Origin of the sequence: Streptomyces sp. NPDC047515 (genome assembly GCF_040643055.1) — a bacterium.
Classification (GTDB): Bacteria; Actinomycetota; Actinomycetes; order Streptomycetales; family Streptomycetaceae; genus Streptomyces.
Map to the genome: position 1 here is coordinate 1 of NZ_JBEYTM010000060.1, position 48,804 is coordinate 48,804.

Below are 48,804 nucleotides of genomic sequence, written 5' to 3' on the forward strand. Positions count from 1 at the left end.
ACCCCACCCGAGGACATCCCGGCGCCTTGGAATCGCACGCACCAGACCGCGTCCGCGTCCGCTGTCCGATCGAAGGCCGCCCGACAGGCTCTCAGGCGCCGGACTCGGCACCCGCCTCGTCGGCCTTGGTGACCTGGGTGATCCAGGGGGCCTTGTAGTTGGCGAGCTGGGTCTGCTTGTCGTCCCAGGTGCCGTACCGCGGATTCACGTCGACCTTCAGCGCCTTCGACGCCTTGCTCAGCGCGTCGCCGACGGCCTTCTGCCCCGCGGGCTGTTGCAGGTCGGCGCCGAGCGCCTGGGCCAGCTTCGTCAGCTGGACCTGCTCGCGCAGGACGGCGTCGATCTGGTCGGGGGCGACCCAGCTCTGCTGGAGCATCGCCGTCCGCAGCTGTGCCTCTCCCCCGGACTGGGCGGCAGCCGCCCTGCGCATCTGCTGGATCTCGTTGCGGCTGACGGTCACGCCGGCGTCCCGCGCGGCCCGGTCGAGGACCCGGTCGAAGATCATGCCGTGCAGCTTGGCCCGGCTGAGCTGCCCGGACTTGTCGATGAGCTGGGAGGCGTCCTTCGAATCGCGCTGGGCCTCACGTACCGCCGCCACCTGACCCTGCAGCGTGGACACCTCGATCCGGTCCCCGCCGATGAGGGCCGCTGCGCCCGGGTGGGCCTGGCTGCCGCAGGCGGTCAGGAGTGGGGCGCCCGCGAGCAGGGCGGCGGAGACGATGAGCGCGGTGCGACGGCGGCGGTGCAAAGGAAACCTCCCGGGGAGAGTTTGTGCATCAGTGCACAAGACCTTGCGTTGATCGATGTTAGGCAGTGGATGTGGTTCGGGCCACTGGTTCGACCAACGATTCGGAAGGAGTTGGGGATGTGGGCCCTCTCCGGGGCTCTCGGCGGCGCTCAGGAGACGCGTTCGGCCGCCGGGACCCCGCGGTCCGGACGCAGCATGATCGTGCGCGAGACGACGAAGGTGATCGGGATGGCCGCCGCGGCCGCGACCAGCGGCGCGTACCGGCTGCTGAATCCGGCGAGATCGACCAGCAGATAGACGCCGCCGGTCGTGATGACGAAGTTGGCGGCGTTGGTGAGCGGGAAGAGCAGGAACTTCCGCCAGGTGGGCCGGGTCCGGTAGGTGAAGTACGAGTTCAGGAAGAAGGAACCGGTCATGCTCAGCGCGAACGCGGCCACATGGGCGGCGATGTACGGCAGCCAGGTCAGCAGGACGAGGTAACAGCCGTAGTACGTACCGGTGTTCACGACTCCCACCAGGGCGAATCGGGCCATCTGTGCCTTGACCGTCATCGGCGTGCGAACTCCTGGCGTTCCCGTATCGGCTTCGTCGTCGCCGCGGTGTTCGTGGCCTTCACCAGGAAGTGCGGGCGGCGCTTCACCTCGTAGTAGATACGGCCGACGTACTCGCCGACCACTGCGACCATCACCATCTGGACCCCGGCGAGGGCGGTGACCACGACGAGGAGGGTGACATAGCCGGGGGTGTCGACCCCTCTCACCATCGCGACGCCGACGATCCACGCGGCGTAGGCGAGGGCGACGGACAGCAGCAGCATGCCCAGGTAGAGCGCGGCGCGCAGCGGTTTGTTGTTGAAGGAGAGCAGCCCGTCGAGACCGTAATTGAGGAGCTTTCCGAAGGTCCAGGCGGAACGGCCCTGTTCGCGGACGGCGTTCTCGTAACTGAAGGTCGTGGTGCGGAATCCCACCCAGGCGAAAAGGCCCTTGGAGAAGCGGTTGTATTCGGTGAGCTCCAGCACGGCGTCGACCGTGCGGCGGGACAGCAGTCTGAAGTCGCCGACGCCGTCGACCAGTTCCACGTCGACCAGCCGGTTGATCAGCCAGTAGTAGGCGCGGGCGCTGACCGTGCGGGTGACGCGGTCGCCCTTGCGGGTGCGGCGGGCGATCACCTGGTCGTAGCCGTCCGCGTGTTCCTGGAGCATCCGGTCCACGAGCTCCGGCGGGTGCTGGAGGTCGGCGTCCATGATGACGACCGCGTCGCCCTCGGCGTGCTGGAGACCGGCCAGCATGGCGGCCTCCTTGCCGAAGTTGCGGCTGAAGGAGACATAGCGGGCCCGAGGATCGGCGGCGGCCAGCTCCTGGAGGATCACCAGGGTCCGGTCCTTGCTGCCGTCGTCGACGTAGACCAGCTGGAATTCATGTCCCAGCCGCGTCATTTCTTCCGTGACGCGTTCATGGAAGCGTTCGAGGATCTCTTCCTCGTTGAAACAAGGCACCACCAGCGAGATCAGCACGGATGTACACCAACCCGCGCACATGTCGGAACCTGACGCTCCATATGACTGAGGGGCGACCATCGAGTGAACTGCCCTATTCCGTCCCGGGTTTACGCGTTCGAGGCTGGCATATTCCTGCGTATGCCGACTTTCCGTCCCCGTCCGTACGCGGGTTCGCTCGCCGCGCTGCTCACCGTCGCCGCCGTCTGCGCGGGTGACGCCTGGGCGCGCAGCTTTCCTTTCGGGCCGCGCACCCGGAGCGTCAACGACCTCGGCAATCAGTTCGTGCCGTTCCACTCCCGGCTGTGGGACCTGCTGCACGGAAACGCGGACGGGGGCATCCTGCTCAACTGGTCGTCCGGGTACGGAACCAGCTTCCTGCCGGATCTCGGCACCTATCTCACCAGCCCGTTCGCCCTGCTCGTCGGGGTCTTCCCGCGCGACCGGATGGATCTCGCCGTCTATGTGGTGACGGTCCTGAAGATGGCGTCGGCCGCGGCGCTCATGGCCCTGTTGCTGCTGACGCTGCGCGGCGGGCGCTGGTGGGCGGCGGGGGTGCTGGGTGGTTCGTACGCGCTGTGCGGCTGGTCGGTCGTCGAGGCCTCGTACAACCCGATGTGGCTGGACGGTCTGGTCGCGCTGCCGCTGCTCTGCCTGGCCGCCGAGTGGGCCCGGACGGGACGCCACCGCATCGCCGCGCCGTTGCTCGTCGCGGTGGTGTGGGCGGCCAACTTCTACACGGCCTACATGGCGACGCTCGGCGCCGCGCTGGTGCTCACGGTGCGGCTCTTCACGGAGCGGGACGACCGGCGGGCGGTGGTACGGGGGCTGCTGCGGGCGGTCTGCACCGTCGGGGTGGGGGTCGGGCTCGCGGCGCCCGTTCTGATCCCCGTCTACCTGGGGACGAAGCACGCCTACCCGGGCTGGGACCGGACGTTCGCGCCCGCCGCCTGGCCCGATGTGCTCGCCCGGCTGCTGCCCGGCACGTACAGCTTCTTCACCCCGGCCCTCTTCCTCGGCACGGGCACCCTGCTCCTGGCCTGCGCGCTGGCCTTCCAGCGGTCCGTGCCCCGGCGCGAGCGGTGGGCATGGGCGGGGCTGGTGGCGGGGGTGGCGCTGTCGTTGCAGTGGGGGCCGACGCATCTGCTCTGGCATGCCTTCGCCACCCCCAACGGCAGTCCGTACCGGCAGACGTTCGTGCTGGCCGGGCTGGTGGTGATCGCCGCCTGGATCTCGGTCTCGTACGACTGGCCGGGGTGGCGGGCACTGCTCGGCGGGGGCGCGGTGCTGGTGCTGATCGCGGCCGGGGCCGGCTTCAGCGGTCTGGTCACCCGGTGGACGTATCCGCTGTTCGCGGCCGGCCTGGTGGCCGCGGTGGGCGCGCTGGTGCTGGTCGGGCGCGGCCGGAGGTTCGCCGTGCTCGCCGCCGTGCTGCTGATCGGCGCGCAGGCCGGGCAGGCCGCCGCGACCACCGCCTACGCCGACCGGCAGAAGCTGGACCGGCTCGACCACTACGCGCCCTGGGGCGAGCGGCAGCGCGTACAGGCGGCGGCGGTCGCGGGCGCCGACGGCTGGCCGCGCTATCGCACCGACCCCGGCCGGGAACAGACCACGGCGAACGATCCGCTGCTGGTGGGCGGCCAGGGCGCGGCGTACTACAGCAGTCACACGCCCGCCGTGCTGACCCGCACGCTCCGTGCGCTGGGCGGCGGATGGACGTCGGGCGGCCGGGCCGTGCAGAGCCTCGACAACCCCGTCGCGGACGCGATCTTCTCGGTCGGTGCGCGGGTGCGCGGGCCGCGCGATCCCTATCAGGTGTGGAACGCCCCGGACGACCGGCCGGTGACGGTGAGCCGTGAACAGGCGCCGCCGCTGGTGACGGTACGGCCGCCGGGTGGCCCGGTGCCGTACGGCCGGTCGCCGTACCGCAACCAGGAGGCGCTGCTGGGCTCGACGGTGTACACGGTGCCGAAGACGGTGCTGCGCGCGACAGGGGGCGGCGCGGCAGCGGACCGGGGCGCGTACGACTACCGGGTGGGGCGCGGTACGTACACGCTGAGCGCCCGATGCCCGGCGGGCTCGCAGGCGTATCTGTGGGCTCCCGACCTGTTCGGCTCGGCGCGGCTCGGCAAGGGCCCGGAGGTCGAGTTCAAGGGGCAGCTCCCGGCCCGGCGCGCCGCGATGGAGCGCCTGGGGATGGTGGACGGGAGCGGGCCGGTGCGGGTCACGCTGACATCCGTACGCACAGGGACCGTGCCGGATCAGGCGATCGGCTGCCTGGACCGGGCCCGGCTGGCCTCGGCGGTCACCGGACTGAAGCGCACCGGAGCGACCGCCGTCCACGTCACCGCCGACGGCACACGGGCCGAACTGCCGCCCGGCAGCGCCGGAACGGTCGTGCTCGCCGCGCCCCGGATCGCCGGCTGGAGCTGCCAGGGGCGGCCCGCCGACAGCTACCTGGGTCTGGTCTCCACCCCGGTCCCCGCCCGCGGCGCCTTTGTCGACTGCACGTTCCGGCCCCCCGGCCTGCGGGCGGGCGCGGTGATCGGGGCGGGCGCCGCACTTGCCCTGACGGTGGCCGGCGTGTGGGGGGCGCGGCGGCGACGGCGGGGGCCGGTCGCCGGGGAGTGAACCAGCGAGGAATCCCTGACTCACGTCACCGGCCGGTGACCGGCATGTCCCAGGACCGAGGTCGGGTGAGGGCCTGCCATTCGTCCCGGAGCAGGGCCAGCACCGCAACGTCGTACCGGCGGCCCCGGTGCAGGCAGGCGGAGCGGCGCACCCCCTCCTGGACGAACCCGGCCCCGGCCAGGACGCCGAGGGCCGCGGTGTTGGTGGTATGGGTGACGGCCTGGACGCGGTGCATGGGCAGTTCACCGAAGGCGAGGTCCACCAGCGCGTCCACGGCGTCCACGCCGTGGCCCTGGCCCCGGTGGCCGGGGTCCAGTACCAGCGTGATCTCGGCGGTGCCGTCGACCATGTCCTGGTCCGTCAGAGCGATGTGGCCGATCGGCGTGCCGTCGGGGAGCAGGACGAGGAAGTCGTCGCGGTCGTGCTCGTCGCGGTCGCGCTCGATGCGCTCGCGCACGGCAGAGAGGGAACGCGGCCACATGCCGACCTCATGGGCGGCCACGGGGTCGGCGCGCCAGACGTGGACCAGCTCCGCGTCGTCGATGTCGAGCGGCGCGAACGCGATGTCCCTGCCCCGCCAGCAAACCTCCCGGGGCGACCCCGCCTCCCCGTCCTCGGGTTCCTCCCCGGCACGCCCGGCCACAGCCTCTGCCACGTCCTCGATCACGGGCGGAGGCTACCGGCCGCCAGGACCGGCGGGCCAGTCAATTTCATCCCCGGACGGCCCGTCACGGGCGTGACTGCCAAGGAATCTCCGACTCAGGTCACTGGTGCCGCGACCGGAAAGGTTCTCCGCCTCGCGGCGTCCTGCAGGCCCCCTTGCCCACCAAATTGGTTCCCTACTAGAGCAGGGAACCAGTCAAGCAATGGAGGCATGATGTCACTCCTCGATGACGGCGGGCCGATCTTCGCCCAGATCGCCGCCGAGCTGGCGAACCAGATCGCCGACGGCACTGTGGGCGAGGGAGAACGCATAGCGTCCAGCAACGAACTCGCGGCGTTCTACCGGGTCAACCCGGCCACGGCGGCGCGCAGCCTCACCGTGCTCTCGGACGAGGGGCTGGTGGAGAAGCGGCGAGGCATCGGCATGTTCGTCGCGGACGGCGCACGGGACCGGCTGGTGCAAGCCCGGCGGCGTCGCTTCGCCGACCGCTACGTACGGCCTCTGACGGTCGAGGCGCAGCGCCTGAGGATCGGAGTGGACGAACTGCTCGGGCTGGTACGCGAGGAGCTGACCTCGGCCGAGGTGACGACGGGAGGAGCGGCATGACGCCGGCGATCTCGGTGGCCGGACTCGATCGCCGCTACCGCGGCCACCAGGCGCTGAACGACGTCACCTTCGAGATCGGCACGCCGTGCATCGCCGACCTGCTGGGCCGCAACGGCGCCGGGAAGACCACACTGCTGCGCATCCTGGCCGGCCAGGAGTCCGCCACCTCCGGGCGCGTGCACGTGTTCGGGGCCAGTCCGCTGGAGAACGACGCGGTGCCGCGCCGGATGATCCTCGTACGGGAGGACCAGACGTACCCCGACCTGCAGGTTCGGCACGCGATCACAGCGGCGTCGCTGCTGTACCCGAACTGGGACACCGACCTGGCCGACACGCTGCTGGACGCTTACGAGCTGCCGCCGAACCGGCCGATCAAGAAACTGTCGCGCGGCATGCGGACCGCGCTCGGCATCACCGTCGGGCTGGCCGCCCGCGCCGAACTCACCCTGTTCGACGAGCCGTACTCGGGCCTGGACGCGGTCGCACGCACGCTCTTCTACGACCAGTTGCTGGCCGACTACACCGCCCACCCTCGATGCATCGTGCTCTCGACCCACCTCATCGACGAGGCCGCCGAACTCCTCGACCGGGTCCTGGTACTCGACCACGGCCGGCTCGTCCTCGACGCGCTCACCGACGACCTGCGCGGCACCGCCACGGTCGTCACCGGCCCGACCGGCGGCGTGGAACGGTTCGCCGCGGACCGCACGACACTGAACCGGCGCACCATGGGCGCACAGACCACGGCGATGATGCTCGGCCGGATCGACGAACGCGACCGCGAACTCGCCGACCACCTGCACCTGCGCCTGGAGGGCGTCACCCTTCAGCAACTCGCGGTCCACGCGGCCGGGCACCGCGACCTGTCCGGCCTCACAGCAGAGAGGGCATCCTGATGCGCCCCAGGCTGGACGGACATCGGCCGCTTCCTCACCGCACTCACGGCCACCGGCCTCACCGGTGTCCTCGCCGTCGCCGTCGCCGTCGCCGTCATGCTCGCCGGCAGCTTCGCCACCATCCGTCGCCTGACCATGTGAGACCGCGTCGCACCCGAAAAGGATCAGGTGCGACGCGTGTCGACCCAAAGGGCCCGGCCGGAACCGGTGCCGCTCATCAGGCCGACGCCCCTGCGCGGAGCCGTCGCACGTCCCGCACGAGCGTGTACAGGGCGCTGAGGAGGATCGCAGCTCCGGCCCCGATCCAGAGGGCTGATGCCCCGGAGCGGTACTCACGAACGGCAAGGACGAGCAACGACATGCCGACAAGGACACCGAAGGCCGAGAGCAGAGCGCTGATGCGGTCAGTCACCCGGACATCATCAACGACCACCTCGGCCGGCGGAAGTGATCCGAACGGAATCGGCCCAGGGTCTTTCGTTTGGATCAGGTCGGATCAGGGAGCGGGGTCCGGTGCCGTGCGCTGATCCACCAGGGATTACGGGGCAGCCCTTAGCCCACGATCGCGACCGGGGCGTCCCAGGCGTTCCGGTCGATCGTGAGCGTGCCTCCGGTGTGTGTCACCTTCTTGTTGACGGCGTACTGGTGGCCACGGCGGTGCCCGGTGTACAGCGTCGAGGCGTACGGGAAGCCCTTGGTGGTGGAGTAGACGTCGTCGTAACGGGCGTACCAGAGGATCTCCGGCAGGTCCGTACGGTTCGTGGCGTTGGCCACGACGGCGGCGCTGGAGTTGCTGAAGCCGTAGAAGCCGGACCAGTACCCCTTGGCCTTGACCGTCTTGTCGAACGACCGGATGTAGGCGAGCACCGTGTTCACGCAGGAGGTGTTCTTCGGGTCGAAGTACTCCATGTCGAGGTAGACCGGGCTGCCCGGCTTCATGCCGAGCGCGGCCTCCTTCGCCACGGCGTCGTTGGCGTCGGTGACGCCGAGCGAGGTGGCGTTGGCGGCGGTCATCTTCTCCGGGTTGGCGCTCGTCTGGCACGGCGGCTGCGCGCCGACGTACAGCGGGACCAGCTTCCATCCGGTGGCGCTGACGGACTTCACCCAGGAGGCGGTGAGGTTGGGCTGCGCGCAGCCGCGGTTCTTCCCGCCGACGTACACGGCGGCACCGTGGTAGACGGAGGAGCTGTACCAGCCCTTCATGGTGGTCAGCGACGGTGCGGTGCAGGTGTCGAAGACATGCCCGGTGTAGATCTTCGGCGCGGGCCTGGAGACCGTGGTGGCGGTGGCGGCCTCGGCGGCGAACGCACCACCGGCGAGAACGGCGATGCCTGCCACGGCCAGGGAGATACGGCGGCGCTTCTTGGATATGCGGTGAGAAGGCACGGAGACCTCGAAGGTGCTCGAAAGAAGTGTGAGGCCGACGGGGCAGGCGGGTCGTCAGCCGCCCCGGCGGCAGATCACGGTCTCACGCCGCGGCCGGCCTTCGGCCCCGGCAGTGGCCTCCGTGACAATCCATTGCGGAAAATTGGCGTGTCCATTACTCAGTTGACCGCCCGATCGTGACCGTCGGGGCTCCGACATCCGTCAGCCGCCCCGCATCTCGACCTGTCGGTCGAGGCGGCGGCGCAGCTCCACGGGCAGCGGATGGTGCGGTCCGTAGGCCCGCTCCGTGTCGTACAGCAACCCCTGCAACTGCACGCGCGCCGCCACGTGGTCGCCGACCGCGAGCAGCAGATGCGCGACGCGGTTGCGGATCTCGAAGGAGCGGGCCGGGTCGCCGCCCGTGGCGTGATGGTTCTCGTAGTACGGGAGGACCGCGCGGTACTCCGCGAGCGCGGCGGCCGGTTCGCCGAGCTGTTCCAGGCACTGGGCCGCGTCGTAGCGGAACTGGAGTGTCTGGGCATCGGCCGGGCCCGCCTCCGCCGCGCGGTCCTCGGCGAGGCGGCGCAGCTCGGGCAGGGCGCGGCGGTACTGGCCGTCGTCCATCAGCGTCGCCGCGTACTGCTTGCGCAGGATGCGGACGACGGCGGAGTCCTCACCGTGCTGTTCGGCCGCGACCGGGAGGATGGAGCCGAGGATGTCCACGGCCTGGGTGATCCGCCCCTCTCCGAGCAGCTTCTTGACGTCGTCGACGGCGGCGGCGACATGGCGCCGGTCCGCCGCCGGGGCGGGCGGGGCCGGGGACTGGGCCGGGGTGGTGGCGCGGTCGGGCCACGGGGCGTGCGGGCGCAGGAAGGGGCGCGTCGGGTCGAGCGGGCCCGTCGGGATCCCGGCGCCCGGCGAGGGGAGCAGCGGGGCGAGGTGTTCGTACACCTCCTGGGCGTTGGCCGGGCGGTGCTGCGGGTCCTTGGCCAACAGCCGCAGCACCAGGGCTTCGAGGGGTTCGGGGATGTCGGGCCGGACCCGGCGGACCGGGAGCGGCGGCTCGTGGAGGTGGCGGTGCAGCACACCGAGAGCGGTCGATCCGGCGAACGGCACGTCCCCGCTGAGGAGTTCATGGAGGAGCACACCGAGGGCGTACAGATCGGTGTACGGACCGACGGCGCCGCCCATCGCCTGCTCGGGCGCCATGTAGGCCGGGGAGCCGATCGGTGAACCCGTGTGGGTGAGACGCGTGGTGTCGGTGTCCAGGACCGAGGCGACGCCCAGGTCCAGCACGGTGACGGTGCCGTCGGGACGGACCATCACATTGCGGGGCTTGAGGTCGCGGTGAACGATCGGCACCGCGTGCACCGCGCACAGGACGGCACAGAGCTGGGCGGCGACCGCGACGGACCACTGCCAGGGGTACGGGTCGTGCTCGGCAAGATGGTCGGCCAGATCGGCACCCTCGACGTACTGCATCACGAGGAACAGTTCGTCGCCCTCGCTGCCGGCGTCGTGGACCGTGACCAGGCCCGGGTGGTCGACCTGGGCGGTGACCCGGCACTCGCGGACGAAGCGGCGGCGCAGGTCACCCGCGGCCTCGCTGCCGATGGGGCCGGTGACCCGGTCGGGGCGGAGCAGCTTCACCGCGACCCGGCGGTCCAGACGCTGGTCGTAGGCCGTCCAGACCTGGCCCATGCCGCCCTGGCCGAGGACGGTCGCCAGCTCGTACCGCCCGCCGATGAGGCGTCCGCTCACCGGCCCTCCTCCTTGCGGAGGTAGTCGCTCAACTCGTCCAGCTCGGCCCGGACCTGGTCGATCCGCTGGGGCGCGGCGGGCGGGTAGCCGTAACCGGGGGTGACGGAGGGCGGGACCGGGGCCGGGGTCAGGGGCGGGGCCTGGGTCGGCGGCGGGGCCTGCTGCGGGACGTATCCGCCGTACTGTCCCTGCGCCTGGGGATGAGGCCGAGACACAGGCGGACGGAGGGTGCCGTACGGTCCGTCGGGGCCGTAGTGGCGTATCTCCGCGTACAGGTAATAAGCGACCACGCCGACCATGACGCCGAATATCCAGGAGACCCCGATGAACGCCTCCGCGTCGCTCGTCTTGTCGGGGTCCTCCGGCATGACGATCATGAACGCGAAAAGCCCTGTGTTGAGCGCGAACACGAGCGCGAGCAGGGCCCAGTCCTGCCCCTTGCGGGTGACAATCGCGAGCCGCAGCATCGCGGCCCAGCCCAGGAGACCGCAGCTCAGCACGGTCAGTGCCACGAAAACCACGCGCAACGCCGTCAGCACCGCCGAAGACGGACGACGCTTCGGTTGCTGCTCCGGCAGATAGCCGTAGCCGTGCATGTGCTGCTCCTGGAAAGCGTATGTCGGACGTGTGCAGTGAGCGTATACACCGACACCGACACCCGGTCCCGGGTTGTGCGCAACCGTTGTGGATCACGTCACTTCGGCGGGACCGTGCCGTCCGCCAGCCCGTCGTACATCCCCTGCACCAGCTGTCCGCCGAGCCGGCCGGCCAGCCGGAGCGCGTCCTCGAACGCGGCCAGGGCGCGGAACCGTTCCCCGTACCTCCGCTGTTCCGCAAGTGGCAGCCGGGGCAGTTGGAGGCGGCGGGCGTCCAGCCGGGTGGCGGTGGAGGCGTAGCTGCTGGCCTGACGGTTGTTGGCGGTGCCGCGCAGGAAGCCGGCGAGGAACCAGGGGTCGAGGGCGGCCGGATCGGGGCGCAGCAGCTGGAGGTTACGGCCCAGCGCGGCCCCCGCGGTGGTGTCGTCGATGACGCGGGCGACGGCGCCGCCGCCGAGCACGGGGACGACGACGTCGCCCGTCTCGACGAGGACCGGCTCCTCAGGGGGCCCGTCGGCGGGCAGGCTTCCCGAAGGGGCGGTGGAACCGAGGACGTCGTGTTCGGTGAGGACGGGGACCGGGCCGGTGCCGGAGCCGCCGGTGCGGAGCTGGAGTGCGCCGGCGCGGGCGAGTTCGCCGACGGTGGTGAGCGGCCAGTGGGCCGGGTCGGAGAGGGCCACGGCCGGCGGGGTGAGGGTGCCGGTGAGGCCGAGCGTCTCGGTCAGCCGCTCCCGTACCCGGATCAGTTCGGCCGGTCCGCCCGCGGCGGCCGGGGGTGGCAGATGGCGGGCGGGGGCCAGGTCCACGTCGTCGTCGAGGAGCTCGATGACGGGGACGGCTCGGCTGAACCCCGGGCGAACCCCGAGCGACTGGACCGGTCCGGTCCGGTCCGCCCGGCCGGGCGCGCCCGTGCCCCTGCCCTTGTTGCCCTCGCCCGTGCCCTTGTTGTCCTCGCCCTCGCCCCCGCCCCCGCCCCCGCCCTCGCCCTCGCCCTCGAACGACTGCCAGGCGGCGAGCACGGCGCTGCGTACCGCCTGCCAGTCGAGCCGGTCGCGCCCGCCGGACGGGGCGGTGCCGGCCGGGCCCGCGGCCGCGGGTTCGGCGGGTTCGGCGGTGTCGACGAGCAGCAGTTCCGGCGAGGGACGCAGGCCGGCGACCGGCTTGCGCAGTACCCAGAGGTGGAGCGGGATGCCGTACGGGGGCGCGGCGCCGGCCGGGAGCGCGATGACGGCGCGCAGGGCGCCCCGTCGCAGCAGATCGGCGCGGATCCGGCGGCCGGAACGGCGCGAAGCGGCGGCCGGGGGCATCAGCAGTACAGCGGTACCGCCCTCGCGCAGACGGGCCAGGGCGTGCTGGACCCAGGCCAGTTCGGATTCGGTACGGGCCGGGAAGCCGTACTCCCAGCGGGGGTCGTAGGCGAGTTCGTCGTGGCCCCAGTTGCGTTCGTTGAACGGCGGGTGGCAGAGCACGGCGTCGGCGGCGAGCTGCGGGAAGGCGTCGGCGCGCAGGGTGTCACCGGTCCGTACCGCGAGGGCGCAGCCGTTGGCGGAGCCGGTGTGCAGGGCGAGCCTCAGTGCGGTGAGCGCGGCGAGGTCGGGGTCGGTCTCCTGCGCGTACAGGGCGGTCGGGCGGCCGACGGCGCGCAGCAGGGCGCCGGTGCCCGCCGCGGGGTCGAGGACCGTGCGGGCCGGCTGCTTCCCGGTCTCCGCCAGAGCGGCCATGAGTGCGGCGAGTCCGGGCGGGGTGAGTGTGTACTGGCGCGGGTTGGCGTCCAGTTGGCGGCCGAGCAGGAACTCGAAGGTCTCCCGGACACCGTTCTCCGCGGCGAGCTCCGCGACGCCCCGGAGCAGCGGAACGGACGGGAGCAGCTCCGCGCGGCCGGGGGCGTGAACGGCCCGCCCGGGTTCCGCCGCCGGTCCGAAGCGGGCGGCGAGCAGATCGTCGAGTGCGAGGGACAGCACACCGGCCATCGCCTCGTCCGACACGGCGGCAGCCTCCCGCCAGGCGCGGGGGCTGTCCCGCAGGAACAGCAGGGCGCAGCCCGTGTGGACCAGGGCGGGGACGGGGCCGGCCGGGTGCCCCGCGAGCTGCTGCCAGACCCGTTCACGGAGGGGGACCTCCGCGAGCTTGCCCTGGTCGCGCAGCCACTGCTCGACCTCGCGCAGCGCGAAGGACGGGCTCGTCTCGGTGCCGCCGACGGGCTTGGGGAAATCGGCGTGCCGGCGGCGCCAGTTGCTGACGGCGGCGCGTCCCACGCCCGCGAGCCGGGCGATGCCGGCCGCGGTCACCTCGGTCGAATTCTCCGGCACTGACTGTCTCCCTGATCCGTCGGCGCTGTGTGGGTGAGCATACCGACCTCCGGCCGATCGCATCGGTTCACAGCACGACAAAGACCATCACGCATGAATCGTGTTGACTCGGTTCACAAGCTCTGCTGTTATTGACCTGTCGCCGCATCTCCACTGATTCCGGCGGCCGTTCACGCCCCTTGCCGAACTTCACCGAAGGGCCCAGCCATGTCCGGGTACCCCGAACCGCCGCAGCAGCAGCAGCAGGCGTACGCCCCCGCTCGCACACCGGGCGAGCGTCCCGCGCGCAACGGGCTGGGCACCACGGCGCTCGTCCTCGGCATCACCAGCAGTGTCGTGGGCCTGGTCTGGGCACTCTTCTGGCTCGCGGCGGCGCTCGGTCTCCTCGCTCTCGCCCTCGGCCTGACCGGCCGGGGCCGCACCAGCCGTGGCGAGGCCACCAATCGCGGGACGACCACCTTCGGAGCCGTGCTCGGCCTGGTCGCACTGACGCTCTCGGGCGTCGGCGCGGTGCTCGTGACCAAGGCTGCCGCCGACACCACGCCGGCGCCTGCCACCGCTCCGCACCTCTCCGCCGATCCCCGCCCAGCCCTCCGCTGACACGCCCGCGAACCCTGCCCACCGCGCGTTCCCCGCCCCGCCCCTCTCCCCACCAAGCTCACCTCACGGAGACCTCCGCCATGCGCCTTCTCGCCCGTACCGCCGTCAACACCCTCTGCGCCCTCACCGTCCTCGGCCTGGCCGCCTGCGGCACCGACGCCTCGCCCGCCAAGGCGACCGGCCCCTTCGCGGACATGTCGGGCCCCGAGGTCGCCAACAAGGCGCTCAAGACCACGAAGAAGGCGAAGTCCATGAAGATCGCCGTCGACATGAAGACGACCGATGGACCGATCTCCGCCCACTTCGCCATGAGCACCTCCGGCGCCTGCACCGGCACGATGTCCATCGGCCCGGCGGGCACCATGGAGATCCGCAAGACCGGCGACACGCTCTACACGAAGTTCGACGAGGCGATGCTGCGCGAGCAGTCCAAGGGCGAGCCCGCCGCGGACGTCGACGCGGCGGTCGACCTGCTCGCCGGCCACTGGATGAAGTCGAAGGCCTCGGACGCCGACAACAAGGACATGCTCGAATTCTGCGACCTCGGCGCGCTGCTGAAGCAATTCGAGACGAACGACAACGCTGCCCGCAAGGACGGCGGGACCACCGTCGACGGTCAGCACGCGCTGCGCCTCACCGAGAAGGACAGCGAGGGCACCTACACGATACTGGTGGCCACCGAAGGCGCCCCGTACGTACTCAAGGTCGAGTCCAAGGGCGGCAAGGAGCCGATGACGATGACGCTCTCCGACTTCGACAAGCCCGTCGTGGTGAAGGAGCCGGCCGCCAAGGACATCGTCGACCCGGACAAGCCGGCCGGCTGACGCCCACCCGCACGCCCGGACGCCCGGACGCCCGGGGGGCTGCGCCCTCACGGGCGGCCGCCTCCCGGCGCCCGAGCCCGGGGCACGACGGGCGTCTACACGCGGTGCCGCACCCATACGTTGGGCTCGACGTACACCGCGTACCCGTGAGCCACCGAACACTGCACCGGCACCAGTGCGCCCGGCACCTCCACCGGGCCGTCCTCGTCGAACGGCAGGCCGGTCCAGGACCGCCACCGCGCGAGGGAGCCGGACACCGTCATCGACACCGGCGCCACCGCCTCGATCGCCCCACCGGCCCGCACATGGACGCGCAGCCACGGATCGTACGGAAGTCCGTCTTCCGTCCGGGTCCGGCGGGCGTACTCCTCCATCGGGGCCGAGACGTCCAGGTGTTTGGCGCTCGGCCGCACCGGGGCGACAAGGTCGGCGAACCCGAGCCTTCCGGCGTTCTCCCGCATCGCGGCGACCATCCGTGCCGAGATCCCCTCGCCCTGGCGCCCGTTGGTGACCGCGATCTCGATCGCGCTGACGGTGTCCGGCGTACGTCCGTGCCGCAGGTCCGAGAACGCCCACAGCAGCACTTGGTCCCAGCCGCCCTCGGGCAGTTCCTCCCGTCCCGGGACATGCAGCGCGAACGGCACGCTGTACGCCCGTGCGACGACGGCGCCGTCCTCGTCCGTCGCGACGAGCACGTACTCCGGGAAATCGACGGCGATCCTTGGGTAGTTCGCCCAGCCCACCAAGTCCTCCAGGACGAATCCCGGCCAGCTGTCCGGCATCCGCCCTGCCGCTCCGGCGAGCTCGGGACGGGCGGCGAGGGTGGTGACGGTCAGGTCCATACGCCCCACGCTAGACAGTGGCGTCACCGGCGCCAAACCGTTTTCCGCACGTCACAGCCTTGGACACGGACAATTCGGAGCGGGGCGCCCGTCCGTCATCCCCCGCACTGCTCCAGCATCGCCTGCTTGTCCGCGGCGGTGACCGGAAGCGCGTACTTCAGCGAAACCTGCGCGAACCGGACCGCGTACGAGCAGCGGACCGGCTTGTAGGGCGGCAGCCAGGACGCCGGACCCGAGTCGCGCTTGGCGTTGTTGGCCGGGCCGTCCACCGGAATGAGGTTGAGCGGGTCGTTGGCGATCTGCTGCCGCTTGGTGTCGTTCCAGTGCGCGGCGCCCATCTGCCAGTCGTACGAGAGCGGCATGACGTGGTCGATCTGGACCTTGGTGGCCTGCTGCTTGCGCCACTCGATGGTCGAGCCGGTGTACGGGTCCTTGAGGGTCATCGACACGACCACACAGTCCGAACCGGACCGGAACTTCACATCTTTGCCGTCCCTGGCGAGGAGGTCGTTACGGGTGTCGCAGCCGTTCCTGGCCAGCGGTATCCCGTCGATCGAGTCCTTCCAGGCGTAACCGAACTTGTCGCGCGCGTACCCGGTCTTCGGACCCCGGCCCTTCGTCGCCACCTTCTCGATGATCTTCCGGCCGGCCGCCCTGTCCGCCTCTGACCCGAGCGGCGCGAGACCGGGCTTCGTACCGTCGGCGTTGTCGAGCGGGCTGGCCCCGAATCCGGTGGCGGCCTGCCCGCCGCCCCGGGACCCGCCCCCCTCCTGCCCGGTCCCGGAGGCCGACTCGGGGTCGCAGCCGGACAGGGTCAGCACCGCCGCCACACTGAGGGCGGGCAGCATCACTCGGTACGCGCGGGGAGGTATCACTCGAAGCCGTTCTGAGAAGGAGAAAGCCGAACACGGGAATCGTACGGATGTCTTGCCTTCTGACGGCTGTTCATGAGCGCGCGTCGGTCAAGGTGCGGCCGGAATCACACGGTTCGGTTCAGAGCCTCCGATCACATTCTTCGTGTTCTCCTCAGCCGGCGGTACGGCTCGCCCGAACCTGGCGAAGCCAACTCCCTCGTATGGCCGGTGTTCAAGACCGCGCCCGCGCCCGCCCTCCTCACGACCCCAGAATCGTCGTGAGGAACTCCCCCGTCCATGCCAGCAGTTCGCGGCCCACGACCGGCTTGCCGCCGATCCTGCCGGTGGTGGGGCGGGGGACCAGGATCTGGTGGACGGCGGGCTTGATGACCGTCTTCGGGTAGAGGCGCTTCAGACGCAGCTCCTGCGATTCGCGCAGCTCGACCGGGGCGAAGCGGATGTTCGAACCCTGGAGCACGATCTCGCCGACACCGCAGGCGCGGGCCAGCATGCGCAGGCCCGCGACCAGGAGCAGGTTCTCGACCGGCTCGGGGAGCTTGCCGTAGCGGTCGGTGAGCTCCTCGCGCACCGCCTTGATGTCGTCCTCCGAACTGGCCGACGCGATGGCGCGGTACGCCTGGAGACGCAGCCGCTCGCCCGGGGCGTAGTCGTGCGGGACGTGCGCGTCGACCGGGAGCTCGATCTTGACCTCCAGCGGCGGCTCCTCCTCCACGCCGCCTTCGAGGGAGGCCCGGTAGTCGGCCACCGCCTCGCCGACCATGCGGACGTACAGGTCGAAGCCGACGCCCGCGATGTGGCCGGACTGTTCGCCGCCCAGGAGGTTTCCGGCGCCGCGGATTTCGAGGTCCTTCATCGCCACGTACATGCCCGCGCCCATCTCGGTGTGCTGGGCGATCGTGGCCAGGCGCTCGTGCGCCGTCTCGGTGAGCGGCTTCTCCGGGGGGTAGAGGAAGTACGCGTAACCGCGCTCGCGGCTACGGCCCACCCGGCCGCGCAGCTGGTGGAGCTGGGAGAGGCCGAAGTTGTCGCCGCGTTCCACGATCAGGGTGTTGGCGTTGGAGATGTCGATGCCGGACTCGACGATCGTGGTGGAGACCAGGACGTCGAACTTCTTCTCCCAGAAGTCCACCACCACTTGTTCCAGGGCCTGTTCGGACATCTGCCCGTGGGCGGTCGCGATCCTCGCCTCGGGGACGATCTCGCGCAGCCGCGCGGCGGCCCGGTCGATCGACTCGACGCGGTTGTGGATGTAGAACGCCTGGCCCTCGCGGAGCAGTTCACGGCGGATGGCCGCGCCGATCTGCTTCTCCTCGTACGGGCCGACGAAGGTGAGGACCGGGTGGCGCTCCTCGGGGGGCGTGGTGATCGTCGACATCTCGCGGATGCCCGTCACGGCCATTTCGAGCGTACGGGGGATCGGCGTCGCGGACATGGTGAGGACGTCCACATTGGCCCGGAGCTTCTTCAGCTGCTCCTTGTGCTCGACGCCGAAGCGCTGCTCCTCGTCGACGATGACCAGGCCCAGGTCCTTGAACCTCGTCTCGGAGGAGAAGAGGCGGTGGGTGCCGATGACCAGGTCGACGGAGCCCTCGCGGAGCCCTTCCAGGGTCGACTTGGACTCGGACTCCGACTGGAAGCGGCTGAGCGCCCGTACGTTGACCGGGAATTGGGAGTAGCGCTCGGTGAACGTGCCGTAGTGCTGCTGGACCAGGAGGGTCGTGGGGACGAGGACGGCGACCTGCTTGCCGTCCTGGACCGCCTTGAAGGCCGCCCGTACCGCGATCTCCGTCTTGCCGTAGCCGACGTCGCCGCAGATCAGCCGGTCCATCGGGACCGACTTCTCCATGTCCTCCTTGACCTCGGCGATGGTGGAGAGCTGGTCGGGCGTCTCCGCGTACGGGAAGGCGTCCTCCAGCTCGCGCTGCCAGGGGGTGTCGGGGCCGAAGACATGGCCGGGCGCCGCCATCCGGGCCGAGTACAGCTTGATCAGGTCGGCGGCGATCTCCTTGACCGCCTTCTTGGCGCGCGCCTTCGTCTTCGTCCAGTCGGCGCCGCCGAGCCGGTGCAGGGTGGGCGCCTCGCCGCCGACGTACTTCGTGACCTGCTCCAGCTGGTCGGTCGGAATGTAGAGGCGGTCGCCGGGCTGGCCCCGCTTGGCGGGGGCGTACTCGACGAGGAGGTACTCGCGGGTGGCGCCCTGCACCGTGCGCTGCACCATCTCGACGTAGCGGCCCACACCGTGCTGCTCGTGGACGATGTAGTCGCCGGTCTCCAGCGTCAGCGGGTCGATCGTCTTGCGCCGGCGGGCCGGCATCCGGCCCAGGTCCTTGGTGGCGGTGCGCTGGCCCGTGAGGTCCGTCTCGGTCAGGACGGCGAGCTTGAGCTCCGGGTCGACGAAGCCCTGGTCGATGGCGCCGCAGGAGACGTGGACCAGGGAGGGGGAGATCTCCGCCAGGTCGGGGTCCAGGCGGGCCGCGATGCCCTCGCCGCCGAGCAGCTCGACGGTGCGGGAGGCGAGCCCCTGGCCCTCGGTGACGTACACCGTGCGCCAGCCGTCGGCGAGCCGGCCCTTGGTGTCGGCGAACGCGCGGGCGGTGTCCCCGCGGTACGACTCCGGGGCGTGCATCGCGAGCTTGAGGGTGTCCTCGCCGAGTTCGTCGTCCGCCGCGAACGGGGAGACCGACCACCACATCATCTCCAGTTCACGGGCCCGGTCGCGGATGTCCGCGATGCCCCACAGGGAGGCCGCGCCGACGTCGATCGGGGCCTGGCCTCCGCCCGCGGTCGCGGCCCAGGAGGCCTGGAGGAACTCCTGGCTGGTGGCGACGAGGTCGGCCGCCCTGGTGCGGACCCGCTCCGGGTCGCAGACCACCGCCATCGAGCCCTTCGGCAGTACGTCGAGCAGCAGCTCCATGTCGTCGACGAGGACCGGGGCGAGGGACTCCATGCCCTCCACCGCGATCCCCTCGGCGATCTTGCCGAGCAGTTCACCCAGTTCCGGGTGTTCCTCGGCGAGGGCGGCGGCCCGCTCGCGCACCTCGTCGGTCAGCAGCAGCTCACGGCAGGGCGGTGCCCACAGCCCGTGCTCGGCGATCTCCAGCGACCGCTGGTCGGCGATCTTGAAGTAGCGGATCTCCTCGACGTCGTCGCCCCAGAACTCCACTCGAAGGGGGTGCTCCTCGGTCGGCGGGAAGACGTCCAGGATGCCGCCGCGCACGGCGAATTCGCCGCGCTTCTCGACCAGTTCGACCCGGGAGTACGCGGCCGCCGCGAGCGCGTCGACCGTCTTGCCGAGGTCGGCGCTCTGCCCGATCCGCAGCGCCACCGGCTCCAGGTCCCCGAGCCCCTTGACCTGCGGCTGGAGCACGGAACGGACCGGTGCGACGACGACCTTGACCGGACCGGTCTCCGGGTCGTCCTCCCTCGGGTGCACCAGGCGTCGCAGCACGGCGAGGCGGCGGCCCACGGTGTCGGACCGGGGCGAGAGGCGCTCGTGCGGCAGGGTCTCCCACGACGGGAACTCGGCGATCGTGTCCGGCGGCAGCAGGGTGCGCAGGGCCGCCGCCAGGTCCTCCGCCTCCCGGCCGGTCGCGGTGACGGCGAGCACCGTGCGTCCGGTCTCCCGGGCCAGCGCGGCCACGGCGAACGGCCGGGCGGCGGACGGACCGACGAGGTCGACATGCATCCGATGGCCGTCGCCGGCGGCCTTCACCGCTTCGGAGAGTGCCGGGTCACGTACGACGACATCCAGCAGACCGTGCAGGCTCATGAAGGGCTTCCGTCCGGGTAACGAGGGCGAGGTCTGACAGCCGGCTGCTGCCAGGGGGCAACGCGAAGGACCCGACACGTCTCACGGGCCGGGGGTGTTTCAAGCCTACGACTCCCCTGTGACAGCCGCGTGCGCAGTCGTCCCGGGGCGGAGGGTGCGCGGCCTGATTCCGGCGGGTGTCGACACGGGGCGCCGACGCCGGGCAGGCACGGGAATCCGGCACCGAGGGGGCGTAGGAATCCGTCGCCGGGCAGGCACGGGAATCGGACAACGGTCAGGCGTGGCAATCCGGCACCGGGCAGGCGCCGGTCCCCTTCCGCTCGGTGCCGTCCGTCGTGCGTCCGGCACCGCTCGTCGCGGGCCACGCACCGTTCATCTCCACATCCCACACAGTTGTGTCCGGGCTCCTCACAGAAATGATCCCAGCGTCTACGCTTTGGCCGAAGATTCCACGAACAGTTGCACGGGCAGTGAGTACGGCAGCCGTCGACCGGCACTCACGGGCGATCCCCGGAAGTGCGCGGCCACGCATGGACCAGGCAGCGGGGGCACACGTGGGCGAGAACGAGATGTCCATATTCGGGGTCTCGGAGGCCGAGGAAGAGGTCTACCGGCACTTCCTGCGCAATCCCGGCACCGCCACCGACGATCTGCACCTTCTGCTGCGTACCGACCCGCAGACCGCCCGCTCGTGCGTCGACCGGCTCCAGGAACTCGGGCTGCTCCATCCCGAGGGCCCCGACCTGCGTATCTTCCCGACGGATCCGGAGGTCGCGCTGGCCCGGCTGATCGACTTACGTCTGCACGCGCTCCACCAGGAGCTGCAGCGCGTCACCCGGTCCCGCCATGTCATCGACGGTCTACGCGCGGAGCAGGGGGCGCGAAGACCCCCTCCACCGGGCATCGAGCAGCTGGAGGGGCTCGCCCAGATCCGCAACCGGATCGACGACCTCGCCTTCTTCGCCCGGGACGAGATCCTCTCCGTCGAGCCGTACACCAGGCTGTCGCCCGAGAACATCGCCCGCTCGCGCCCGCTGGACCTGCGATGTCTGCGGCGCGGCGTGCGGATCCGGAATGTCGTCGCACGGGCCGCGCTGCACGATCCGGCGACCGCCGCCTATCTGCGGGAGCTGGCCGATCACGGGGCGGCGATCCGGGTGACGGCGCACACCGCGGAACGGCTGCTGGTGTACGACCGCAGGGCCGCGCTCGTCCCGCTGGATCCCCGCGACACCTCGCGCGGCGCACTGCTCGCCCATCGCAGCGGCCTGGTCTCCAACATCATCGCCCTCTTCGAGAAGATCTGGGACCAGGCCGACGATCTCTCGCAGGCGATCGGCGAGGACACCGGTGCGCCGGGCAACGGTCTGTCGGAGACCGAACGGCGGGTGCTGGTCTCGATGTGCACCGTGGGCAAGGACGAGGCGGGCGCCCGGGAGCTCGGCGTCTCGGTGCGGACCTACCGGCGGCATGTCGCCGATCTGATGCAGAAGCTCGGCGCGGCGAGCCGCGCCCAGGCGGCGCTGCTGGCACGGGAGCGCGGCTGGATCTGAAGGGTGCGGGGCGCGGGCCGGTCCCGGGCCTCGCGCGCGGGTCCGGATCCACGGGAGGCGCCCGCGACCGTGCCCGCGCCGCCGCCGTGTCCTCACCGCTCCTCCGCCCAGCCCTCCAGTGCCCGGTCGGCGAGGGCACCGGAGAGGGCGCGCCGAACCGTCTGCCGGTCGACGGCGGGGGCCAGGGCGATGCGCAGGGCGATCCGGTCCGGGCCCACGGACCTCGGCGTGCAGCTCCAGTGGGCGGGGAGCAGGCTCAGCAGACGTACGACGGTGGTCTCACCGGTCGGGGCGGCGGCGTCCCGGCGGACGGCGACCAGGTCCACATGGCCCGGGACGCGGACGGCCCCCCTGTCGGCTCGGGTCATGGCGCGCCTCCTTCCGGGGCCAGCACGTGTCTGGCGGCCGACGCCATCGCCGCGATCCCGGCCGGCAGAGCGGTGCGGACGTCCGGGGCGAACTCCGGCGCGTGGTTGGGCGGTACGCGCGGTCCGCCGTCCCGGGCGGCGCGCCACTGCCGTACCCCGGTCACGCCGAGCAGCCAGTACACCGTCGCCACCCCCGGGGCACCGAACCACGAGAAGTCCTCGGTGGCCGTGAGAGGGCCGCAGTCCCCCACCCTCCCCGGGCCGAACAGCGCCTCGTGCACCCCGCGTACGGACGCGGTGGCGGCGGCGTCCGTCAGGAGCGCGGGCGAACGCGCGGTGACGGTGAAGTCCGGCCCCTGCGGGCAGCCGGAGGCCGCACATTCGGCGGCGATGATCCGGCGCGCCGCAGCTGTCATCCGGTCGAGCACCGGCTCGGACAACGCCCGGAGACACAGGGCGAGTTCGGCCGTCTCCGGGATCACGTTGCCGCGCTCCCCGGCCCGCAGCATGCCGACGCTCAGCACCGCCTGCTCGGCCGGTGCGGTCTCCCGCGAGACGACGGACTGGAGCCGCAGGACGACGGCCGCCGCCGCGAGGACCGGGTCGATGGTGAGGTGCGGGGTGCCGGCGTGGCCGCCGCGCCCGTACAGGGTGACGTCCACCGCCGCGCTGGCCGCCGTCAGCGGGGTCCGGAAGTCCGCGGCGTGGGCGAGGGTGCCGGCGGGGGCCGGCGAGGTGTGCTGGGCGAGGACCACGTCCGGGGTGCCGAACCGTTCGTACAGCCCGTCCGCGAGCATCTCGCGCGCCCCGGTCAGGGTCTCCTCGGCGGGCTGGCCCACCACCAGGACGGTGCCGCTCCAGGCGGAACGCGTCCGGCAGAGTTCGGCCACCGCTCCGGCGACCGCGGCGAGATGGAGGTCGTGTCCGCAGGCGTGCATCACTCCGGGCACGGTGCTGGCGTAGGCGAGGCCGGTGCGCTCGGTGACCGGAAGGGCGTCCAGTTCGGTGCGGAGCATGACGGTCGGTCCGGGCCCGTTGCGCAGGACGCCCACGAGTCCGTGGCCGCCGCCGATCTTCCGGGTGACCGCGCAGCCGCTCGCCTCCAGCCGCGCGGCGAACCGGTCGGCCGTGCCCTGCTCCGCCCCGGAGAGCTCCGGATGGGCATGGACGTCGAGGTAGAGCTCGATCGCGGAGCGCAGCACCTCCCGCGGCACGACAGGCGGCACGACCGGCGGTGCGGGCGGCGGTGCGGCCGAGGACGGGGCCGGGTTGGGGGGCGGGGGTTCGGGTGGGGTGGGGTTCTCCTTCATGTCATCTCACCTCGTTCCGCTGGGCGGGTTGGGTCCTCGTCCGTGAGCCTGCGCCGCCCAGGCTTCAGGAATTCGGCGTTCCGCTGTCATGGGGTGCCAGCGATCTGACAGCGAAAGCGCGGCCGATCTGACAGCGGCCCCCGCTGCAATGGCATCAGCTCAGGGGAACAGCGCCGGACCCGCCGGCCGGTCCCCGCGACCCAAGGGAGAACACCATGGCCCCGAAGACCGAGCTCGCCACCCTCGCCGACGAGATCCTGGAGCTGGAGTCGGAGACCTTCGAGATCTCGGACTACTCGGACGCCGCGGAGGTCGTGCTCGCCGGCTCGACGTCCTGCTCCTCGACGTCGACCTGCTCCAGCACCACCAGCACCACCTCCTGCTGCGCCTGACCCGGTCGCACAGCACGCGCGTCCACAAGCCCTCTTCGCGGAGCACTCGCGAAGGGGGCTTGCGGACGTCGTGCCCGCACCGGCCAGGTACACACCGGCCACGTACACGCCGGCCACGCACGCACCCGTCGCGCCCCCGCCGGCCACGTCCGCACCCGTCACGTCCGCGCCGGTCGTCTCGGCACGGGTCACGGGAAGGGGTGCGGAACGCGCTTGACCGCGGACTCCGGGAGGTCGTCGGCTCTCCGTCCCGCCACCCGCAGCGCGGTCCGCAGCCTGGGCATCAGCAGGGCGCGCTGGCGTGTCCAGCCGAAGTCCAGCGGCAGGAAGCCGGGCACGAGGGTGGCGACGGTGTGCAGGCCCATCCGGCGCTGCTCGGGCGTGGTCTGGTCGACCGCGATGACGTCGTGTCCGACGGCGGCGATCCGGTCGCGCAGCAGGTTCAGATCGTCCAGCAGGTCTCCGGTGCGGGGCCGCCGCGGCTCCCAGTCGCCGAAGGTGTCGGCCGGCGGGCGTACGGCGACGGGGTCCAGGTACTCCTTCGCGTGCTCGGCCATCGCGGGCAGCCCGTAGAGCTGGGCGTGGTCCTTCAGCTGCCGCACACGGGTGAAGTCCTGCGCCATGGCGCCGAGTTCGCTGTGGCGCTCGGCGACCTGGTAGGGCAGGTGCGGAATGTAGGTGAGGACTTCGGACAGGGCCGACTCGATGGTGCTCTCCGGGTCAAATCCGGCGGCGGCGGCGAACGAGAGCGTCCCGTACCCGCCGTCCCGGCGCACCGCGAGAGCCGTGACGACAGGGACGGCCAGGTCCATCCGGGTGTCGAAGGCATGGACGTCGTAGCCGTGCAGCGCGGCCCGGTCGGTCATCGTGCGGACGGCCGGGGAGCGGCAGGACCCGAGGTCGATCGCGGTGAGGGGGGCCCGGCCGTACCAGGCCAGGAGGAATGCGTCCCGCTCGATGATCTCAAGGAGTCCGAAGAGGATCGCCTCCTCCAGACTCCCGCCGGTGGCGCAGCCGTTGGAGCATTCGAAGACGAAGTTGTCGGCCTCGACCCCGGCGCTGTAGTGGGCGAGCCGGGCGGGCACGAGGACGGGGCGGTCGTCGCGCAGGGAGTGCCCCCACACCCAGGGGATGGGCCGGTCGGGGTCGAACGGGGAGACCATGGGGTCGTTCGCATAGGTCTCGGCGGCGTAGAGACCGCATGAGGCGGGGTCGAGGGCCCGGTCGGCCAGCCGGTTGTAGGAGCCGACCACGGGAGAGGTGCCGCGTCTGCGTGTGGTGCCCGCGTACCGTTCCAGGCCCTCCAGATGGGCGAGCGTGCGGCTGGTGTCGTAGCTGTTGGCCTGGCCGCTCCAGGTGACGTCGTTGAGGCCGGCGTAGCCGCGTACGAAATGGGTGCCCGCGACCGGTGCCGTGGTGGTGGACGTCGGGTTGATCCAGATGTCGGAGCCGAGGGTGCCGCACACCGGGTTGGCGAGCGCGGCGGTCGGCAGGGGGTACGAGGCGAGGGAACGCAGCCGGTAGCCGTCCGGGTCCGGTTTGGGGGCGGGCCGCAGGACCATCCGCGCCGAGGCGGCGGTGTCCGGGACCTCCTGGACGCAGGAGGGGCAGAGGGGCTCGGGCAGGAGCGGGAACGTCGCGGTGGCGAGGGTCACCAGGTCGATCCGGGTGACCCGGGGCAGCGCGCGGTCGGCGGGGGTCGCGTCGGGGGTGTCGTGGCCGCCGCCCAGGACGGCGCGGTAGACGGCCCAGACGGCGTCGACCGCGTAGTCGGTGAGGACCGGCCAGTGGACGGCGCCGTGCGGTGCGCCGCCGAGTTCCAGTGCCTCGCGCTCCGAGCGGCTGCGCAGCCGCTGCCAGCGCATCGCCAGGCACTGTCCACAGGCCGTGGTGCCCGGCTCGCCGCCCCAGGGCCCGATCAGCACGGCGCGTGAGGTGAGCTGGACACCGGCGGCGGGGCGGGCGTCCGCGTACGGGTCGGGGCGGCCGAAGCCGAGGGTGTCGGCCGCGCCCAGCGGGACGACGAGGGGGGCCGGCAGCGCCGACGGGGCGGGCAGCCGCGCGTACCGGGTGGTCAGTTCGTCCTGGAGCGCGGCGCGGGCCGTTTCCAGCGGGCTCTCGGCGCGCGCGGGTGCGGCGCCGGTGGCGGTGGGCGTCGTCATGACTTGTCGCTCCAGCGGAAGGTCCTGAGCGCGATTGCGCTCAGGACGACGGCGAAGCCGGCGAGCACCGCGCAGGACACACCGATGTCCGAGGCGGTTCCGTCGCCGGTCAGGGCTCCGGAGATCCCGTCGTTGAGGTAGCGCAGCGGCAGTACGCGGGAGAGGTTCTGCATCCAGGACGGCATGGCGTCCAGCGGGAAGAACGAACCCGACAGGAACGCCATGGGGATCATCAGGCAGTTGGCGACGGCGGCGACGGCTTCGGGGGTCTTGGCGTAACTGCCGACGATGACGCCCAGCGCGAGGAACGCGGTGATGCCGATGACCAGCACCGGCAGGGCGAGCGGCCAGCGGCCGTCCAGCCGGAGCCCGAACGAGGGCAGCAGGGCGACGGCGACGAAGAGCACGGCCTGCACCGCGCCGATGCCCAGTGCCAGGACGTAGCGGGAGGCGAGGACGGCGGACACCGGCGTCGGGGTCATCCGGATGAGGCGCAGGATGTCGTCGCGCCGCCACTGCATGAGGACGAACCCGACCCCGAACACGGCCGCGTTGCCGACGCCCCAGGACAGGACGCCGGGGGCGATGTAGTTGATGTACGGCTTGCCGCTCTCCTCGACCGTCTGCCCGTGGAAGATCAGTCCGAAGACCACCAGGAAGATGAGCGGGAAGGCGAAGGTGAAGAACAGGGTGGTCTTGTCGCGCGTGTAGGCCCGGTATCCGGCCTGGCTCAGCGCCGCGTATGCGCTCATCGGGGTGTCTCCGTATCGCTGGGTGCGAGGGTGGTGGGGCCTGGGGGTGGTCGGCGGTCCGGCCCGTTACGGCCGGGGGGCTCCGGTCCGTGCCCCGGTGAGCGTCAGATACACGTCTTCGAGGCTCGCGGTGCGTGTCCGGACGCCCTGGAGACCGGCCAGGGCGTCGATCGCGGCCAGGACCCTGCCCGATTCGAGGGTCTCCAGGACGAGTGCGTCCGGCTCCTCGGTGACGCTGTCGACGCCTTCGATGGCCCGCGCCTGGTCGGGGGTCATGCGGCCTGCGGGAACCAGCAGCCGGGTGGTGGGGGCGGCTGCGGCGATCAGGCGGGCGGGGCTGTCGAGGGCAGCGACGCGGCCGTCGACCATGATGGCGACGCGGTCGCAGAGCGCCTCGGCCTCGTCGAGGTGGTGGGTGGTGTAGATGATGGTGCGGCCCGCGCCCTTGAGCTCGCGCAGCACCTGCCACAGGTCGCGCCGCGCCTGCGGGTCGAGGGCCGCGGTCGGCTCGTCCAGGAAGATCAGTTCGGGTTCGTGGACGAGCGCGGAGGCGATGGCGAGCCGCTGGCGCTGGCCGCCGGAGAGGTCGTCCACGCGGGTGTCGCCCTGCTCGGTGAGGCCGACGGAGGCCAGCGCCCGTTCGGCCGCCGCGCGGTCCACCCGGTAGAGCGCGGCCATGGTGCGCAGATGTTCGCGGGCGGTGAGACGGACGAAGAACGCCGAGGTCTGGGTCTGTACGCCGAGCCTGGGCAGCAGGGCCGTGTCGCGCGGCCAGGGGCTGGTGCCGAGGACGGTCACGGTCCCGGAGTCGGCCCTGCGCTGCCCCTCCATGATCTCCACGAGGGTGGTCTTGCCCGCCCCGTTGGGGCCGAGCAGTCCGAAGAACTCGCCGCGCGGCACGGTGAGGGACACCCCGTCGACGGCCCGCGTGCCGCCGTACCGCTTGTGCACGTCGTCGAGGACGACGGCCGCCGGGCGGGGGCCGTCGTCCGGGCCGGCCTGGTTGCCCGGGGAGGTGGACGGGGCGGTGGGGGTCATGGACTTCTCCTTGTCCGCCGCTGGGGGGCGGCTCGGACCTTCGGGGCGGCAGGTCAGCATGCGGTAGGTGGTCACACGGTGAGCAGATGGTGGGCGGCCGCCACGACGGCGGCGAGGATCAGTGCGAGCACGAGGACCGAGCCCAGCCCGTAGCCGAGATAGGCGGTCCGGGCGCGGCATGGATAGCCGGCCGCCGCCGGGTCGCGGCGGGCGACCAGGCGCAGATACGTGCCGGTCGACGCGGCGAGTCCGGTGGCCCCGCACAACTGGCTCACGACCCGATAGCCGTCGAGCGGCGGGAACGGGACCAGCATGGCGAGTGCCTGCGCGCTGCCGAGGAGCAGCAGGGCGCCGAGCGCGTCGTGCGTGGCCGTGTCGAGCGGGGCGAACATCCACAGGGCGCAGAACGGGAGCAGGAACAGCAGGTTCATCACCGCGCCCGCCAGCGCGGTGTGGATGCGTTGCCAACGGGTGCCCAGATAGAGGTAGTTGCCGACCGTGCAGTACATGATGACCACGGGCAGCCGCCAGCGCAGACCGATTTCGGCCACCGTGCCGCCGTGGTGCCGGGCGACGACCCCGTGGGCGAGTTCGTGCAGGGCGGTGCTGAACCAGAGCAGCGTGGCGGCGCCCGTCAGCAGCACGGGATTGATGAACAACTCCCTTGCGTTCACGAGGAGTTCACCCACGCGCAGAGCGACCATCCCTTCCATCGCCACCACGAGCACAAGCAGGGGAACCAGCCACCCCGGAGCCAGCAGGAAGCCGACCGCCCGGTGCAGCCGGGCGGTGGCCGCGTCGGCGTCGGCGACGAGCCGGATGCTGCCGCGCAGCACCCCGCGCGCGGGCTCGGCGGATCCGGCGGGCCGGGTGGCGAGTGCGGCGGATCCGGCGAGTGCGGCGGATCCGGCCGGTCCGGCGGGGGTACGGGCGTCGGCCCCGGCCAGCAGTCCGCGGGTACCGAGCATCCGCAGGATCTGCTGCCAGCGGGCGCCGTCCAGTCGGCGCCCGTACTCGCGGGCGTACTCCTCGCCGATCTCCCGCAGGCTCCGCTCGCCGTCCATCCGGGCGATGAGGAAGTGCTCCTTGGGGCCGACCCGGAAGGAGCTGCCGCTGTCGGTGTCCTTGATCAGGTGCACCGTCGCGGCGCCGTGCAGCAGCGCGTCGCTGAGCAGGACCCGGGGCCGCAGCGCGGGCCGGTACTCGGCGAGGGCGTCGGCGGCGGCGCTCATCCCGGCTCCCGCAGGGCCCGGCCGAGCACGTGCGAGAGGTACGCCTCGTCCCTGATCGTCACATGCAGCCGGTTGTTGGTCATATGCATGTACGGGGAGAGCAGCAGCGGCAGGGAGGCCGCCGGATCGGTGACCAGTTCGTCGCGCTCGCCGTCCCAGGAGCGGAACGTCAGATCGCCGTCGAGGGTCAGCGCGACGGCCCTGTCGCGCAGTTCGACGCAGTGCTCGGCCCAGCCCGCGAGGAATCCGGGCAGCCGCGCCGCGCCCTCCTCGCCCGCCGCGGCGGTCCGGATCGCGGCGAAGCGGGCGGCCAGCCCGGCCGCCATCGAGGCGTAGTTGCGGTCGTACTCGTCGCTGCCGATGAACCCCGTGCCGGGGAAGGCGCGGTGCCAGAACTCGTAATAGCTGTCGAGGTAGTCGGCGAGTTCCTGGCGGTCCGGCAGGAAGGCCGCGGACATCACCATCATCAGCTGGGCGGAGGTGCCGAGCAGCACGGTCCGCAGATGGAGGTTCTTCGTCCGGAAAGCGTCGATGACCAGGTCGCTGGAGTGCCTGAAATGCCATTCGGCGAGCTCGATCCCGGCCGGGCCGCCGTATTTGCCGTACTCGGGTTCGTAACGCTGCTCGCTGCGCGAGTTGTTGGGGCGCAGGTTCATCCGGCCCTGGTCGTCCATGTAGTGGCCGCGTTCGGCGCCGGGGAACTCGATGTCGAACAGGGTGTTGTAGAAGTCGTTGAGGAACCCGGAGTCCACCTCGTACAGCGCGGGCCGTTCCGCCAGGAACGCGTCGACGGCCGCCTCGGTACGGCGTCGCACCTCGGCCTCGGCGTCCGGGGTCGCGGGCCGGATCCGCAGCCTCACGTGAGGACCCTCCAGCCAGTAGTTGATGAAGAAGTAGCCGGCGAGCAGACCGTCCGCCTCCAGTTCCGCCACCAGCGGGCGGATGCAATGGGTGAGCATCGGCCGGGGGTTGGCGGCGTAGAAGATGTGGGTGGCCTGCCAGGCTCCGGCCCGGCGGGTCTCCGTGGCGGCCGGGGTGGGCGGGGCTGGACTCATGAGTGGTCCCTCCTTCGGGCGGGGGTGACGGTCTCCACCGCGAGCTCGGCGACATGGCGGCCCCGGCCGGAGAAGGTGTGCAGCCCGTCCTCGTCGGGCAGCATCTCCCGGAACACGACCCGGGCCCCGTCGTTCCTGATCAGTGCCTCGAACGCGGACAGGGAGAGCGGGCTGTCGAAGTCGACGTAGCTCGGCTTGCCGCCGGTCGCCCCGCGCGCGCCGCTGTCGGCGACGGTGGCGAAGACCCGGTCCGGCAGGCCATGCGCGCGGCGGAACGCGTGCCAGCCCAGGAACCAGGCGTCCTCCCCGGCCCCCGGCCCGCGCAGCGGCAGCACGGCCGCGGGCGCGCTCCAGCTGCGCCGGCTGAGCACCACACTGCCGTGCCGGACCCTCGGCCTGCGGGTGACTCCGCCGTCCGGGGTTCCCTCGGGGACGCCGCCCCACACATTGAGCGGGGACATGGAGGTGGGTGAGAGGAGCAGCAGGGTGCGGGGCAGTTCGGGCAGCGCGAGCGGGACGAGGTAGCCGAGGTAGACGGGCACCACCTCCTTGCCCAGCCGGGTGGAGCGCAGGACGAGCCGGTCCGCGGCCCGGTCGTGGACGAGGTACAGATCGTCCAGGTGGATGCGGTGGGCGGCGGGCAGGGTGCCGCGCTCGCCGGGGCAGACGATCTCGTACTCGGTGAGCCTGCCGTGCAGATTGAGATTGCTGGTGACGGGGCCGCCGGTGACCTCGGCGAGGACGGCGCCCTCGGGCACGAGACCGTCGGTGGCGGCGAGCAGTTGTTCGTCGAGGCCGTCGAAGAGGTGCGTGAACCTGCTGAACGGGAAGGAGACACCCCCGTAGGAACGGTTGAGGACGACCAGCGGGTCGGCGGGCCGGTCGACGATCTGCACATGGTGCGCGAGCGGACTGAACTCCGTCTCCAAGGACGCCAGTTCACCGGCCACCTCGTCGAGGACATCCGCGTCGACATGGATGTCGCCGCTGCCGTCGCGGGTCTTCTCCCAGGCCGACCACAGGGCGCGCATCCGCTCCACGAAGGCCTGCCGGGCCGTGTCGAGTGCCTTGAGCTGCGGCAGGGACAGCCAGTTCTCCTCGGGTACGTAGTTCCCGTCCGCGTCGAACGCGGTGCGCTTCGCGGTGAACGACATGTACTGGTCGAAGAAGTCCTCGTGGAAGTCGTGGACCAGCTTCAGCAGGTCGTCGCAGCGTCCGCCCTGCCCGTACCGGGCGAGGAAGAACCCCTTGAACGTGACGCGCTGCGGCAGGGTCAGGTCGAAGGCGGGCAGCACGCGCTCCACCGCGCCGAGCGGTCCGGCCGCCAGCCCCTCCCAGGCGGCTGCGGAGAGTTCGGTGCGCCGGCCAGCCGCCACGTCCTCGTACAGCAGGGTCTGCGGGATTCTCGCCCGGTCCACACCGAGCTCCGCCACCTGGATGTCGCTCAGTTCGGTGCGCAACTCGGCCATCAGGGCGCGTCGTTCGGCCGGGCCCGCGTCCCCGAACCGTTCGACGCGGGACGCGGGGGCGTCGAGCCGGGCGGCGAGCCGGTCGGCCCAGGGGCGGTCCAGTCCGCGCAGCGAGGCCTGGAAGGCGCGCAGCGGATCGGTGTCGTGGACCTCGGTCCGCAGGCAGGGGACCTGCACCATGCCGAGGTCGAGGAGCGCCTGGAGGTAGTGGGCGCACTCGGCCTCTCCGGCGTCCTGGTCCTCGGCCAGCCACTCGGCCAGTTCCCCGTAACGCAGGGTGCCGCGCTCCTCGAACAGGCCGAGGAGGCGCTCCAGGGCGCCGCTGCGGCGGAGGAAGAACAGCCGGTCCTTGACCGCGTCGAAGGTGACGGCGGTGTCCTCGTCGCCCTGGGTGGTCCAGCGCCGCACATAGCGGACCCGGTCGTCGTCGCGGCCCCAGCCGGAGGCCGGGGCGACCGGCAGATCGGCGCGGCGGACCGGGTCCGCGATCACGGCCTGGGCGAGCCTGCCGACGGCGACGACATTGAGCCGCAGCAGCCCGGCCCATTCCTCGTCGACCCGGACCGCGAGCCCCCGGTCCCCGGCGGGCTCGCCGAAGGTCCCGAGGGCGACCCCGGTGAACGTGGAGAACGGGCTGGTCTTGCAGGCCGTCCGGTAGAGATACGAGAGCAGCGAGCGCTCGATCTTGCGCCGCTTCTTGTCCGGCGTCGCCCCGGCTGCGCTCCTCGTGTACGCGTCGAGCTGTGCGTCCAGCGCCGGGGAGGCCAGCGGCAGCCCCTTGCGCAGCCGTTCCTCCCCCGCCAGCCGGCGCAGTGCCTCACGGGCACGCCCGGTCTCGTCGGCGAGCAGGGCGCGGCCCGCCGCCCGCTGCTCGTCCAGCCGGCGCCGGTCGGTCAGCCAGGCCGCCAGCGCGGTGCCGGTCCTCGCGTCGAGTCCCCGCACCAGCGCCAGCGCGTGGTCGGCGGCCCCGGGCTCCGGCAGCCGGTTGTTGAAGACGTCGCGGCGCAGTCGCAGCAGCGTGCGGCGCAGCGCCTCGTCCTCGCTGCCGCCGATGAGACCGTGGAGCAGGTCGCCGAGCCGCTCGCCGTCGGCGCGCGACCGCTCGGTGGCGTGCAGGACCTCGTCGGCCCAGCGGCGGCTTCGCGGGCAGCGCAGCGCCCGTACGCTCTCGACCGGCAGCCCGGCGACCCGCAGCATGAAGCGGGGGCGGGTGACGGTGGCGGTGGATGGGTGGTCCGGCGTCATGGCGGGTGGTCTCCCCTTCTCGTTCCGGTGGTCGTCCAAGGTGGTCGCGCTCAGAGCCTGTCGGGCGGCCTTCGATCGGACAGGCGCTCAGGCGATCTCGTACCGGAAGTCGGCCGGGGCGGGCCGCTCGTTGCCGATCATCATGATCAGCAACGGCGCCTCTCCCGTCCCGGCGAGGGAGAGTTCCTCGATGTACGAGATGTTGTCGAAGCCGAGCGCCACCCCGCAGCCGATGCCCACGGCGGACGCGGCGGTGTAGGCGGTCTGCGCGATCGCCCCGACGGTGGCGTTGACCAGGCGGTATCCGCGGTCCCCGACGGCGTCGAGGACGGCTTCGGTGCGCACGGTGGGCACCAGGACCGCGCCGGCCTGCTCCAGGTTGTAGTTCGACAGGAAGTAGTTCTTCTGCAGGAACTCCCCCGGCCTGCCCGCCTTCACCAGCCGCAGGACGTGCGCGTCGGGGTCGTACTCGTACGCGCCCGGCGCGATCCCCTCGGCATGGCCGACGAACGCGTAGAGCTTCGCCAGCCGCTGCCCTCCGGTGTCCCCGCCGATCCGCGAGCCGGCCACGGCGGCCGCCAGACAGGCAGCCAGTTGCTCGGCGCCGATCGGGCGCTGGGCGTCGAAGCGGCCGAAGCTGCTGCGGCGGGCGCGCAGAGCGGTGCGTACGTCCGTGCCGAGCGGCGGGGCCGGCGGCAGCGCCACCTCGGGGCGGGCCGGATCGGCGGGGTGCGCCGCCGCGGGGGCGAGCGCCGACGGGTCGGGGCGGTCGGTGGCGCGGGCGGCGGTGACGGCCTGCATCCGCCGGAGCGCGTCGAAGGTGAGGACGGTGCGCGAACGCTCCCGGTCCCGGTGGGGTACGGAGACCGGGGCGGCGGAGGGTGTGCGGGCGGCGGCCCCGGCCCAGTTGAGCGGTACGGCGGCGAAGACGCCCTCCGCCGCCGTGTCGACACCGAGCAGCCGGCCGAGCCGTTCCTCGTCGAACCAGAGCGCGGGCTGTACGGACAGCCCCCGCGCGCCGGCCCACATCCGCCAGGTCTGCACACACGCGCCGAGGTCCATGGACACGGCGTGGAAGGAGAAGTTGTTGTACTTGAAGGCGTTCTGCCAGTACTTGATCCCGAGCACCAGATACTGATCCGTGTCCGGCCCCGGCGCCCCGTCCCCGAGCGCCGCCCGCACCTCGCCCGAGACGTCCCCGGTCAGCAGCCGCTGCATCGCGTGGTGCCGGGTGGAGTAGTAGTGCACCCCCGGCGGTACGGGACCGCTCGGCCCGGACACCCAGTAGACGCTGACGGGGTAGAGCCCGCCGCCGGACGCCGAGCCCCGCGACCAGTTGGCGAGCGGGTAGTGCGGCAGGGCACCGAGGTCGGTGTTGGTCTGGATGCCCAGGCGGCGGCCGGTCAGCCCGTAGGAGTCGCGGAGCATCCCGGACAGCAGCGCGAGGTCGAACTCCCCGTCCCCGTACGCCTCCTGGGCGAGCCCGCGATCGAGCGCGGCGTCGGCCGGGTAGTCGCAGTCGGGCAGCGGAAGACTGTCGACGCCGGGGTAGAACTTGGCCTTGCGCGGGCCGTCCGACCAGTTCGGCACGAAATCGGCGGGGTCCATCGGGACCCGGCCGCGCTGAAGGATCGCGGCGGCGTATTCATGGGCGTACCCCATGGCGGGCTCCTCGGTCACGGGAAGGGGTGCGGGGCGGGGTTGAGGTCGGCGTCGGTGAGGTCGCTCCCGCGCAGTCCGGCCTCGCGCAGGGCGGTGCGCAGCCGGTCCATGCCGAGGGCGCGCTGCCGGGTCCAGCCGAAGTCGATCGGCAGCAGTCCGGGCACGATCACGCCGACCGTCCTCAGGCCCAGCTCACGCTGTTCCGGCATGGTCTGGTCGACGACGATCACGTCGAATCCGGCGGCGGTGACGGCGTCCACGCACCGGGTCAGGTCGGTGCGCAGATCGTCGGAGACGGGCAGCGCCGAGCCGTCCCCGTACAGCTGGTCGAAGGACCGCAGCGGCGGGCGCGGCGCTCCCGGTTCACCGATCAGGAAGTGCGCGTGGCGGCCCATCTCCGGGATGCCGTAGAGCAGGGGGTGGTCGTGCAGCGCCTCGACCCGGTGGAAGTCGTCCGCCATGGCGCGCAGCCGCTCCTGGTCGCGCTCGGTGCGCCGACGCAGGTTCACCGCGTCGGTGGCGATCTCGCAGAGCGCGCCGGCCAGGGCCGCCTCCGGGTCCAGTCCGGCGCCCGCGCCGAAGCACATCAGGCCGGGGCCGCCGTCCCTCCGCACGGCGACCCCCGTGACGACCGGGACCGGGAAGGAGATCCGGGTGTCGAAGAAGCGGGCCTCGTAGCCGTACATCTCCAGCCGGTCGACCATCTGACGGGTGGCCCGGCGGCGGCTGGTGCGCGGATCGATCTCGGGCAGGGACGCCTTCCCGTACCAGGCGAGCAGGAACGCGTCGCGCTCGACGACCTCCATCAGCCCGAAGTAGACGGCCTCTTCGAGGCAGCCTCCCGAGGCGCAGCCGTTGGAGCTCTCCTGGACGAAGCGGTTCTCCAGACCGGGCGCGTGGTAGTACGTGAGGACCTCGGGCACCAGGACCGTGCGCCCCTCGCGCAGGGACCAGCCCTGGACCCAGGGAGTCGCGCGGTCCGGGGTGAACGGGGTGACGCGCGGGTTGGCCCGATGGAAGGCGTCGGAGTACAGCCCGCACACCCGCGGGTCGAGCGCGTGCTCGCCGCGGGCGCGCAGGGCGTTCAACGAGTCCCGGGTCCGCACCGTCCTGGACCGGGAGCGCATGCCCGCGTACCGCTCCAGTCCTTCGAGCACACCGATCCGCATGCTCTCGGCGAAGGTGTCGGCGTGGCCGCCCCAGAAGGTCTCGCGCAGATACTCCCCCGAGCGCATGGAGAAGCAGCCGATGGTGGCGGAGGTGGAGGTGGAGGAGACGTCCTGGACGACGGACGGGCCGAGCGAGCCGCACACCGGGTTGGCGTACGGCTCGATGGGCAGGGCGTACTCCTCGATGTCCCGGACCCGGAAGCTGCCGGGCCGGTGCTTGGGCGCCGGGCGCAGGGTGAGCGTGGCGGCCCCGGCCGTGTCCGGCTCCCGCACCCCGCAGCGCGGGCACTCGGGGTCGGGGACGAGCGGGTAGTGGCGGACCGTCAGCGTCCGCAGGTCCACCAGGTGCACGGCGGGCAGGGCGCCGGTCACCGGTCCGGTGCCGTCGAGCCGGGCGGCGACGACCCCCGCGAGCGCGTGCGCGGCGAACGGTGTGAGGTACGGGGACTCCCCGGCGGCCCGGGTGCCCGAGCCGAGCTCCAGCGCCTCGCGCAGCGCGACGGAGCGGACCGCCTGCCAGCGTCGTTCGAGGCAGTGGGCGCAGATCCGCCGGCCGGTGCGTCCGGGCGGCGCGAAGGGGCCGACGACGACGTGCGGACCGTAGAACCGCACGGGCACGGCGCCCTCCGCCACCGGGGTTCCGGTGACCGCCGCCCCGTCCGCGAAGGCGTCGCGCACGCCGAGCGGCGCCACGTCCAGCGGCGGCGGGGTGCCGTGGTGGGTCACGGTCAGCGCGTCGTGCAGGAGCGCCGCGAGCGTGCGCGCGGACTCCGCCGCCGAGGGACGCTCGCCGCGGACGGGGGTCTCAACGGGCATCGGGTCCGCCCCCGCCGTCCACCGTGAGCAGCACCCGGGCGGTGCTGATGCCGCCGGTGGCGAGATCGGCCGGAGTGGTGGGCACGTACAGCGCGTCGCGTCCGGCGAGCCGGAGCCGGTCGAGCACCCCGGTGAACGTGGCCGTGGGCCCGGCCGCCGTGACGGGGGCGCCCGTGACGGCGATGCTCCCTGCGGCGAGGTCCCTCACCAGCGGGTCGCCGAGGTCGACCTCGGCGTCCGGGTCCTCGGCGGCCAGCTGCGCCTGCCCGAGCAGATCCCGCAGCGCGGCGCAGGCCGCCGCCCGGCGCGACAGCCCCGCGCCGACCGCCCAACGCCCCGGCGTCCGCTCCCCGTCGGGTTCCCGGGCCAGCACCACCTGGGCCGAGGTGCGCTCCGCCTCCCCCAGGTCCAGCAGTTCCACGGCGAGATCCAGGTTGGCCGCGGACTTCAGCAGGAACACCAGTTCCGGGTCGTCGCCGTCGGCGGCGACCGGGCTCACCACCGCCGTGCCCCGGACCGCCCGCAGCAGTGCGTCGTGCGCCAGCGCCGACAACAGGCCGACCCCCGCGGCCTCCCGCGCGTCCGCACCCGCGCCCGCGCCCGCGGCCGTCGCGAGATGGAGCCGGTCCCGGTTGTGCGCCCCGAAGGTCCGCACGGCCGCGGCCGGTACCCGGACCGGTTCCTTGCCGATCAGCGAGGTCGCGACGGTCCAGGCGTCCGGCAGCGCGCCGGTCCCGCCGCCGGTGGTCAGCGTGTCGGGGCCAAGGATCCGGTCGGCCGGCACCGCCGCGGCCCGGTCCAGGGGCACCACGTGCTCCACGTACGCCGTCGCCGCCGCGTACAGCGCCCGCATCCGCGCGCCCGCCAGATGGTGCACGTCGAAGGCGGCGATCCTGCGCCGCGCCCCGGTGCCGAGCGCCACCTCGACCCGGCTGAGCTTCAGCGGGGTCTGGGTCAGCCCCTCGTCGTCGTAGCGGGTGAAGATCCCGGTGTGCGGGCGCACCAGCGCCCCGCTGATCCGGTTCAGGTCCTCGACCATGGTCTCCGCGTCGCGGGCGGTCTCCACGGTCGGGGTGACGGGCAGGGCCAGGCCGTCCGGCAGCGCGGGCGCCGGTTCGCGCGCGTCCAGGGCGGCGCAGCGACCGCAGCGGGGGTGCGGCCGGACCGGCTCGGACATCACGTCCAGCGAGGCCAGGTCCTGGACGAGGACCTGGCCCGCGGTCTCGGCGGGCAGCGCACCGGTGGTGAGGCGGAAGATCTCGTAGCCGAGGAGGTTGCCCACCATCGCGGCGACCGGGCCGGACAGTTCGTCCCGGGACACCGAAGTGGCACCGGCGGCCTCGCCCCAGAGCACGGCGGCCTCCCCGGCCGACACATTGCCGCCCAGCCGCAGCAGGGCGCAGGACCAGCAGCCGGTCGCGGTCGCGGTGGAGAGCGGGCCGACGACGAGCCGCTCGCCGAACAGCCAGGCGGGGATCAGGGTCCGGCCCTCGGGCACCCCGGCGGCGAGCAGCCGGTGGGTGCGTGCCCCGGCCCCGGCCCCCGTCACCACGACGACGTCGTAGCCGTCGAGGGCCGCCCAGCCGGCCTGCGGACCGGCGGCGATCCGGTCCGCCCGTGCGGCGCCCCGGGCCGCCTCGGCCGCCACCTCGCCGAACTCCGTGGTCGTGCCGATCCGCACACACCCGTTCCGCAGCAGGCTCAGCGCGCACCACCGGGCGATCTCGTCGTCCCCGAGCACCGCGACGCGAGTGGCGCGGAAGCGGGCGAAGCGCTCCGGCGCACCGTCCACGTAGTGGTCGACATAGGCGATCTGGGCCGCGAACCGCTCCGCCACCTCGTCCGGTACCGGCCCGGCCCCGGTGCCGGACTCGGGCACGTCGCGGGCGAAGCCCCGCTCGAACAGCGTCCTCACCAACTCCGCCGCCATCGCCCGCTGTCCCGGCCCGAAGCCCGCGCAGACGTCGGCGAGCCGGTGGTGGCCGGCCAGGTGCGGGACGACGAGGGAGGCGAAGCGGTAGGCGGTGCGCCCGGCCAGATGGAACCCGCCGTCGGCGTTGTGGAAGAGCACCCCGCCGGGGGTCTCGGTGAACAGCACGTCCCGGCGGATGCGCGGCCGGGTCGCGGCGAGCGCGTCGAACGTCCCGGTCACTGCGGTTTCGGCACTCTCGGCAGTCTCGGCACTCTCGGCCATGGGGTCACACCTTCTCTGTGCGGCGGATGCGTTCCTGGTCGGTTCTTCGTACGTAGGCGCGGAGCAGTTCGTGGATGCGGTACGGGCCCGGCGGGCCGTCCTCCAGCAGCCCGGCGTCGGCCAGCCGTTCCAGGGCCGCCTCGGTGACGGCCGGGACGTCCTCGGCCGTGAAGGCGGACCCGGGTGCTGCCGCGACCCGCAGGAACGCCTCGGACAGCCGCGGGTCGAGCCGGTTCAGCGCCCCGTCCAGCAGGGCCGTCACGGACAGGCCCGGGGAGTCGGTGAGGGTGAGCCGGGCGAGCGGGTCCTGGCCCAGCCAGCCGACGGCGTCGCCGAGCCGCAGTCCGGGCCGGGTCAGCAGTCGGGCCGTCAGGATGCGCAGCGCGAGCGGGAAATGGCCGCACAGCGCGGTGAGCCGGTGCCCGGCGTCCGGCTCCGCCTCGACCCGTTCGGCACCGAGCACGGACAGCAGCAGCGCGTACGACTCCGCCCCGGTGAACGCGGAGAGCCGGTGCACCCACCCGCCGTGCGTGGCGACGAGCCCGGCGAGCCCCATCCGGCTGGTGACGACCGCGGCTCCCCGCGCCTGTGCGACGAGGGGCAGCAGCGGGCGCACCTGGTCGGCGTCGCGCACGTCGTCGAGCACGAACAGGGTGCGTCCGTCCGCCTGTCCGGGGCGCAGGGCCGCCGAGACCTCCGCCGCGACCTCGGCGGCGCCACGGGGTTCGCCGTCCGGCCGGGTCGCGCGGATGAGCAGCCGGCCGCCCGGGAAGACGTCCCGGACCAGGTGCGCGACGTGATGGGCGAGTGCCGATTTGCCGATGCCGGGTGCCCCCGACACCAGCACGGTGAGCGGGTGCCGGTCGTCCTCGCCGGACGCGGCGGGGGTGGTGAGACGGGCCACCATGGCGGCGGTCTCGGCGTCCCGCCCGGTGAAGTTGGGAACCACGGGGACCTCCGGGGCCACGGCCGGCGCGCTCGCCCCCGGCACGGCCGCGGCGGCCGACGCTCCGGCGGCCACGGGCGGGGCCCAGGGCGCCGCCGCCGCGCGTCCCGCCGGCGCCGGGGTGGGGCCGTCGGCCACGACCACCTCGCCTTGGACGACCCGCGTGAGGGCACCGGGCGGCCGAAGGGGCCGGCTGTCCTCGGCCCCCGGGTCCTCGCCGCGCAGAATCGCGAGTTCCAGCTGCTGGAGCGCGGGAGAGGGGTCGACGCCCAGCTCGTCCAGCAGGAACCCCTTGACCCTCCGGTACTCCGCGAGGGCCTGGGTCTGCCGACCGGTCCGGTAGAGCGCCTCGATCAGCTGCTCGTGGAGCCGCTCGTGGCCCGGGTATACGCGCGTAGCCGTCCACAGTTCGACGAGGGCCTCCCCGTAGCGCCCCAGACCCAGCAGCAGATCGCAGACCCGTTCCACACTGCGCAGCCGCTCCTCCGCGAGCCGCGGCACCTCGTCCCGGTGCAGCACGTCGGAGCGCACATTGGCCAGCAGTGAGCCCTGCCAGAGGGACAGCGCGTCCTTGAGCATGCAGAGTTCCGCTTCCGGGTCCTCGGACATGGCAACCGCACGGCGCACCTGGTCCCGGAAGCCGAGCAGGTCCAGCGAGTGCGGCTCGGCGGTGATCCGGTAGCCGCCGGGCACCGCCTCGATGGAGGTCTCCGTCACCCCGTGTTTGGTGAAGAGCCGGCGCAGCCGCAGTACGCAGGTCTGGAGGGCGGCCTTGGCCGTGGCCGGCTGTTCCTCCCCCCACACGGCCCGCTGCAGGTAGTCGGCGGACACGACGGCGTTGGCGTGCAGGAGAAGCGCGGCCAGCAGGATCGTCGGCTTCGAAGGCTGGAGCACGACGGCCTCGGGGCCGTCCGTGAGGGTCAGCGGCCCTAGCAGCTGAAACCGCATCACGGCGGTCTAGTCCGTGTCCGGCGAACAGCGCCGTCCGCCCGGAGGGCGGGACGCGCGGCGTCCGGTGCCTGCGGCCGCGGGGCAAAGGACCGCCCTCGTACCGGGCGTACCCGGATGCTTCCGCCGACGCGGCGGGGGTCCGTGCCGGGCGTCGCGCGCCGGGCGGGATCTGTCGGCCACGGGCTAGTCCCAGCCGTTGACCAGCTTGCACACCTGAACGGGTGCGGCGGACAGGGGGAGCCGGTCCAGTATCGTCTGCAGGCTCGTACAGACCGTCCGATCGGCCTGTACGGGGCCGGGTTGCCCGGCCGGGGAACCGAAGGAGGCCGTCCCCGAGGCGGAGGCGGCACCGGCGGAGAGCGCGAGCGAGACCAGGGCGAGACCGGTGACGGCGGCAGTGCGTGCGGCGCCGACCGGCCGGCGCGAGAGCGAAGAGCTGAACACGATTCCCCTTCGGCTGTTGCGTCCTGCCGGGGGTTCCCGGCAGGACGACGATGCCAGCGAGGAGGGCGCGGGGGCGTGCCCGGACGTGTCAGCTTGCTGCACGGGCCACGGCAGCTTCGTGCAAGCGGCCCCGGTCGCGGAAGGTCCCGGGGAACGCCCCCGACCGGGGCCGCACGCGTCCGGCCCCGGAGTGTTTGGAGGAACACCCCGGGGCCGGATCAGTCATCCTACGTGGGCCGTGGCCGCGGCTATTCCGTGGCGATCGCGTTCAGCACGTTCATCCTGCCCGCCCGGAACGCCGGCACCAGGGCCGCGAACAGGCCGACGAAGGCGGAGGCGACGAAGACCGTGAGGATCGTCGGCCACGGGATCTCCAGGACGTTGAGCCCTTCCAGGGCCAGCAGCTTCTGGGCCGCCGTGCCCCAGCCCATGCCCAGGCCCAGGCCGAGCAGGGCGCCGAAGACCGCGATGACCACCGACTCCAGACGGATCATCCGGCGCAGCTGGCGGCGGGAGAGGCCGATGGCGCGCATCAGTCCGATCTCGCGGGTCCGCTCGACCACCGACAGCGCCAGGGTGTTCACCACTCCGAGCACCGCGACGATGATCGCGAGCGCCAGCAGGCCGTAGACGATGTTCAGCAGCTGGCCGATCTGGTCCTTCAGCTGCTCCTTGAAGTCGGCCTGGTTCTTCACCTCGTACTGCGGGTACTTGGCGAGGGCGGCCTTCAGCGCGGCGTACGCCTCCTTCTCCTTGCCGTCCTCGGCCTTCGCGAACATCATCATGTTCTTCGGCAGGCTGTCGGCGGGGACGTACCGCGCGGCGGTCGCGACGTTCGTGTACATCGCGCCCTTGTCGATGTTCACGTCGTCCGAGGTGATCGCGGCAAGCCTCAGCTTCGCGGTCTCGCCGCCCCTGAACGCGACGGTGAGCCGGTCGCCGACCTTGAGGTGGTGCTTGGTGGCGTACGTGTCTCCGACGGACATGGCGTCCTTGCCGTACGCGTCGGCCAGCTTCCCGGCGACCGTCTCGCGCCGGACGTCCTGCTGGTACGTGGGATCGACGGCGGCCAGGACCTTGTTCTCGGTGGTGCCGTCGGGAGCCGTGAGACCGGCGCTGACGACCTTGTAGCCGGTGAAATGCTCGATGTCCGGCACGGACTCCAGGGACTTCACCGCCTGGTCCACGAGGAGCGTCGGGTTGCCGCCGGACGGCTGGACGATGAAGTCGGCGCCGACCGACTTGTCGAGTTCCTCGGTGGCCGAGGCGACCATGGAGGAGCCGACGACCGAGAGGCAGGCCACCAGGGCGAGGCCGATCATCAGGGCGGCGCCGGTCGCTCCGGTGCGGCGCGGGTTGCGCAGGGCGTTGCGCTCCGCGAGCCGTCCGACGGGGCCGAACATCCGCAGCATGACCGCGCTCAGTACCCGGACCACGAAGCCGGCCAGCAGCGGGCCGATCACGATGAAGCCGATCAGGGTGAGCACCACGCCCACACCGAGGAAGAGCGAGCCTTCGCTCGACTTGTCGGCGCGCGTCGCGGCGAGCAGCGCGGCGCCACCGGCGAGGGTGAGGACCAGGCCGATCGCGGCCCGGACCCGGCCCGCGCGGCCGTCCGACGGGGTTCCGGCGTCGCGCAGGGCGGCCATCGGGGAGATCTTCCCGGCGCGACGGGCCGGGATGTACGCGGCGACGACGGTCACGATGATGCCGAGCGCGAGGCCGACGACCGGGGTCGTCCAGGCGACCGTGAGGTCGTCGGTGGACAGTTCCATGCCCACGGCGCCCATGAGCTTCATCAGGCCGACGGCGAGGACGATGCCCGCGCCGACGCCGAGGACGGAGCCGAGGATGCCGAGGAACAGTGCCTCGATGAGCACGGAACGGTTGACCTGCTTGCGGCTGGAGCCGACGGCCCGCATCAGGCCGATCTCGCGGGTGCGCTGGGCGACCAGCATCGAGAAGGTGTTGACGATCAGGAAGATGCCGACGAGGAAGGCGATCCCGGCGAAGCCGAGCATCGCGTACTTCATGACGTCGAGGAAGGAGCCCATCGAGTTCTTGTCGGCGTCCGCGGCCTCCTTCTGGGTCTGGAGCTTGTACGCGGAGGTGTCACCGAGCGCCGTGGCGACGTTCTGCTTCAACTGCGCGTCGGAGACGCCGGTTTCGGCGGTGACGGAGATCGCGCTGAAGACATCGGGCCCGCCGAGCAGCTTCGTCTGCGCGGTGGCGGTGTCGAAGTAGACGATCGCCGCACCGGGGTTGGTGACCTTGAAGGTGGCGATGCCGCTGATCCTCGCGCTGATGTCACCGGGGGCTGCGATGGTGCGCAGCTCGTCGCCGATCCGCAGGTGGTGCTTGTCGGCGGTGTCGGCGTCGATCACCACCTCGGTGGGGCCGCGCGGTGCGTGGCCGGAGGTGATCTCCATCGAACGCAGGTCGTTCCTGGTCCAGTTGCCCGCGATCGTCGGGCCGCCCGAGGCGGGGCCCAGGTTCTTGTCGTGACTGTCGACGACGGTGACGGACATGCTGCTGACCGCGCCCTCGGCGGACTTCACACCGGTGGCCTTGCCGACCTGCTCGACGGCGGAGGCGGGCAGCGTGACGGGCTTGCCGTTCTCCGGGAGCCGGTCGTTGTCCTCGGGGCTCTTCGGGCTCACGGTGACGTCGGCCGAGGTCGCGGCGAAGAGCTTGTCGAACGTGGTGTTCATGGTGTCGGTGAAGACGAGCGTGCCGCACACGAACGCCACCGACAGCAGGACCGCGACGGCGGAGAGCGCCATGCGTCCCTTGTGCGCGAAGAAGTTGCGCCTCGATGTCTTCCAGACGGTCATGAGGTCCGCCCGCGGGAGTCGAAGTCCTTCATGCGGTCGAGGACCTGGTCGGCCGTCGGGTTGTGCATCTCGTCGACGATGCGCCCGTCGGCGAGGTAGAGCACCCGGTCCGCGTAGGAGGCGGCGACCGGATCGTGGGTGACCATGACGATGGTCTGGCCCAGCTCGTCGACGGACCTGCGCAGGAAGCTCAGCACCTCGGCGCCGGCCCGCGAGTCCAGGTTCCCGGTGGGCTCGTCGCCGAAGATGATCTCCGGCCGGGCGGCGAGCGCCCTGGCCACCGCGACGCGCTGCTGCTGGCCGCCGGAGAGTTCGGTGGGCCGGTGCTTCAGCCGCTCGGCGAGACCGACGGTCTCCACGACCTGCCGCAGCCAGGCCGCGTCGGGCTTGCGGCCCGCGATGTCCATCGGCAGCGTGATGTTCTCCAGCGCGTTGAGCGTCGGAAGCAGGTTGAACGCCTGGAAGATGAAGCCGATCCGGTCCCGGCGCAGCTGGGTGAGCTTCTTGTCCTTGAGCCCGGTGATCTCGGTCTCGTCCAGGAAGATCTGGCCGGAGGTCACGGTGTCCAGTCCGGCCAGGCAGTGCATCAGGGTCGACTTGCCGGAGCCGGAAGGACCCATGATCGCCGTGAACTGCCCGCGGGCGATGTCCACATCGACATGGTCGAGCGCGACGACACGGGTCTCCCCCGCCCCGTAGGCCTTGACGACCTGCCGCGCCCGCGCAGCCACGGCCGTACGCCCTCCAGTGCCCCCGTGCCTGGGAATGGTTACAGCCGTTGTCACGGTTTTTCTCCTATGTCCGTCAGTGTTCAAGATGTCGCGGTGTACGGATGAAGTCTGGTGTTCCGAGGGGGGCCGGCGCGCTGGTGCGCAGCGCAGTCCTCGGGTGGGGTTTCCCCCACCTCACCCCCTGGGGTCAGCCGCATCCACGGCGGGAATCAGCCGTTTCTCGCGGTGTAGGAACACGATAAGGAGCGGCCCCGTGCCGTCACGTCCTCCGCCGGGAGGAAGCACCCCTGGGCAAAAGTGGGGAGCGCCCCTTAGGGGTATCGGCCCCTGGGTGGAGACGGGCCTCAGGGGCTGGACCCATGGGCGCACGCTCCGGGGTCCGCCGGGGCGTCGGGCCCGTCCTCCAGCAGCGGCACCCTCCCCACCGGGAACCACGGGTGAGACAGTGTCACGAGAAAATACGTGCAGGGGGAAGGAATCTTGGTGAGCGGCGCGGGCGGCAGTACCGAAGCGATGTCCGGCTCCGGGGTGGACCCGGCCCCGTCCCCGGCGGCACCGCGCGGACGCGGTCCGGTGGTGGCCGCCCTGATGCTCGGCATGGCCCTGGCGGCCATCGACGGCACCATCGTCTCCACCGCCGTTCCGCAGATCGTCGGCGATCTCGGTGGTTTCTCCGTCTTCTCGTGGCTCTTCTCCGGCTATCTGCTGGCCGTGACGGTCACTCTGCCGGTCTACGGGAAGCTCTCCGACACCTTCGGCCGCAAGCCGGTCCTGATCGCCGGCATCGTCCTGTTCCTGTTCGGTTCGGTGCTCTGCGCCGCCGCCTGGAACATGGCCGCGCTGATCGCCTTCCGGGTCGTCCAGGGCCTGGGCGGCGGCGCCCTCCAGGGCACCGTGCAGACCATCGCCGCCGACCTCTACCCGCTCAAGGAACGCCCGAAGATCCAGGCCAAGCTGTCGACCGTATGGGCCACGTCGGCGGTCGCGGGGCCGGTGATCGGCGGACTCTTCGCGGTGTACGCGGACTGGCGCTGGATCTTTCTGATCAATCTGCCGATCGGGGCCGTCGCGCTCTGGCTCGTCGTACGCCACCTCCACGAGCCGTCGCGCACCCGCCGGGCGGCCGGCGCGCCCCGCCCCCGTATCGACTGGGCGGGCGCCCTCGCGGTCTTCGCCACCGGCGCCCTGCTGCTGACCGCGCTCGTCCAGGGCGGGGTCGCCTGGCCCTGGTTCTCCGCCCCGTCCCTCGGGCTGCTGGCCGGCAGCGTCGTGCTCGGCGCGCTGACGGTCGTCATCGAACGGCGGGCCGCCGAGCCGATCATTCCCGGCTGGGTCTGGCGGCGGCGGACCATCGCCTCGGTCAATCTCGCGCTGGGCGCGATGGGACTGCTGATGGTCGCCCCCACCGTCTTCCTGCCGACGTACGCCCAGTCGGTGCTCGGCCTCGGCCCGATCGCCGCCGGCTTCGTGCTGTCCGTGATGACCCTGAGCTGGCCGGTCTCGGCGGCATTCTCCAACCGCGTCTACAACCGCATCGGTTTCCGCCTCACCGCGATCATCGGCATGGGCTGCGCCCTGTTGATACTGCTCGCCTTCCCCCTGCTGCCGTATCCGGGCGAGCCCTGGCAGCCCGCCCTGATCATGCTGCTGCTCGGCGCGGCGCTCGGGCTGTTCCAGCTGCCGCTGATCGTCGGGGTGCAGTCGACGGTCGGCTGGGCCGAGCGCGGCACGACGACCGCGTCGGTGCTCTTCTGCCGACAGGTCGGCCAGAGCGTCGGCGCCGCGCTCTTCGGCGCCGTCGCCAACGGGGTCCTCACCTCCCGGCTGGCCGCCGCCCCGGTACCCGGGCTGCCGGGCGACCTGGACGCGGTCTCGCACGCCCTGGACGACCCGGGCAGCCTCTCGGCCGCCGCCACGGACCAGTTGCGGCGGGCCGTCGACGCAGCCGTCGACCATGTCTACCTGGGGGCCGCCGCGGCCGCGGCGCTCGCCCTGCTGGTGCTGGTCCTGCTGGCCCCGCGCCGCTTTCCGGTCCTCACCGAGGAGCCCGGCGGCGACACCCCCGCGCCGTAGTGCGGGGAGCTCCATTTCGTCGAGAGTTCACGCAACTGAGCCATTACCGTGGGTAGTTCAAGCCATACTCTCCTCAACTGCCATACCCGCGAGTAATGTTCGCGCTTCCTACAGCACCACCGCACTCCTGCCTTGCCGTCCGGCCCAGGACCCGAGCCTTGCAAGGAGCAGCACCAGATGTCGTACGGAAACCCGCCCCCGTCCCCGCCTCCCTCCCGGCCCGAACGGCTGCCGAAGCCGTCCCGGCGGCATCAGCCCCCGCCCCCGTACCACCCCGACTACCTGCTCCCCTGGCAGAGTTCGCAGCCCTCGCCGCCCGCGGAATGGACGGACACACCCGCCGCGCCCGCGCCCACGCCCACCCGTCACGGCGATCTGCGCCGGCTGCGCACCGCCTACCGGCTGCTGCGGCGCATCACGACGCTGACCGCACTCGGCTACTTCATCGCCTTCCTGCTGCTCTCCGGCTTCGCCAAGGACCTGATGGACCGGCCCCTGTTCGCTGGTCTCAACCTCGGCCTGGCGCTCGCCCTCTGCCAGCTCCCGGTGACGCTGCTCGCCGTCGTCCTGTACGAGCGGACCGCCCGGCAGACCGTCGATCCGCTCGCCGCCCGGCTCCGAAGAGCGGGAGCGGCCCAGTGAACGGATTCGACAACTCCGCGCAGACCATGTCCCTGGTGGCCTTTCTCGCCGTGGCCACCGTGGCGCTGCTGCTCTGCGTGATGACCGGTCCGGACCGCGACGACCTCCACGAGTTCTACACCGGCTCCCGCTCGCGCTCCCCCCTGCGCAGCGGCCTCGCCCTGGCGGGCGACTACCTCTCCGCCGCCACGGTCCTCGGCACCACCGGCATCATCGCCCTCACCGGCTACGACGGGCTGATCCTCGCCCTGAGCATCACCCTCTCGCTCGTGCTGCTGATGTTCCTGCTGGCCGAACCGCTGCGCAACGCGGGCGGGTTCACCATGGGCGACCTGCTCGAACGCCGCGCCCCCGGCCGCGCGGTCCGCATCGCCGCCTGCGCGGCCGCTCTCGCCGCACTGGTGCCGATGATGGTCGTCCAGCTCGCGAGCAGCGGCGATCTCCTCGCCTTCATCCTGGGGTTCGACAGCTCGGGCTTCCGCACCGGCGCCATCATCGGGCTCGGCATGCTGATGATCGGCTACGCGGCGATCGGCGGCATGAAGGGCACCTCGCTGATCCAGGTCGTGAAGACCGTGGTCCTCTTCGTCGCCGCCCTCACCATCGCCGTACTGATCATGAACCGGTTCGGCTGGGACACCGGCGCCCTGCTCTCGGCCGCCCAGCAGGGCAGCGGGGCGGGGGGCGCCTATCTGCGCTCGGGGCTCCAGTTCGAGGGCAGCGGGCTCGACATGGTCAGTTCCGAACTGACCGTGGTGCTCGGCGCCGCCTGCCTGCCGCACGTCACCCTGCGCATGACGAGCGCCCCCTCCACCCAGGCCGTCCGCCGCTCACTGTCCTGGGCGGTCTCCGTGGTCGCCGGGATCTGTCTGCTGCTCGTCGTGATCGGCTTCGGTGCCGGCGCTCTCGTCGGGCATGACGGCATCACCGCCGCCGGGGCATCCGGGAACAGCTCGATCCTGCAGGTCAGCGGAGCCGTCGCGGGCGGCGGCCAGATGGGCGCGCTGATCGTCACGACGATGACGACGGCGATCTTCCTGACACTGCTCGCCTCGGTCGCCGGAATGATCCTGGCCTGTGCCAACGCCCTCGCCCACGACCTCTTCGCCCACGGCCTGCACGGGGTGCGCCGCCAGGACAGGCAGCCGGTGGCAGGCCTGTCCGAGATGCGTACGGCACAGATCTCGGCGGTCGCCGTCGGGCTGCTCGCCATCACGCTCGCCGTCGTGGCCCGCCACTGGAACGTGCAGGCGCTGGCGACCCTCTCGTTCTGCGTCGGCGCGTCGGCGCTCGCCCCGGCGCTGGTCTACAGCATGTTCTGGCGGCGGTTCAGCCGTACCGGACTGCTCTGCACCCTCATCGTCGGCACCGTCACCGTCATGGTGCTCATCACGGGCACCAATCTGGTCTCGGGCTCCCCCTCCTCGGTCTTCCCCGAGTACGACTTCAACTGGTTCCCCTTCACCACGACCGGGCTCGTCTCCATCCCGGCCGGTTTCCTGGCGGGCTGGCTGGGAACCGTCCTCCCCCGTTTCACGGCGGCCGAGGCCCGCCGCCAGTACGACAGGGAGGAGCCCCGGATCCTGGCGGGGGTGCCACCGGCGCCAGGGCCCTGAACCACGCCGCGCGGCAAAGGGCTGTCCCGTAATCCCAGGTGGATCAGCGTGCGGCGTCGGATGCGGTGCATCGCAAGGCGGAGGGACGCCCGAATACTGGATGTATTCGGGCGTTCCGACAACGCGGCGAGGTGCCGTAGCTGTCGTCGCACGCCCGCCAGGGATTACG

36 protein-coding genes and 1 pseudogene are annotated in these 48,804 nt (G+C 72.1%); 10 read left to right on the forward strand and 27 right to left on the reverse strand.

Annotated elements, in window-relative coordinates; all coding sequences use genetic code 11:
- Nucleotides 1–91 precede the first annotated feature (91 nt).
- The 3 genes from ABZ826_RS32555 to ABZ826_RS32565 form a co-directional block, all read right to left on the reverse strand.
- Nucleotides 92–748 (reverse strand): SurA N-terminal domain-containing protein, encoded by a 657-nt coding sequence (locus ABZ826_RS32555; protein WP_361456447.1) that lies wholly within the window; start codon nt 746–748, stop codon nt 92–94.
- 149 nt (nt 749–897) lie between these two features.
- A complete protein-coding gene (locus tag ABZ826_RS32560) occupies nt 898–1,299 on the reverse strand; it encodes a GtrA family protein (RefSeq protein WP_361456450.1) in 402 nt (133 codons plus the stop codon).
- Nucleotides 1,296–2,261, reverse strand: coding sequence for a glycosyltransferase family 2 protein (locus ABZ826_RS32565; RefSeq protein ID WP_361456453.1), 966 nt, complete (start codon nt 2,259–2,261; stop codon nt 1,296–1,298). Before ABZ826_RS32565 ends, ABZ826_RS32560 begins: the two co-directional genes overlap by 4 nt.
- A gap of 123 nt (nt 2,262–2,384) precedes the next feature.
- Here ABZ826_RS32565 and ABZ826_RS32570 point away from each other — a divergent pair, with 123 nt between their 5' ends.
- Nucleotides 2,385–4,874 carry a YfhO family protein gene (locus ABZ826_RS32570; RefSeq protein WP_361456456.1) on the forward strand — a complete coding sequence of 830 codons (2,490 nt, stop codon included), beginning with the start codon at nt 2,385–2,387 and terminating at the stop codon, nt 4,872–4,874.
- A gap of 25 nt (nt 4,875–4,899) precedes the next feature.
- Here ABZ826_RS32570 and ABZ826_RS32575 read toward each other — a convergent pair whose 3' ends face one another.
- On the reverse strand, nt 4,900–5,541 hold the full coding sequence (locus ABZ826_RS32575; RefSeq protein WP_361456459.1) for a GNAT family protein: 642 nt from the start codon (nt 5,539–5,541) through the stop codon (nt 4,900–4,902).
- Nucleotides 5,542–5,751: 210 nt separating this feature from the next.
- Here ABZ826_RS32575 and ABZ826_RS32580 point away from each other — a divergent pair, with 210 nt between their 5' ends.
- Nucleotides 5,752–6,144, forward strand: a complete 393-nt coding sequence (locus ABZ826_RS32580) for a GntR family transcriptional regulator (protein ID WP_361456462.1) — start codon at nt 5,752–5,754, stop codon at nt 6,142–6,144.
- Nucleotides 6,141–7,040, forward strand: coding sequence for an ABC transporter ATP-binding protein (locus tag ABZ826_RS32585; protein WP_361456465.1), 900 nt, complete (start codon nt 6,141–6,143; stop codon nt 7,038–7,040). The genes ABZ826_RS32580 and ABZ826_RS32585 overlap by 4 nt, the downstream gene beginning before the upstream one ends.
- A gap of 217 nt (nt 7,041–7,257) precedes the next feature.
- On the opposite strand, the gene ABZ826_RS32590 is transcribed toward ABZ826_RS32585, so the two are convergent.
- The 5 genes from ABZ826_RS32590 to ABZ826_RS32610 all read right to left on the reverse strand — a co-directional run bounded on the left by ABZ826_RS32590 (nt 7,258) and on the right by ABZ826_RS32610 (nt 13,071).
- Complete coding sequence (locus tag ABZ826_RS32590; RefSeq protein WP_361456468.1) at nt 7,258–7,452, reverse strand: hypothetical protein; 195 nt, start codon at nt 7,450–7,452, stop codon at nt 7,258–7,260.
- A 140-nt stretch (nt 7,453–7,592) separates the two neighbouring features.
- Nucleotides 7,593–8,426, reverse strand: a complete 834-nt coding sequence (locus ABZ826_RS32595) for a glycoside hydrolase domain-containing protein (protein WP_361456471.1) — start codon at nt 8,424–8,426, stop codon at nt 7,593–7,595.
- 201 nt (nt 8,427–8,627) lie between these two features.
- Nucleotides 8,628–10,166 (reverse strand): serine/threonine-protein kinase, encoded by a 1,539-nt coding sequence (locus ABZ826_RS32600; RefSeq protein ID WP_361456474.1) that lies wholly within the window; start codon nt 10,164–10,166, stop codon nt 8,628–8,630.
- A complete protein-coding gene (locus tag ABZ826_RS32605; RefSeq protein WP_361456477.1) occupies nt 10,163–10,762 on the reverse strand; it encodes a hypothetical protein in 600 nt (199 codons plus the stop codon). Before ABZ826_RS32605 ends, ABZ826_RS32600 begins: the two co-directional genes overlap by 4 nt.
- Before the next feature lie 98 nt (nt 10,763–10,860).
- The gene (locus ABZ826_RS32610; RefSeq protein WP_361456480.1) at nt 10,861–13,071 is read right to left on the reverse strand and encodes an N-6 DNA methylase; all 2,211 of its coding nucleotides are present in this window, start codon (nt 13,069–13,071) and stop codon (nt 10,861–10,863) included.
- A 207-nt stretch (nt 13,072–13,278) separates the two neighbouring features.
- Here ABZ826_RS32610 and ABZ826_RS32615 point away from each other — a divergent pair.
- A pseudogene (locus tag ABZ826_RS32615) lies at nt 13,279–13,587 on the forward strand (hypothetical protein); the annotation flags it as partial.
- Nucleotides 13,588–13,751: 164 nt separating this feature from the next.
- Nucleotides 13,752–14,495, forward strand: a complete 744-nt coding sequence (locus ABZ826_RS32620) for a hypothetical protein (protein WP_361456483.1) — start codon at nt 13,752–13,754, stop codon at nt 14,493–14,495.
- A 95-nt stretch (nt 14,496–14,590) separates the two neighbouring features.
- Here the strand turns inward: ABZ826_RS32620 and ABZ826_RS32625 are convergent, their stop codons facing one another.
- The 3 genes from ABZ826_RS32625 to mfd all read right to left on the reverse strand — a co-directional run bounded on the left by ABZ826_RS32625 (nt 14,591) and on the right by mfd (nt 19,981).
- On the reverse strand, nt 14,591–15,337 hold the full coding sequence (locus ABZ826_RS32625) for an N-acetyltransferase (RefSeq protein WP_361456486.1): 747 nt from the start codon (nt 15,335–15,337) through the stop codon (nt 14,591–14,593).
- A gap of 95 nt (nt 15,338–15,432) precedes the next feature.
- Complete coding sequence (locus ABZ826_RS32630; protein ID WP_361456489.1) at nt 15,433–16,185, reverse strand: HNH endonuclease family protein; 753 nt, start codon at nt 16,183–16,185, stop codon at nt 15,433–15,435.
- Between the two features lie 265 nt (nt 16,186–16,450).
- A complete protein-coding gene (gene mfd, locus ABZ826_RS32635) occupies nt 16,451–19,981 on the reverse strand; it encodes a transcription-repair coupling factor (protein ID WP_361456492.1) in 3,531 nt (1,176 codons plus the stop codon).
- A 554-nt stretch (nt 19,982–20,535) separates the two neighbouring features.
- Here mfd and ABZ826_RS32640 point away from each other — a divergent pair.
- Nucleotides 20,536–21,534 (forward strand): LuxR C-terminal-related transcriptional regulator, encoded by a 999-nt coding sequence (locus ABZ826_RS32640; protein ID WP_361456543.1) that lies wholly within the window; start codon nt 20,536–20,538, stop codon nt 21,532–21,534.
- A gap of 92 nt (nt 21,535–21,626) precedes the next feature.
- On the opposite strand, the gene ABZ826_RS32645 is transcribed toward ABZ826_RS32640, so the two are convergent.
- Together ABZ826_RS32645 and ABZ826_RS32650 are read right to left on the reverse strand one after the other, a co-directional pair.
- The gene (locus tag ABZ826_RS32645) at nt 21,627–21,902 is read right to left on the reverse strand and encodes a hypothetical protein (RefSeq protein WP_361456495.1); all 276 of its coding nucleotides are present in this window, start codon (nt 21,900–21,902) and stop codon (nt 21,627–21,629) included.
- Nucleotides 21,899–23,212, reverse strand: coding sequence for an amidohydrolase (locus ABZ826_RS32650; RefSeq protein WP_361456498.1), 1,314 nt, complete (start codon nt 23,210–23,212; stop codon nt 21,899–21,901). Before ABZ826_RS32650 ends, ABZ826_RS32645 begins: the two co-directional genes overlap by 4 nt.
- Nucleotides 23,213–23,427: 215 nt before the next feature.
- On the opposite strand from ABZ826_RS32650, the gene ABZ826_RS32655 reads away from it, so the two are divergent.
- On the forward strand, nt 23,428–23,604 hold the full coding sequence (locus ABZ826_RS32655) for a thiazolylpeptide-type bacteriocin (RefSeq protein WP_073790073.1): 177 nt from the start codon (nt 23,428–23,430) through the stop codon (nt 23,602–23,604).
- Between the two features lie 188 nt (nt 23,605–23,792).
- On the opposite strand, the gene ABZ826_RS32660 is transcribed toward ABZ826_RS32655, so the two are convergent.
- From ABZ826_RS32660 to ABZ826_RS32720, 13 genes are all read right to left on the reverse strand, one after another.
- The gene (locus ABZ826_RS32660) at nt 23,793–25,766 is read right to left on the reverse strand and encodes a TOMM precursor leader peptide-binding protein (protein WP_361456501.1); all 1,974 of its coding nucleotides are present in this window, start codon (nt 25,764–25,766) and stop codon (nt 23,793–23,795) included.
- Nucleotides 25,763–26,518 carry an ABC transporter permease gene (locus ABZ826_RS32665; protein ID WP_361456504.1) on the reverse strand — a complete coding sequence of 252 codons (756 nt, stop codon included), beginning with the start codon at nt 26,516–26,518 and terminating at the stop codon, nt 25,763–25,765. Before ABZ826_RS32665 ends, ABZ826_RS32660 begins: the two co-directional genes overlap by 4 nt.
- Before the next feature lie 66 nt (nt 26,519–26,584).
- Nucleotides 26,585–27,556 (reverse strand): ABC transporter ATP-binding protein, encoded by a 972-nt coding sequence (locus ABZ826_RS32670; protein WP_361456507.1) that lies wholly within the window; start codon nt 27,554–27,556, stop codon nt 26,585–26,587.
- A 71-nt stretch (nt 27,557–27,627) separates the two neighbouring features.
- A complete protein-coding gene (locus ABZ826_RS32675; protein ID WP_361456510.1) occupies nt 27,628–28,788 on the reverse strand; it encodes a M50 family metallopeptidase in 1,161 nt (386 codons plus the stop codon).
- Nucleotides 28,785–29,843: a lantibiotic dehydratase C-terminal domain-containing protein gene (locus ABZ826_RS32680; protein WP_361456513.1), complete on the reverse strand. Its 1,059-nt coding sequence runs from the start codon at nt 29,841–29,843 to the stop codon at nt 28,785–28,787. The genes ABZ826_RS32675 and ABZ826_RS32680 overlap by 4 nt, the downstream gene beginning before the upstream one ends.
- Nucleotides 29,840–32,557, reverse strand: coding sequence for a lantibiotic dehydratase (locus tag ABZ826_RS32685; RefSeq protein WP_361456516.1), 2,718 nt, complete (start codon nt 32,555–32,557; stop codon nt 29,840–29,842). Before ABZ826_RS32685 ends, ABZ826_RS32680 begins: the two co-directional genes overlap by 4 nt.
- Before the next feature lie 87 nt (nt 32,558–32,644).
- Nucleotides 32,645–34,219 (reverse strand): nitroreductase family protein, encoded by a 1,575-nt coding sequence (locus tag ABZ826_RS32690; RefSeq protein WP_361456519.1) that lies wholly within the window; start codon nt 34,217–34,219, stop codon nt 32,645–32,647.
- A 14-nt stretch (nt 34,220–34,233) separates the two neighbouring features.
- Nucleotides 34,234–36,204: a TOMM precursor leader peptide-binding protein gene (locus ABZ826_RS32695; RefSeq protein ID WP_361456522.1), complete on the reverse strand. Its 1,971-nt coding sequence runs from the start codon at nt 36,202–36,204 to the stop codon at nt 34,234–34,236.
- Complete coding sequence (locus ABZ826_RS32700; RefSeq protein WP_361456525.1) at nt 36,194–38,398, reverse strand: TOMM precursor leader peptide-binding protein; 2,205 nt, start codon at nt 38,396–38,398, stop codon at nt 36,194–36,196. The genes ABZ826_RS32695 and ABZ826_RS32700 overlap by 11 nt, the downstream gene beginning before the upstream one ends.
- Nucleotides 38,399–38,402: 4 nt before the next feature.
- Nucleotides 38,403–40,292: a BTAD domain-containing putative transcriptional regulator gene (locus tag ABZ826_RS32705; RefSeq protein ID WP_361456528.1), complete on the reverse strand. Its 1,890-nt coding sequence runs from the start codon at nt 40,290–40,292 to the stop codon at nt 38,403–38,405.
- Between the two features lie 186 nt (nt 40,293–40,478).
- On the reverse strand, nt 40,479–40,739 hold the full coding sequence (locus ABZ826_RS32710) for a hypothetical protein (RefSeq protein ID WP_361456531.1): 261 nt from the start codon (nt 40,737–40,739) through the stop codon (nt 40,479–40,481).
- A gap of 248 nt (nt 40,740–40,987) precedes the next feature.
- Complete coding sequence (locus ABZ826_RS32715; protein WP_361456534.1) at nt 40,988–43,573, reverse strand: FtsX-like permease family protein; 2,586 nt, start codon at nt 43,571–43,573, stop codon at nt 40,988–40,990.
- Nucleotides 43,570–44,358 (reverse strand): ABC transporter ATP-binding protein, encoded by a 789-nt coding sequence (locus ABZ826_RS32720; protein ID WP_361456537.1) that lies wholly within the window; start codon nt 44,356–44,358, stop codon nt 43,570–43,572. The genes ABZ826_RS32715 and ABZ826_RS32720 overlap by 4 nt, the downstream gene beginning before the upstream one ends.
- Before the next feature lie 459 nt (nt 44,359–44,817).
- Here ABZ826_RS32720 and ABZ826_RS32725 point away from each other — a divergent pair, with 459 nt between their 5' ends.
- The 3 genes from ABZ826_RS32725 (at nt 44,818) to ABZ826_RS32735 (ending at nt 48,635) form a co-directional block, all read left to right on the forward strand.
- Nucleotides 44,818–46,377 (forward strand): MFS transporter, encoded by a 1,560-nt coding sequence (locus ABZ826_RS32725; RefSeq protein ID WP_361456546.1) that lies wholly within the window; start codon nt 44,818–44,820, stop codon nt 46,375–46,377.
- 177 nt (nt 46,378–46,554) lie between these two features.
- Complete coding sequence (locus ABZ826_RS32730; protein WP_361456540.1) at nt 46,555–47,019, forward strand: DUF485 domain-containing protein; 465 nt, start codon at nt 46,555–46,557, stop codon at nt 47,017–47,019.
- Nucleotides 47,020–47,045: 26 nt separating this feature from the next.
- A complete protein-coding gene (locus ABZ826_RS32735; protein ID WP_361456549.1) occupies nt 47,046–48,635 on the forward strand; it encodes a cation acetate symporter in 1,590 nt (529 codons plus the stop codon).
- Nucleotides 48,636–48,804 lie beyond the last annotated feature (169 nt).

Excerpts from the sequence above, each read along its gene's own strand:
- ABZ826_RS32560 (WP_361456450.1), bottom strand. The coding sequence starts at position 1,299 with ATGACGGTCAAGGCACAGATGGCCCGATTCGCCCTGGTGGGAGTCGTG.
- ABZ826_RS32570 (WP_361456456.1), top strand. The coding sequence starts at position 2,385 with ATGCCGACTTTCCGTCCCCGTCCGTACGCGGGTTCGCTCGCCGCGCTG.
- ABZ826_RS32580 (WP_361456462.1), top strand. The coding sequence starts at position 5,752 with ATGTCACTCCTCGATGACGGCGGGCCGATCTTCGCCCAGATCGCCGCC.
- ABZ826_RS32585 (WP_361456465.1), top strand. The coding sequence starts at position 6,141 with ATGACGCCGGCGATCTCGGTGGCCGGACTCGATCGCCGCTACCGCGGC.
- ABZ826_RS32605 (WP_361456477.1), bottom strand. The coding sequence starts at position 10,762 with ATGCACGGCTACGGCTATCTGCCGGAGCAGCAACCGAAGCGTCGTCCG.
- ABZ826_RS32620 (WP_361456483.1), top strand. The coding sequence starts at position 13,752 with ATGCGCCTTCTCGCCCGTACCGCCGTCAACACCCTCTGCGCCCTCACC.
- ABZ826_RS32625 (WP_361456486.1), bottom strand. The coding sequence starts at position 15,337 with ATGGACCTGACCGTCACCACCCTCGCCGCCCGTCCCGAGCTCGCCGGA.
- ABZ826_RS32630 (WP_361456489.1), bottom strand. The coding sequence starts at position 16,185 with ATGCTGCCCGCCCTCAGTGTGGCGGCGGTGCTGACCCTGTCCGGCTGC.
- mfd (WP_361456492.1), bottom strand. The coding sequence starts at position 19,981 with ATGAGCCTGCACGGTCTGCTGGATGTCGTCGTACGTGACCCGGCACTC.
- ABZ826_RS32645 (WP_361456495.1), bottom strand. The coding sequence starts at position 21,902 with ATGACCCGAGCCGACAGGGGGGCCGTCCGCGTCCCGGGCCATGTGGAC.
- ABZ826_RS32650 (WP_361456498.1), bottom strand. The coding sequence starts at position 23,212 with ATGAAGGAGAACCCCACCCCACCCGAACCCCCGCCCCCCAACCCGGCC.
- ABZ826_RS32655 (WP_073790073.1), top strand. The coding sequence starts at position 23,428 with ATGGCCCCGAAGACCGAGCTCGCCACCCTCGCCGACGAGATCCTGGAG.
- ABZ826_RS32660 (WP_361456501.1), bottom strand. The coding sequence starts at position 25,766 with ATGACGACGCCCACCGCCACCGGCGCCGCACCCGCGCGCGCCGAGAGC.
- ABZ826_RS32665 (WP_361456504.1), bottom strand. The coding sequence starts at position 26,518 with ATGAGCGCATACGCGGCGCTGAGCCAGGCCGGATACCGGGCCTACACG.
- ABZ826_RS32670 (WP_361456507.1), bottom strand. The coding sequence starts at position 27,556 with ATGACCCCCACCGCCCCGTCCACCTCCCCGGGCAACCAGGCCGGCCCG.
- ABZ826_RS32675 (WP_361456510.1), bottom strand. The coding sequence starts at position 28,788 with ATGAGCGCCGCCGCCGACGCCCTCGCCGAGTACCGGCCCGCGCTGCGG.
- ABZ826_RS32680 (WP_361456513.1), bottom strand. The coding sequence starts at position 29,843 with ATGAGTCCAGCCCCGCCCACCCCGGCCGCCACGGAGACCCGCCGGGCC.
- ABZ826_RS32685 (WP_361456516.1), bottom strand. The coding sequence starts at position 32,557 with ATGACGCCGGACCACCCATCCACCGCCACCGTCACCCGCCCCCGCTTC.
- ABZ826_RS32690 (WP_361456519.1), bottom strand. The coding sequence starts at position 34,219 with ATGGGGTACGCCCATGAATACGCCGCCGCGATCCTTCAGCGCGGCCGG.
- ABZ826_RS32695 (WP_361456522.1), bottom strand. The coding sequence starts at position 36,204 with ATGCCCGTTGAGACCCCCGTCCGCGGCGAGCGTCCCTCGGCGGCGGAG.
- ABZ826_RS32700 (WP_361456525.1), bottom strand. The coding sequence starts at position 38,398 with ATGGCCGAGAGTGCCGAGACTGCCGAGAGTGCCGAAACCGCAGTGACC.
- ABZ826_RS32705 (WP_361456528.1), bottom strand. The coding sequence starts at position 40,292 with ATGCGGTTTCAGCTGCTAGGGCCGCTGACCCTCACGGACGGCCCCGAG.
- ABZ826_RS32715 (WP_361456534.1), bottom strand. The coding sequence starts at position 43,573 with ATGACCGTCTGGAAGACATCGAGGCGCAACTTCTTCGCGCACAAGGGA.
- ABZ826_RS32725 (WP_361456546.1), top strand. The coding sequence starts at position 44,818 with ATGTCCGGCTCCGGGGTGGACCCGGCCCCGTCCCCGGCGGCACCGCGC.
- ABZ826_RS32730 (WP_361456540.1), top strand. The coding sequence starts at position 46,555 with ATGTCGTACGGAAACCCGCCCCCGTCCCCGCCTCCCTCCCGGCCCGAA.
- ABZ826_RS32735 (WP_361456549.1), top strand. The coding sequence starts at position 47,046 with ATGTCCCTGGTGGCCTTTCTCGCCGTGGCCACCGTGGCGCTGCTGCTC.